The organism is Dongia sp. agr-C8 (assembly GCF_054658695.1).
Genome location: NZ_BAAGHZ010000002.1, coordinates 440,736 through 494,909 on the forward strand (window position 1 = coordinate 440,736; position 54,174 = coordinate 494,909).

Here is a 54,174-nt window from a genome sequence, read left to right on the forward strand (position 1 = left end):
GGGCCTCTCCGGCGGCCAGCAGCAGCGCCTCTGCATCGCCCGCACCGTGGCGGTGAAGCCCGAGGTCATCCTGTTCGACGAGCCCTGCTCGGCGCTCGACCCGATCTCCACCGCGAAGATCGAGGAACTGATCGACGAGCTGAAGGTCGATTACACGATCGCGATCGTGACCCACAACATGCAGCAGGCGGCGCGCTGCACCAACTTCGCCGCCTTCATGTTCCTCGGCGAGCTGATCGAGTTCGACACGACCGAGAAGCTGTTCACTTCCCCGTCGATGCCGAAGACCCAGGAATACATCACCGGGCGGTTCGGCTAACCGAGCAGCAAACGAGCGGCGATCGCGAGAAACACCGCGGCCTGCAGAACATGCAGGCCGCGTTTTGTTTTGGCGCTGGAGCCGGCCAGCGCCGCACCCGCGGCGCCGAGTGCGCCCAGTGAGCCGTGGAAGAGCGTGCCGACCACGGCGAGGGCGATGCCCAGAGCCACAAACTGCACGAAGACCGAGCCGTGGCCGGCGTCGATGAATTGCGGGATGAAGACCAGGAAGAACAGGATCGCCTTCGGGTTGGCGATGTTCGAGGCGAGCCCGCGCACGAAGATCGCCCAGCGCGAGGGTTCAGCGCGGGCCACGGCTGTCGCGAGTTTCTCACGCGCGCGGCGCAGGCAGTTGACCGCGAGGTAGATCAGATAGCCAGCACCCGCCCAGCGGATGGCGTCGAAGGCGGCCGGATAGGCGCTGAGCAAACCGGCGAGGCCGAAGGCACAGATCAGCGTGAAGAGGAGATCGACCACGCCGATGCCCAAGGCTGCCGCGACGCCGCCGCGCCAGCCATAAGCGGCACCGCTCGCCAGCACGAAGGCCATGTTGGGACCTGGCGTGATCATCAGGATCATCACCGCGCCGAGGAAGAGCAGGAAGGTTTCGGGGGCGATCATTGTTGCGGCGGAGTTTGGGGCACCCCCTCCCCCACCCTCCCCCGAAGTCGGGGGAGGGAGCAGGAAGTGGCGCAAACGAAAAGCCCTCTCCCATCTTTGGGGGAGGGTTGGGTGGGGGTGCCGCGAACTCGATGCATCTTTTAGCCGCTCAGACCGTGATCTGGCCCTTCATCACCGCCGTGGCGAAGCCGGCGATCTTGACGCGGTCGCCTTCGACTTTGAGCCAGAGGTCGCCGCCGCGCTTGGAGACTTGGCGGGCATGGAACTCGGTCTTGCCGAGGAGCCGCGACCAGAAGGTGGCGAGCACGCAATGGGTCGAGCCGGTCACCGGATCCTCGGGGATGCCGGCGGTGGGCGCGAAATAGCGGGAGACGAAGTCGATGCCGTTCTCGCCGCGCGCGGTCACCAGCACGGTGCGGTCGACCTGGTTGAGACGCGCGAAATCCGGCACGAGGCGCGCGACATCGGCGGCCTTCTCATAGAGCGCCAGATAGGCGTCGTAGCTTTCAGCGACATGCATCTCGACCGGCTTCACGTCGAAGCAGGCGGCGACCTTGGCCAGCGCTTCGGGTTGCGGGCGGACGTCATGGCGCGGGAAATCCAGTTCGAGCTTGTCGCCGGACTTCGAGACCGAGAGCGGTCCGGACAGGCTGTCGAAGACGATCTTCTCGGGCGCATTGCCGAGGGAGTGCATGACATGCGCACTGGCCAGCGTCGCATGACCGCAGAGCTTCACCTCGGTGGTCGGCGTGAACCAGCGGATGCGGTAGTGGTCGCCTTCGGGTGCGAAGAAGGCGGTCTCCGCCTGGTTGATCTCGGCCGCGATCGACTGGAGCGTGGCGTCGGGCAACCACGACTTCAGCGGCACGACCCCGGCGGGATTGCCCGCGAAGGGCCGGTCGCTGAAGGCGTCGATTTGGTACACGTCGAGCTGCATGGTCACTTCCAGAACGGCTTCGAGACCTCGCCCTCGACATCCGCACTGGTCAGACCGATATCGCGGAGCATGCGGTCATCCAGGCGGGCGAGTGCAAGACGCTGCCGACGGCGTTCGATTCCGACGGCGACGGTCTCCGCGAGGCGAACGAGCATTCCGTTGACGGACAGCCGCTCGCCGGTGGTCGGTCGGAAGCCGCTGCGCTCTGATTTGTATCGATACATTTCGCTCTCCATTTAGGACATTTTCCTGAGGCAATCCCGCGACTTCCGATTCAATGTCGCGATTGACGCCATAATGTCTTGACTCATTATGAAGTCAATCAGTACATTGACACCATGACAATGTGGCGACCTGACATAGAACGGATCCAAGGACCGCGCTATCTGGCGATTGCGGAAGCACTTGCGGTCGATGTACGCGGCGGCGCGCTCAATCCGGGCGACCGTTTGCCGACGCATCGCGATCTCGCATATCGACTGGGTGTGACGGTCGGCACAGTGAGCCGGGCCTATGCCGAGGCCGAACGGCGCGGCTTGATCGGCGGCGAGGTCGGGCGCGGCACCTTCGTGCGTCCCGATGCGCGGCGCCGCAAGCATCAGGCGGTGATAGACATCGAGGCGCCCCTGGGCGTGCCCCAGATCATCGACCTCTCGGTCAACATCCCGACGCCGATGACCAGCGATTCGATTCTCGCCGAGACGCTCTCCGAGATCGTCGCGCGGCCGGGCATCGCGCGGCTGATGGACTATCACCCGCATGCCGGCGTCGCGTCGCATCGCGCGGCGGGCGCGCAATGGCTTACCGAATGCGGCTTCCCGATCGAGCCCGAGCGGCTGATCGTCACCGCCGGCGGCCAGCACGCCATGACCGCTGCGCTCGGCGGATTGACCGAGCCGGGAGACGTGGTCATCACCGAATGCCTGACCTATCCCGGCCTGCGCCGGCTCGCCGACTTCCTGCGCGTCCGCCTGCACGGCGTCGCGATGGACGAGCACGGCATCGATCCGGAGGCGTTCGAGACGGCGTGCCGGACGCTCAACCCGAAAGCCTTCTACTGCGTCACCAACCTGCAGAACCCGACCGCCCTGGTGGTGCCGACCGAGCGGCGCCGCGAGATCGCCGCGATCTGCCAGCGCTACGGCGTGAAGATCGTCGAGGACGACGTTTACGGTTTCCTGCTGGGGGCGGACACGCCGCCGGCGCTTTCCAGCTTCGCACCGGAGCTCGGCCACTACTTCACCGCGCTCTCGAAGTCGATGGCGCCGGGGCTGCGGGTCGGCTATCTCGCCTTGCCCGTCGGCAGCCGCGACGACTTCACCCAGGTGGTGCGTTCGACCACCTGGATGGCGACCCCGTTGACCGCCGAGATCGGCGCCGACTGGATCCGCAACGGCATCGGCCGCGAGCTCGCCGACGGGCATCGCGACGAGGCGATCGCGCGGCAGAAGATGGCGCGGCAGATCCTGGCCGGCCACGACCTCTCGGCCGAGCTTCGGGCCTATCATCTCTGGATGCGCCTGCCCGAGCCCTGGTCGGCGGAGGCCTTCGCCTTAGAGCTTCGGATGCGCGGGGTCGCGGTGACGCCGGCCGGCGCCTTCGCCACCACCCGCACGGCACCGGCGGCGATCCGGCTCTGCCTCTGCGAGCCGCCGGAGCGCAGCCTGCTGGAGCGGGGCCTCAACATCATTGCGCAGACGGCACGCTCGGCACCGGGGGTGAGCATCGGCGCCGACATGGGCGTGGTCTAGCGCATGACCGCGTCCGAGGGGACCGCCACCGAAGTGCTTGAGCGCAGCGATTTGCCCAAGTCCCAATCGCCCCTGGACGAAGCCTGGCACGGGCTGCGGGACACCCTGCCCTTCATGTTCGGCTCGATCCCGTTCGGCCTGCTGTTCGGAACCCTGGCGACCGGCGAGGGACTGAGTCCGCTCGCGACCATGGCGATGTCGCTGTTCGTCTTCTCCGGCTCGGCGCAGTTCATTGCGGTCGTGCTGCTGGGGGCCGGATCGGGGATCTGGGTGGTGTGGTTCGCGACCTTTGTCCTCAATCTCCGGCACCTGCTCTATGCCGCGACCCTGGTGGACCACGTCCGGCATCTCAGCCAGGCCTGGCGCTTTCCGCTCGCCGCCTTCCTCACCGACGAGACCTTCGCGGTGATGGAGCGGCGATACCGGATGCGGGGCGGCGGCGTGAACGCCCATTGGTATTACCTCGCCTCCTGCTTCGGCATGTATGTGAACTGGCAGAGCTGGACCTTTCTCGGCATCACCATCGGACAGAACTATCCGCAGGTGCAGAACTGGGGCCTGGAGTTCGCCATGGTGGTGACCTTCATCGGCATCGTCGTGCCGCTGCTGACCTCGACGCCCTACCTGGCGGCAGCGGTCACCGCCGGGCTGGTCGCGGTCGTCGCCAATCCCCTGCCCTACAAGCTCGGCCTGATGCTAGCCGCCCTGGCCGGGATCGTGGTCGGGGTGGTGCTGGACATCCGCAAGCGCGGGCTCACCCTCACCACCGAGGAAGACGCGGCGCATCTCGCACCCGAAGAAAAGAAGACCTGGGCATGAGCACCGCCCTGATGGTTCCCCTGCTGATCCTGGGCATGGCGGTCATCAACCTGGTCATCCGCTGGCCGGTCTATCTCTTCGCCAACCATTTCCGCTTCCCGCCGATCATCGAGCGGGCACTGGCCTTCGTGCCGGTGGCGGTTCTGACGGCCATCATCGTGCCGACCGTGCTCTATCCGGGAGACGGCACCAAGCTCGACATCAGCTGGAACAACCCGGCTTTGCTCGCCTCCCTGGTCGCCTGCGCGGTGAGCTATTTCGCCAAGAACCTCTTCGCCACGATCGGCGCCGGGGTCGTCGCCTTCCTGCTGTTGCGCTGGCTGTTGCCGGTCTGAGAAAATTTCACAAAATCAGAATCTTGCCGAGCCTATCTGCAGTTCAGGCGGAAGGTGATCTGCATCTTAAAGTGCGAACTTAAGAACGTAGATCGGCGGCAGGTGGTTTGAGACGGTGCGCCAGCTTTCGCCGCTATCCCCACTGGCCCAAAGGTTTCCCGTGGTCGAGCCGAAGGCGAGCGCGCGGCCCTCTTCGTCGACATCGAGGGCGTGGCGGTAGACAAGGTCATAACAGGGTTTGGGCGGCAGGCCGGCGGTGATCCGGCGGAAGGTCCTGCCGCCGTCCTCGGTCTTCAAGACACAGAAGTCGCCGTCTTGCGGGATGCGGAACTCATCCTTCTGGGCGGGCACGAACCAGGCAGTCTCGGCATTCCTCGGATGGGCGGCAACCGCGAAGCCGAAGGTCTCGGAGATCGTGCTCCATTCCGCGGCGCCGCTGGTGCTCCGGAACTGGGCATTGTGGTGCTGGGTCCAGAGGGTCTCCGGGTGGTCACGGCAGCGGACGATGCGGTGGGGATCCTGGGCCGCCGGGTTGTCCTTCTGGTCGGGCGGCATATAGGCGGCCCACATGCCCTTGCAGCCATTGCCCCAGCTCAGCCCCGCGTCGTCGGTCACCCAGGCGCCGCCGCAGGAGATGCCGACCACCATCTTCCGGCTGTCCTTCGGGTGGATCGAGATCGAGTGCAGAGCCGGTGCGTCATTGCCGCCGCCGAACCACTCGGCCTTGCCCGGGATGGCGTCGAAGGCGGTGTTCTGGATCCAGGTGACACCCTTGTCCTTGGACTGGAAGACCCCCGCCGGCATGGTGCCGGCCCAGATCACGCCGGGCATGTCCGGACCCGCGGCCTCGAGCGCCCAGATCATGGCGACGCTAGGCGCATCTTCCTTCCCTTCCGCCTTCGGGAAAGCCGGCGCGGTCACCTCGGTCCAGCTCGCGCCGCCGTCGTCGGAGCGGTGCAGCTTGGCGCCGAAATGGCCGAGATTGAGCGCGGCGTAGAGGCTGCCGTCGCGCGGGTCGTGCAGCACCTGGGAGACCGGCTGGCCGAGAAAGGCCTGCCGCGCAATCTTCCACTCGCCGCCTTTCGGCTCCAGCACGAAGAGTCCCTTGCGGCTGCCGACCAGCATACGCGACGCCATTTCACCCTCCCGACAATGCTTGAAGAACATAGATTTGGGCAGACGGACTCACAGACGACTTCAAATCGCTGCCACCAGAAATGCGCGCGCCATCGACGTAGATGACGACATGCTTGCGCAGGCGTTCCTGGTCGTCGAGCAGGTAGGACTTCACCTTGGGATGCAGGGCGAAGACTTCGTCGAGCGCCGCGCGCAAAGTCGCACCGCCAACCGTCAGCGTGCCGGTCGGCGCTACCTGCCTGAGATGCGACGTGAACTGGACCGACGGCATGACGCGCCCTCCCGGCGAAGGACTCTAATCGGCACTTGATCTAAGGCAAGGCGATTTGACGCGTCGCTTCGATGAGAATCCGGTCGCCGCGGATCACCTGGACCCGGCCGACATAAGGTCCGGGTTGCCAGCCGCGGCGTGGATGCCGCGCGCCGGTGAAGGCGAAGAAGCGGTCGGTCGGGCTTGCGAAGGGGATGTCCCGCGCGGCCATGATCCCGCCGTCGGGACTCTTGAGCTGGAGCAGCAGATGATCGCCGCTCTGGAGCTGCGCGACGTCCACCCAGAAGGCGAGCCCCGGGCTATAGAGCGTCAATGCCGTGCTGTCATAGTCGCCGCGGCGTGCCGCCTCGTGCCAGGGGCGTTCTTCGGCAAAGCCGGCGCGCAGAAGCTGCGGCTCCGGATCGGCGGCGCGGACCGGGCCGGCCAGCAACAGGGCCGCGAGCAGAAGAAACCAGCGCCGGCCCGGGCGCAGGCTCATGCGGCGGCGGCTTCGACCGCCTTCACGATGTCGGCGACGACGCGGGCGACCAGCTCTTCGTCCTCGCCTTCGGCCATGACGCGGATCAGCGGCTCGGTGCCGGACTTCCTGATCAGCAGCCGGCCCTTGCCGGTGAGCTCGGCCTCGCCGGCCTGGATCGCGGCCTTCACCGCGGCCTGCTCCAGCGGCAGGCCGGCGCCGGCGCGGTAGCGCACGTTCTTCAGGAGCTGCGGCAAGGGGGCGAAGACCCGCAGGGTCTCGCTGGCCGGGCGCTCGGCCTGGACCTGAACCGCCAGGACCTGGAGCGCCGCCATCAGCCCGTCCCCGGTGGTGGCGAAATCGGTGAGGATGATATGGCCGGACTGCTCGCCGCCGAGATTGCCGCCGTTCTTGCGCATCTCCTCGACCACGTAGCGATCGCCGACCGGGGTGCGCTTCAGGGCGATGCGCTGGGCGGCGAGGAAGCGTTCGAGGCCGAGGTTGGACATGACGGTGGCCGTGACGCAGTCGGCCTTGAGCCTTCCGGCGACGGCCCAGGACCGGGCGATGACACCCATCAGCTGGTCGCCGTCCACCACCTGGCCGCGCTCATCGACCACGATGACCCGGTCGGCGTCGCCGTCGAGGGCGATGCCGAGATCGGCGCCGCGCTCGCGCACCAGGTTCTTGAGACGATCCGGATGCATGGCGCCGCAGTCGCGGTTGATGTTGGTGCCGTTGGGCTCGACACCGATCGGGATCACCTCGGCGCCCAGCTCCCAGAGCACGGTGGGCGCCACCTTGTAGGCGGCCCCATTGGCGCAATCGATCACCACCTTGAGGCCGGCGAGGCTGAGGCCCTTGGGGAAGCTCGACTTCACGAACTCGATGTAGCGGCCGGGGTCATCCACGCGCTTGGCGCGGCCGAGCTCCGCGGACGGAGCCAGGAGCTTGGCGAGATCGCCCGAGGCAAGGCGCGCCTCGATCGCCGCTTCGATCTCGTCGGAGAGCTTGAACCCGTCCGGACCGAACAGCTTGATGCCGTTGTCCTCATAAGGGTTGTGCGAGGCGGAGATCATGACGCCGAGATCGGCGCGCATGGAGCGGGTCAGCATGCCGACGGCCGGGGTCGGCATCGGCCCGAGCAGGATGACGTCCATTCCCGCCGAAAGAAAACCGGAAGTCATCGCCGTCTCCAGCATGTAGCCGGAGAGCCTGGTGTCCTTGCCGATGATCACCCGGTGTCGGTGGTCGCCGCGGGTGAAATGGGCGCCGGCCGCCAGGGCCAGCCTCAGGGCGGTCTCGGCGGTGATCGGCTCGCTGTTGGCGAGGCCGCGGACACCATCGGTGCCGAAGAGTTTGCGCGTCATGGCTTAGTCCGAGTCGATTGCTGGCGGGGATTATAGCACCGGAGGTGGCGGGAATAGGGCGGATGGAGTCATTGCGGGGCACCCCCTCCCCAACCCTGGGAGGGGGTGCCCCAAACTCGATATCTACCGCCCCATTGCCAGCCAGATGGCCCGGGCCTGGTAGGTCTCGGCGACGTCGTGGACGCGGAGGATCTGGATGCCCTGGTCGAGCCCTGCCAATCCCGCCGCGAGCGAACCTGACAGGCGTTCTTTCGGCGGTTCCTTGCGGGAAAGGCGGCCGACGAAGCTCTTGCGGGAAACGCCGAGCAGGACCGGGCAGCCGAAGACCTGGAAGGCGGCCAGTTCCTGAAGCAGCAGCAGGTTGTGCGGGTCCTTCTTGCCGAAGCCGATGCCGGGGTCGAGGGCGATGCGGGCGGGATCGACGCCGAGGTTGCGCAGATCGGCCAGGCGCTCGGTGAAGTAGTCGAGGAGGTCGAGGGTCGTGTCGGCGTAATGCGGGTCGGCCTGCATGGTCTTGGGCTCGCCCTGCATGTGCATGAGCACGATCGCGGCGCCGGACTTGGCCGCGACCTTGGGACTCAAGGGGTCGCCGGTCAAAGCGGTGATGTCGTTGATGATGCGGGCGCCGGCCGCGACCGCCGCCGCCATCACCCCGGCATGGCGGGTGTCGATCGAGACTGAGAGGCCGCGCTCGGCCAGGGCATGCACCACAGGGACGGTGCGGCGGATCTCTTCTTCGGCGGAGACTTCCTGGGCGCCGGGGCGGGTGGACTCGCCGCCGATATCGATGATGTCGGCGCCCTGCTCCGCGAGACGCAGCCCTTGCGCGATCGCATCCTCGGCAGTCGCAAAATCGCCGCCGTCGGAGAAGCTGTCCGGCGTCACGTTGACGACGCCCATGATCAGTGGCTTGCTGAGATCGAAGCCGGCCCAGGCCGGGCGCGGCGCGACCAGCGCATCCAGGAGGGCGCGATCGCCGCGGTCGAGCTCGCCGAGCCAGAGCGGGGTGCGGAGGCCCGCCTCGCCGGGCTTGCGTTCCGCAGCTTCCGCGAAGCAGAAGGCGATCGGGCCGCCGGCCAAAGGCAAGGCCGCGCCGGCGGCGATCACCCGTTCCGCCGCAGGGCCGCGCAGCAGGCCGCGCGGCAGCAGGTAGCGCCGCGTCGCTCCGTCATCTCCAACGGAAAAGCCCCGCCGTTCGGCGGGGCTCGGGACGATCGGGTCCGTTCTTTCCGTGCTCACGCAGTACCCGGCCGCGGGTCGAGGCCGGTCGGGCGTTGCACCGTGGCGCCGGCGGTCGGCACCGAGGAGCGCGGCTTCGGCTTGTCGGAATCGCTGTTGGCCTGGCGGATCTTCTCGCCGCGGAGCAAGGCCTGGACCTCGTCCCCGGAGAGCGTCTCATATTCCAGCAGCGCCTTGGCGACCACATGGAGGCCGTCGATGTTCTTCGATAACAGCTCGCGGGCCTTCTGCTCGCCTTCCTCGACGATGCGCCGCACTTCCTGGTCGATCAGCTTGGCGGTCTCGTCGGAGACGTTCTTGCGCTGGGTCACCGAATGGCCGAGGAACACCTCTTCCTCGTTCTCGCTGTAGCGCAGCGGCCCGAGCTTCTCGCTCATCCCGAACTCGGTCACCATGCGGCGGGCCATGGCGGTCGCCTGACGGATGTCGTCGGCGGCGCCGGAGTTCAAGTGCGATTCACCATAGATCAGTTGCTCGGCGATGCGGCCGCCGAAGCACATGGCGATCCGGCTCTCCATCCAGCCCTTGGTGTAGCTGTAGCGGTCCTTCTCCGGCAGCGCCATGGTGACGCCAAGCGCACGGCCGCGCGGGATGATCGTCACCTTGTGCAGCGGATCGCATTCCGGAAGCTCGAGGTTGACGATGGCGTGGCCGGTCTCGTGATAGGCGGTCGCCAGCTTCTCCTCGTCGGTCATGACCATGGAGCGACGCTCGGCGCCCATCAGCACCTTGTCCTTGGCCTGCTCGAAATCGGACATGGTGACGACGCGCTTGCCGAAGCGCGCGGCGAGCAGCGCCGCCTCGTTCACCAGGTTGGCGAGATCGGCGCCGGAGAAGCCGGGCGTGCCGCGGGCGATCACCCGCGCATCCACATCCGGGCCCAGCGGGACCTTGCGCATATGGACCTTCAGGATGTGCTCGCGGCCGTTGATGTCCGGGTTCGGCACCACGATCTGGCGGTCGAAGCGGCCCGGGCGCAACAGCGCCGGGTCGAGCACGTCCGGGCGGTTGGTGGCCGCTATAAGGATGACACCTTCATTGGCCTCGAAGCCGTCCATCTCGACCAGCAGCTGGTTCAAGGTCTGCTCGCGCTCGTCGTTGCCGCCGCCGAGGCCAGCGCCGCGATGCCGCCCGACCGCGTCGATTTCGTCGATGAAGATGATGCAGGGCGCGTTCTTCTTGCCCTGTTCGAACATGTCGCGGACGCGGGATGCGCCGACGCCGACGAACATCTCGACGAAGTCCGAGCCGGAGATGGTGAAGAACGGCACGTTGGCTTCGCCGGCGATCGCGCGGGCGAGCAAGGTCTTGCCGGTGCCCGGCGGGCCGACCAGCAGGCAGCCCTTCGGGATCTTGCCGCCCAGGCGCTGGAACTTCTGCGGGTCCTTCAGGAACTCGACAATCTCCTCGAGCTCGCCCTTGGCTTCCTCGATGCCCGCCACGTCATCGAAGGTGACCCGGCCGGCGCGCTCGTTCAAAAGCCGCGCCTTCGACTTGCCGAAGCCCATGGCCTTGCCGCCATTGGCCTGCATCTGGCGCATCACGAAGATCCAGGCGCCGGCGATGATCAGCAGCGGCGCCCAGTTGATCAGGATGGTAAGCAGAGGATTCATCGAATCGTCCTCCGCCTTGGCGGTGATCTTCACGCCCTTGGCGGTCAGCATCTCGACCAGCCGGGGATCCTCGGGCGCGTAGGTGCTGAACGGCGTGCCGTCGCTGAGCTTGCCGCTGATGTTGTGGCCCTGGTTCTGCGAGGTCATGATCGTCACCTCGCTCACCTGGCCCTGGTTCACCTGGGTGAGGAAGGTGGAATAGGGCGTAGGCTCCCGGCCGCTGCGGCTGCTGCCGCTCTGGAAGACCTGGAAGAGGACGATCAGGAGCACCATGATCGCCGCCCAGATGATGAGATTCTTGCCCAAATTCACTTTTCAGTCCTCGTCCAGTCGGTGCGGCCCAGCATGACCATCAGGCTTCTTCTAAACGGCGCCTTTTAAACGCTAACGGGCTCCCGGCGAAGCGAGCATTCCCGCACGCCCAGAAGCCCTCATCTCACGGTCCAGTGCCAAGACCTTACATAGTGTGCGTCCGTAATTAAGCAACTGTAAAGCCACCAGATGCCGCGCCCCGGGCCGGCCGGAACCGGGTCTCGAGGCCGGTTCCAAAGCCGAGATGGGGCACCGCGATCAGCCGGTCCTCGTCCCAGAGGGCCGGCAGCGCCTTGCGCCCCGGCTCTGGAATGCCGGACTCCGCCTGAGGGTGGCCCAGCCGGCCCAGCTCCCGCAGCCCGTGCTCGCCCAGTCGCCCGATCGTGAAGCTGGAACCGGACGACAATTCGGGCGCCGCCATGACAGTGAAACGACCGTCCCAGTGCCCGGAAGCTCCCGGCGCCAGGGGTAGCCGGTCGCGAATGGCACCCCAGTCGCGAAAGATCTGCAACTTCGCGGTCTTGCGGCGCAGATGACAGCCACCGAGCGTGAAATCGGCGCTCCCTTCCGCCCGCAGCCGGTCCAAGGCTTCCAGCCGGCGATTCTCCGCAACCGGATAATCGTTGCCGCCGAGGCTCTGCAGCAGCCCGCCCAGGGCGAGGCTGGATGCCTGGTCCGCGGCCAGATCGTCCAGGTCGAGTTCCGCCCAGCCCGCTTCATGGATGACCAGGCTTGCGGCGAGAAGGGCCGCGGCCTCGGCTTCGCGCCGCCGGCGTTCCAGCCCCAAGCGGTGCAGCGTCGCGGCGTCGCGCACTGCCGTCTCCGGCGTCCCCGAGCCGCGCAGGCGGACCCGTTCGAAGCCGGGATCGTCGTTGCTGGGATCCGAGACCCAGGGCTGACCGCGCGCCTCGAGCAAGGCGACGAGCTCGACCTTGGCGACGCCAAGCAAGGGGCGGAGCAGCCGTACGCCGTCGAGCGCGCGCACGGCGCTCATCCCCGCGAGGCCGAGCGCGCCGCTGCCATGCCCGGCCCGCAGGCGGTAGGTCTCGTGCTGATCGTCGCGATGATGCGCGACGGCGAGATGCAGGATGGACCGATCACAGCAGAAGTCGGTCATGAGGCGATAGCGGGCTTCACGCGCGGCGGCCTGGATGCCGCTCGCGGGCTTCGGCGCGGTCCAGGGGAGGATGTGGTGCGTGACGAAGGGCAGCTTCGCCAGCCAGCGCCCGACCGCTGCCGCCTCGGCCGCGGATTCCGGCCGCAGCCGGTGATCGACCGTCAGCGCCGCGACGCGGCCGCCGCGGCTCGAAGCCCATTCGGCGAGCAGCAGGGTGAGCGCCATGCTGTCGGGGCCGCCGGAGACGCCGACCGCAAGCTGCGGCGCGCGCTCGAACGGACCGAGGCGCGCCATCAACCCGGCAAAACGCTCCGGCGGGAATGCGGGCTTGGCCGAAGCCGCCAGCACGCCCGGCCGCCGGATCAGCCGGCGCAGCCGTAGCGCTGCTGGGCCCGCGAGGCGCGGTCCTTGATTGCCGCCGAGGCGTTCGGGAATTGCGCGTTCAGCTGCTTGAAGGCAGTGCAGGCGTCGTTCTTGCGGCCGGTCTGGCCGAGCGACATGCCGAGCTTCAGCAGGTTGTCGGGTGCCTTCGCGCTCTTCGGGTACTTCTGGTAGCCCTCGGCAAAAGCGATCGCCGCGCTCTTGTAATCGCTCTGGGCGTAGTAGGTCTCGCCCAGCCAGTATTGTGCGTTGCCGGCCAGCGGATCCTTCGGATGCTGGGCGACGAAGGCCTTGAAGGCGAGGCCGGCTTCCGGATAGGCGCCACGCTGCAGCAGGCCGGTCGCATATTCATATTGCTCCTGCGGCGAGTTGCCGGGGAGCTGGATGGTGCTCGGGTCCTGGTCGACGACGGCGGCGGCCTGGCTTTGCGCGGCGGCGGCCGCAGCCGCCTCGGCGGCGCCGGCCGGCGCCTGCGGCAGCGGCGTGTCCGCGGCGATGGTGCCGAGCGTACCCGGCGCGGTCGGCTCGGTGGGCTGGGTCGTGCCTTCCGGCCCGGGCAATCCGCCAGTGGCACCGGCGTTCATCTGATCCGCGGTCGCGGGCAGCGGCGCCGGGGTCGTGGCGGCGGGCGTGCCGGCCGGAGCCGCGGGCGCAGCGGCAGCGGTGCCGGCGGCCATGGCGCCGGTCGCGCCGGCACCGCCCTGCTCCAGCTCGCCGAGGCGGAACTGGGTGTCCTTCTGCATCTGCTCGAAACGCGTGGCGAGATCATCGATCTTGATGCCGAGCTGCTCGATCTGGCCCTGGAGCTGGCTCATCTGGCCGGTGAGCTGCTGCATGCGCACTTCCTGCTGCGCGGCGATGGTGCCGCCGCCCGACGCACCGCCGGCGCCGGCGCCGGGGATCTGGTTCTGCAGGTAGTTCATCTGCTGCTTCAGCTGCTGCACTTCCGCCCGGAGGTCATCGACCTCGTCGGCGTGGAGCGGCAAGGCCTGCGCGACGGCCAGGAAGCCGGCCAGGGCGACGCCCGCCAGCAACCGCGCGGCGAAGCTCAGATCGAACCGGGGGCCTGTGGAAGCATTCTCAAGTCTGGTCATGGATCGCTGCCTCAAACTGCGGGACGCCGCCAGGTCGGCGCGTCGCCTGTCAGGAAACCCTGCGAAGAATAGTTGGGTCGCTTCTGGGCGGAAATATGGCACCGCCTCCACACATTTCGGGGAGAACCCGACCGAGCTTCGGCCGGTTCCAGCCCCGCCAACGCCCGGCCCAGATGTGACAAGCGCCGCCGCCGCCCTTCGGGGCGACGGCAGCGCGTCATTTCCGCAGACCGGACGTCAGGCGATTACTGGTTGATCGCCGAGACGCCGCGACGGTTCTGCGAATAGCAGGCCTCGTTGGAATCGGTGCAGATCGGACGCTCCTTGCCGTAGGAGATCGTGCTGATCCGCGACTTGTCGATGCCCAGAGCCGTCAGGTAGTTCGCGATCGAGTTCGCACGACGCTCGCCGAGCGCCAGGTTGTACTCGCGCGTGCCGCGCTCGTCGCAGTGACCCTCGATGGTCAGGGTGTGCTGCGGATACTGCTGCAGCCAGGCCGCTTCCTTTTGCAGCTGGGACTGGGCTTCGGCGGTCAGGTCGTAGCGGTCGAAGCCGAAATAGACCGTGTTGCCGACATTCTGGTTGAAGTCTTCAACGCTGCCCGGGGTCACCGCTCCGCTGGAAGCCGCGCCGGTCTGGGTGGTGCTGCCCGCACCCTGGGTCGAAGCCGTTTCGACCGGCTCGTCCGAAGAGCAGGCCGCCAAGAGCAGCCCCGCAGCCAGGACCGACAAGATCTGGAGACGCATTTTCTTATCCTCTCATCCTCTTTTTGATTCCACAGGCCGCATCACGGATAAACCCCCTACCCCCGCCGGGTTCCGGGCCATCCCCCGCCTGATTCGCCGATTCTACAGGTGATTGTACTCGATTTCGGGCCGTAAAACCCTCTGAATCGGCGCGGAACATAGTGGATTATTGATTGTCAAGCAAGGGAGACCAAGCCGGATCGGAGCCGTCCACCGGGGTCTTCAAGATGCGCTCGTTGTAGCCGGTCAAGTCGATGCTGTGGAGCTTGGTAACCCCGCGCTGGTCCTGGGAAAAGAAAGCCAGGACACGACCGTTCGGCGCCCAGGTCGGGCCTTCCACCAGCCAGGCGGTGTTGAGGATGCGCTCCCCTGAGCCATCTGGTCGCATCACGCCGATCTGGAACTGGCCGCCGGCCATCTTGGTGAAGGCAATGAGGTCGCCGCGCGGCGACCACACCGGGGTGGCATAGCGGCCGTTGCCCTTGCTGATGCGCTGGACGTTGCCGCCGTCGGCGCCCATCACGTAGAGCTGCTGCTCGCCGCCGCGGTCGGAGTTGAACACGACCTTCGAGCCGTCCGGCGAGTAGCACGGCGAGGTATCGATCGCCGGATTGTCCGTCAACCGTTGCGAGCGGCGGGTGCGGATGTCCATGACGAAGATGTCGGTGTTGCCGCCCTGGGCCATGCTCATGATCACCTTGGAGCCGTCGGGCGAGAACCTGGGCGCGAAGGTCATGCCCGGGAAATCACCCAGGACTTCCTGCTGGCCGCTGTCGATGTTGAAGAGATAAACCCGCGGCTTGTTGTTGAAATAGGACATGTAGGTGATGTCCTGGGCCGCCGGCGAGAAGCGCGGCGTCAGCACCAGCACCGCGCCGTCGGTCAGATACTTATGATTCTCGCCGTCCTGGTCCATGATGGCGAGGCGCTTCACGCGCTTGTCCTTCGGCCCGGTCTCCGAGATGTAGACGATACGGGTGTCGAAGTAGCCGTCCTCGCCGGTGATGCGCTTGTAGATCTCGTCGGCGATCTTGTGCGCGACGCGGCGCCAGTTGTTGGCGGCGGCGGTGTACTGGAAGCCGGCGATCTGCTGGCCGCCGAACACGTCCCAGAGCCGGAACTGCACGTTGACCTGGCCGTTGCCGCGCGACTGCGCGAGGCCGCTGACCAGCGCCTGGGCGTTGATCAGCTTCCAGTCCTGGAAGCGCGGCCCGCTCTGCAGCGAGGCGCCGTCCTGGATGAAGGCCTTGGGGTCGATCGGCGCGAACAGGCCGGAGCGCTCGAGATCGTCGGAGACGACGCGTGCCACGTCGGCGCCGATCTGCGCATCGGGCCCGGCGCCGGCGAAACTCGGGATCGCGATCGGCATCGGCTTCACCTGGCCGCCGGTGATGTCGATCGTCAGTTCGGCCTTGGCGCCGAACGACACCGCAACGACGAAGATCGCGGCGAACAATCCAGTCAAACGCTTCATGAGCTTCAACCTTCTCTCCAGAACACCGCGGCTCGAGTCGACGGCCTGCGGCTTAATTGGGCGAATTCCCTAGCATTAATCGTTGATTCCTGCCACCGGCCGACACGCAATGGCACCTCACATCGCAAGGTGAGCCGTGTCGCCCAATCGCAACAATTCACAACCCCGTGCGGACGCAATGGCGCAGCGCACCGTAAGGTTCCGCCACATTCAACAGCCGCCCCGCGGCTCACAGATCAGTTTCATCGGCCAGCGCACGAAAATGGTTGGCTTGTATTCCTCCGGCGGAATCGGCAGCCGGCCGAGCTCGTTTTGAGTCATCAGGATCGCGCGCCGTGCGCTCTCGGCAACGCTGTTGCAGCCCGGTTCGTCATTCTCCTGCAGCACGTCGATCTGGGTCACCACGCCTTCCGGCGTCAGGTGCAGACGCAGGACGACGGTGCACTTCTCGACGTCGGACACACCGATCGGGATGTTCCAGTTTTTCTCGATCGCCGCGCGGAGATCGTCCTTAGCGGGCTCACTCACCGGAGCAGGGCTCGCGCAGGACGACAGCGCCAATGCGACAAGCGCGAAAGACCAGAGTCGTGTCAACAGCCGCCCCGCTGCTCGCAGATCAGTTTCATCGGCCAGCGCACGATGATGGTCGGGTTATACTTGTCCTGCGGAATCGGCAGGCGGCCGAGTTCGTTCTGCGTCATCCGGATGGCGCGTTGCGCGCTCTCGGCGATGGTCCGGAAACCCGGGTCGCTGATGCCATCGACCACCTCGATTTTGGTCACGATGCCGTCTGGGGTCAGGTAGAGACGCAGGCTGACGACGAAGCTGTCGATGTTCGCCATGCCGAGAGGGATGTTCCAGTTCTTCTCGATCGCCGAGCGGATGCCGTCGGTCTCCGCCATGGTGAGCGGGACGTCGTTGGTGAGTGCCGCCTGCTGGCCAGTGGTCGGCTCGGCCGCGGCCGGCGCCGCCTTCTTCTTCGGCTTCTCCTCGGATTCCGGTGCCGGAGTCTCCTGCGAGAGACTCTTCAGCAGAGCGTCCATGTCGTTCTTCTGCTCTTTCTTCTCCGGCTTCGGCTTCTCGGTCTTCTTTTCCTCTTTCTTCTTCTCTTCCGGCTTCGGCTCGGGCTTCTTCTGCTCCGGCGCCTTCTCGATCGGCTTGTCGGGAATGACCGCGGCCTGCTGCTCGGGCGCCGGCGGGGGCGGCGTCGAAGGCGTCGGCTGCGCCGGCTTCGGCGGCTCTTCCTTGGTCTCCTTCTTGGGTTCCGGCGCCGGCGGCTTGGGCTTCGGCTTGTCCATCGGCTTGCCGGCCTTGTCGACCTTGGGCGCCGCGGTGATATCGGCCAGGGTCGCGAGCTCGATGGTCGGCGGCGCCTCCAGGACTTCCGGCTCGAAGAAGGAGGGCACGCCGAGCACGATCAGCAAGGCGAGCAAGACATGGAAGATCACCGAGGCGAGGATGCCGCCGGTGATCGGATAGCTGCGTTCGGCCCAGACCAGCTGCATGGCCTAGATGAACCCCCGAAGATAAGGCGCGTTTCCGAGGCTCATTTCGGCTTGGGCTTGTCCGTGTTGTTGGCCGGCTTGGCGGGCGTCGTGTCGCCGGGAGCCTTGGAATCGGTCACCAGGCCGACCTTGTTGAAACCGGCCGCCTGCAGCTCGGCCAGCACCTGGGCGAACATGCCGTAGTTGGTGTCCTGGTCGGCGCGGACGTAGATCGTCGTGTCCGGCTTGTTCGCGGTGATCGCGGCGAGACGGGGGCCGAGCTCGTCGAGCTGGATCTCGGTTTCCTGCAGGAAGATGTTGCCGTCCTTCTCGACGCTGACGACGATCGGCTCGTCGGGATTGGTCATCGCCGCCGCCTTGGTCTTCGGCAGCTGCACCGGCACGCCCACCGTCAGCAGCGGCGCCGTCACCATGAAGATGACGAGGAGCACCAGCATGACGTCGACCATCGGCGTCACGTTGATCTCGGACATCGGGTGCGCCTTGCGGCGCGCGCCGTAGCCCCGCGCCCGCCCGTGGTGGCCGAGCTTTACGGCCATCAGTGCTTCTCCTCGAGCTGCCGCGAGAGGATGGCGCCGAACTCGCCGGAGAAGGCCTCGAGCCGGTTGCCGTAGCGGCCGATGTCGCCGGAGAGCTTGTTATAGGCGAGCACCGCCGGAATGGCGGCGACCAGCCCCAGCGCGGTCGCGAACAGGGCTTCGGCGATGCCCGGCGCCACCACCGCGAGGCTGGTGTTCTGCGAGCCGGCGATCGCGGCGAAGCTGTTCATGATGCCCCAGACCGTGCCGAACAGGCCGACGAAGGGCGCCGCCGAGCCGACCGAGGCAAGGAAGCCCATGTAGCGTTCGAGCTGATCCATCTCGCGGCCGAGCGTGATGTTCATGACGCGCTCGATGCGGTCCTGCAGGCTCTCCTTCAGGGAGTCCGTGGTGAGCAGGCCCTTGGCGGCGGAGCGGCGCCATTCGCGCATCGCCGCGACGAAGATCGAGGCCATGGGATCGGTCGGCCGGTTGGCGATGCGGTCGAACAGCTCTTCCAAGGAGCCGCCGGACCAGAAGGCCTCCTCGAACTTGCGTGCCTTGGCCCGCAGGCCGCGCAGACGGATCGCCTTGTCGAAAATGATCGCCCAGCTCCAGATCGAAGCCATGAGCAGCATGATCATCACGGCCTTGACGATCCAGTCGGCCTGCAGGAACAGGGCCCAGACCGAAAGGTCGTGCATGCCCGCGGCGCTCGGCAGCCCGGCGGCACCCTGCTCCATGGCGGCCGCGGCGGCGGCGGGGTCCAGCGCCCCGCCTTCGACCGGCGCCACCGGGACGGCTGATGGTGGTGTGTCTTCGTTCATCTCTGGTCTCGCTTTTTCTTTAACTTGCGCAACATTATGGTCAGTTTATGGCGATCGACCCTCACCCGACCGGTCGGCCGACCGCTTGACGCAGCCGTTCCGGCAGGCGGGTCGCTCGCCCTTCCTTCGTCACGCAGGCAATCGTGACAGTGATCTCGACCAGGACCTCGCTCCCGCGACGGACGACCTGATCAAGCAGAATTGATGCCCCGGCCAACCCGGTAACCCGGGTCTCGACTGCAAGTTCATCGTCCAGCCGCGCCGAGCGGTGATACTCGGCCGTGCAGCGCCGCACCACCAGCATCAGCCCGTCCTCGGCCACCATGGCCGCGTGGTTGATGCCTGCCGCGCGCAGCATCTCGGTCCGGGCGCGTTCGGCGAATTTCAGGTAGTTGGCGTAATAGACCATCCCGCCCGCATCGGTATCCTCGAAATAGACGCGGATCGGATGGAGGTGCGTCGGGGCGGAGTTCTTGCTTGCGGGTGCCCGCTCTCTCTGGCTCATGCGTCGCCGTCCTCGCTGCTCGAGGCGGCCAGCAGCTCGAGCTGCGCCTCGGTCGCCTTCGACGGCGTCAGGCCGAGGTGGCGGTAGCCGTTGAGCGTGAGCAGGCGGCCGCGCGGCGAGCGCTGCAGCAGGCCCTGCTGGATCAGGAAGGGCTCGATCGCGTCTTCGATGGTGTCGCGCTGCTCCGAGAGCGCCGCGGCCAGGGTTTCCACGCCGACCGGACCGCCATTGTAGTCGTCGGCGATCGCCTTCAGATAGCGGCGGTCCATCGCGTCGAGCCCGAGCTTGTCGACCTCGAGGCGGTTCAGCGCCTCGTCGGCGAGCTTGGCATCGACGCGGCCATTCTTTGCCACGGCCGCGAAGTCGCGCACCCGACGCAGCAGGCGGCCGGCGACGCGCGGCGTGCCGCGCGAGCGCCGCGCGATCTCGCCGGCACCCTCCGAGGTCAGGTCGAAGTTCAGCAGCTTGGCCCCGCGCCGCACGATCTCTTCCAATTCCATCGCATTGTAGAAATTGAGTCGCAGCGGGATGCCGAAGCGTTCACGGAGCGGCGTGGTGATGAGGCCGAGGCGCGTGGTGGCGCCGACCAGGGTGAATTTCGGGAGGTCGATCCGGACCGAGCGCGCCGCCGGGCCCTCGCCGATGATGAGGTCGAGCTGGAAATCCTCCATCGCCGGATAGAGGATCTCCTCGACCGCCGGGGACAAGCGGTGAATCTCGTCGATGAACAGCACGTCGCGCGGCTGCAAATTGGTGAGCAGCGCCGCGAGATCGCCCGCCCGCGCAATGACCGGGCCGGAGGTCGCGCGGAAGCCGACGCCGAGCTCGCGCGCGACGATCTGCGCCAGCGTGGTCTTGCCGAGACCCGGCGGACCGTAGAACAGCGCATGATCGAGTGCCTCGCCGCGATGGCGCGCGGCCTGGATGAACACGGCGAGATTCTCGCGCAGCTTCTGCTGGCCGATGAACTCGGTGAGTTGCAGCGGGCGCAGCGAGAGTTCCGGCGAATCCTCGGGCCTCTGCTCGGGGGCGACCATCCGATTCTCGGTCACTGCGAGAGCTCCCGCAGGCCGTGGACGATCAGGTCATTGAGTTCCGGGCGCGCTTCCTTCGAAGCCAGCGCCTTGGAGACCGCACCGTAGGCTTCGGCGCGGCGGTAGCCGAGATTGACCAAGGCGGAGACCGCGTCGTTGATGACGTCGCCGCCCTCGCTCGCTTTGCCGGCGGGCAACGCCACCACATTCGCGGCGGCGCCGAGTTCCAGCCCCGCGGCCTTGTCCTTCAGCTCGCTGACGATGCGCTGCGCCAGCTTCGGGCCGACGCCGTTGGCGCGCGAGACCGAGGCCTTGTCCTGCGATGCGACCGCGTGCACGAGATCGCTCGGCGTCAGGGTGGAGAGGATCGCCAGGGCAACCTTGCCGCCGACGCCCTGCACGCTGCGGAGCAGGCGGAACCAGTCGCGCTCGGCGTGATCCGCGAAGCCGAACAAGGTGATCGCGTCCTCGCGCACCTGGGTCTCGATCAGGATGCTCGCATTCGCGCCCGCAACGCCGAGCCGGCCGATCGTCTTGGAGCTGGCATGCACGACATAGCCGACGCCGTTGACGTCGAGCAGCAGACCGTCCTCGTTGAGACTGTCGATGACGCCGGTCAGCTTGCCGATCACCGCAAGGCCTCGCGGAAATCCTTCGCACCCCAGCGATCGAGCGTGCCCATGTGATGGGCGTGGCAGATGGCGACGGCGAGCGCGTCGGCCGCGTCCGGGCTCTCCGCCTGCGAGGCGGGGAGCAGCACGCGCACCATCATCTGCACCTGCTCCTTGCCGGCGTGGCCGGCGCCGACCACCGACTTCTTGATCAGGTTGGCCGGGTATTCGTAGACCTTGAGCTTGTGCAGGGCCGGCGTCAGCAGCGCCACGCCGCGCGCGACGCCCAGCTTCAGGGTCGAGGTCGGGTTCTTGTTGACGAAGGTCTCCTCGACCGCGGCGGTGTCCGGCTGATGCGCGTCGAGCACCGCCACCAGGCCGGTGTGGATCTCGACCAGGCGCTCGGCCAGGGGCTGGCTGGCGACGGACGAAATCCGCCCCGCCGCGACGAAGGAGAGCCGCGACCCGTCCTGGTCGATGATGCCCCAGCCGGTATGCTGCAGGCCGGGATCAAGGCCGATGATGCGCATCCCTTTCGGGCTGTCCCTTGGGTTATCGAGGTCCGGGTTACGCCGAGAGACGCTGCAGCGTCTCTTCGGAGACTTCGTAATTGGCATAGACGTTCTGGACGTCGTCATTGTCTTCCAGAGCGTCGATCAGCTTCATGAGCGACTCCGCGGTGTCGTCATCCACCAGGGTGGTGTTGAGCGGGCGCCATTGCAGCTTGGCTTCCTGCGCTTCGCCGAACTTCTTCTCCAGCGCATCGCGCACGGTGGAGAAGTCGTCGACCGCGCAGGTCACTTCATGCGTGGTCGCGTCGCTCTCGACATTGTCGGCGCCGGCGTCGAGCCCGGCTTCGAACATCGCGTCCGCCGAGGCCGCCGTCGCGGGGTAAACGATCACGCCCTTGCGCTCGAACATGAAGCTCACGGAGTTGGTCTCGCCGAGATTGCCGCCGGCCTTGGCGAAGAGCGTACGGACTTCCGAAGCGGTGCGGTTGCGGTTGTCTGTCAGCGCCTCGATGATGACGGCGATGCCGCCCGGGCCGTAGCCCTCGTAGCGGACCTCGTCGTAATTGTTGCTGTCCTCGCCGCCGGCGCCGCGCTTGATCGCGCGCTCCATGGTGTCGCGCGGCATGTTGGCCTGGCGCGCCGCCGTGATCGCCGCGCGCAGGCGCGGGTTGGCATTGGGGTCGGCCTGGCCGGTCTTGGCCGCAACCGTTAACTCCCGGATGATCTTGGTAAAGACCTTGGCGCGCTTCGCATCCTGCGCGCCCTTCCGGTACATGATGTTTTTGAACTGTGAATGACCAGCCATGGTCGGCCTCGAACACCCTAGAAATTGACCTGTCTCACAAAAATCCTACCATATCTAGGGGATTTCGCCGCCCCGCGCGGAGGCTGGAGGCTGGGCCGCAAATATGGCAGCAATTTGACGCCTTCTAACATAAGTCCCCGCGTCGACCAGCCTCGAAAACGTTGCATTTCGGGGGTTTTCGGCGGGCGAAGGGTTTAGGATTTACCGATCCTTTACGGTTTCCGGAGGAGTATCCTCCCCATGGAGCGGCTCAACGCTCCCAAATCTGGGATGACGACCATGGCCCAAGCGAACCCGATTGTTCTGCCGGAAAACGCCGAGACGGCGCAGTTGCGCGCCGAGATCCAGCGCATGGCCGACATGGTTTCGGGCGTGGTGCGCCAGACCGCGATCGACGGCATCAACGCCGCGATGGCCGTCGCCGCCTCGGGCACCCAGAGCGCGCCGAAGGATGCCGACAAGGTCGCGCATCAGATCCTCGAACGCGCCACCGTCATGCAGAGCGAGATCGATCGCTTCCTCGCGATCGCCAACGGTCGCCACGCGGCGTAAGTCGCCGCGTCCGCGTCTCACCCATTCTCGATAGACATTTCAGGCTCCGTATGCCGGGACTTGGTCCCGGCATCCACGCCTTTGCATCGTGCGGCTTCCAAGGCGTTGATCCCGCGACCTAGTCGCGGGATGACTTCGGTCTAGGCGTCGACTGAAGTCACCTTGGGCAGCATCTGCGAGAGCTTGCCGCCCAAGCGCACCGGCTCGACGCGCTTCGCCAATCCCGTCGCGTCGTCGGTTTCGACGAAGGTGCCGCAGAGCGTGCCCGGGCCCATCGCCGCCGACAAGCGCTCAGTTGGCATCTTCTTGGTGAAGCGGGCAACCGGGATCGACTTCTCCATGCCGATCACCGAGTCATAGTCGCCGCACATGCCGGCATCGGTCTGATAGGCCGTGCCCTTGGCCAGGATCATGTGATCGGCAGTCGGGACATGGGTGTGGGTCCCGACCACCAGGCTGGCCCGGCCGTCGCAGAAATGCCCCATGGCCATCTTCTCGGACGTCGCCTCGCCGTGGAAGTCGATCAGGATGGCATCGACGTTGCCGCCCCCTTGTGGACTTGGGAGGCGGTGCGCCTTCAGCAGCTGGTCGACCGCGCTGAAGGGATCGTCGAGCGGGTCCATGAACAGCCGGCCCATGACATTGGCGACCAGCACCTTCTTGCCGCGCGCGGTCTGGTAGATGCCGCTGCCCTTGCCGGGGGTGCCGGCCGGGAAGTTGACCGGGCGCAGCAACCGCGGGTCGGAACCGATGAAAGAGATGGTCTCCTTCTGGTCCCAGACATGGTTGCCGGTGGTGATGCAATCGGCGCCGGCCTTGTAGAGCTCGTCGCAGATCTTCTGCGAGATGCCGAAGCCGCCGGCGGCGTTCTCGCCGTTGACCACCACCAGATCGAGGCCGAGGTCGCGGCGCAGGGCCGGCAGGCGCTCGATCACCACATCGCGTCCCGAACGCCCCACCAAATCGCCGCAAAACAGAATGCGCATAACTCTACTTTCTCAGCAAAACTTCCGGGCCGAAGCCTCGGTCACAATCCAATCCAGCGGCTGGTCAAACGGCCCGCGCGGCAGGTTCTCGGTCTCCTGGGCCGCGAAGGCCGTGCCGATGGCCACAATCGGATGGCCAGAATGCGCCTCGTGCCGGCGCTTTTCCAGGGTCCGGTCATAGAAGCCGCCGCCATAGCCCAGCCGGTAGCCCGCCCGGTCGAAGGCCAGCAACGGGACGAGCAGCACATCGGGCTCGATTTCCGGCGCGCCTTCCGGCGGGGTCAGCACCTTGAAGCTGCCCTGGACCAGCGCCATGCCCGGCTGCCAGCGCCGGAACAGCAGCGGCTGGCCCTTGCCTTTAACCACCGGCAGGCCGATCGGATGGCCCCGGTCATGGATCTGGTGCAGGAGCGGGCGGATATCCAGCTCGCCCGCCAGCGGCCAGTAGCCCGAGACCACAGCACCCCGCGGCAGATGCACGGAATCCTGGAAGTGGCGTGCGAGATCCTCTCCGGCATTCGGGTGCGCCGCAGAGGCCGCCGCGCGACGTTCCGCCGCGGCACGGCGCTCGCGCTGTTTCCAGTCGGCGATTTCGGGGGTTTCCATCCTCTCCCTAGACACTCCGGACGGAACGAGTGGGCGGCGCCCCATGGGCCGGTGGCTCGTATGAATCCTCTGTGGCCTGCTAAAGCAGGTGGGCGCCATGTGCCGAAACCACGGTCTCGGTAGGGACAGCTCCCGAGAGGTTTAGAATTGGCCTCAGGGATTACCCGGCCTGTCGCACCTAAGAGCGACCGCCCACCGCTTACTTAGGCTGCTTCGACCCGGGCGGCAAGGGTTTCGACCCGGGCGGCCAGGGCCTCGATGGTGTCGGCCAGAGCCACTTCCCGCTTCAGCGAAGCCTCGCGGCCTTCGTCCTTCAGCTTCAGGGCTTCGCGCTTCTTCTGGTCGAGCTCGTCGGCCAGGGTCAGCGCCGTCATGACGAAGGCCATGCCTTCGCTCAAGGTGCCGGCGTTGCGCGTCAGGTTCTCCATGCGGCGGCGGATCTCGCCGGCGAGTTCCTGCACGCGCGGCTCTTCGCCTTCGCCGACCGCGAGATCGTAGTTTCGTCCGTTGAGGGCGATGGTCACCGTCGGCATCTCAGTGTCCCCCGAAAATCCTAGCGGCGAATCCTAGCGGCATCCGATCAGAGACTTCCCGCCACCACATGCTGCAAACGACCGACCGCGTGGTCGAGACGATCGGAAACGACCCGCGCCTCCTCCTGCAGCAAGGCATGCGTGCGGCGAAGCGCTGCCAATTCCTGTTCCATGGAGTCGCGGCCGCGATCGCCACGCTCGGCGCTCATGCTGACGGCGGCATCAAGCCGGGCCATGGCGGCATCCAGGCGATTCATCGCCGTTTCCAAGCGGGACATAGAAAGGATCGTTGCCTCTGTCTGAGGTCCCCCATGAGGACCGCGTTCTTCTACGTTGATTTCAGAGATTAAACCGGTGATCCACGAACGCGTCAACACGGCATCGGGTTGCATGATGTGCGCCAGCTCACGTCAGCCACAGGGTTCAACCGCTGGGTTGATTTTGCCGGGTCGAGCGGGCATCTTCGCCGCCTGCAAGCAAATTCAGGAAAATGCGATGGAAACCGCGACCGCCCGCACATCGGCCAACCCCAACGATGGCGCGGCAATTGCGATTAACCACAAGGACATGGCCAACGCGATCCGCGCGCTGGCGATGGACGCGGTGGAGAAAGCCAACAGCGGACATCCCGGCATGCCGATGGGCATGGCCGATGTCGCCACCGTTTTGTTCTCGCAATTTCTGAAATTTGATCCGCAACATCCCGAATGGCCGGATCGCGACCGCTTCGTGCTTTCCGCCGGCCATGGCTCGATGCTGATCTACGCGCTGCTCTATCTCACCGGTTATCCACAGATGACCATCGATGAGATCCAGCGCTTCCGCCAGATCGACAGCAAGACACCGGGCCATCCCGAGCACGGCCATACCCAGGGCGTCGAGACCACCACCGGTCCGCTGGGCCAGGGCGTCGGCAACGCGGTCGGCATGGCGCTGGCCGAGCGCATGCTGAACGCGCGCTACGGCGACGCGCTGGTCGATCACTACACCTATTGCATCGCCGGCGACGGCTGCCTGATGGAAGGCATCAGCCACGAGGCGATCTCGCTCGCCGGGCACCTGAAGCTCAACAAGCTGATCCTGCTGTTCGACGACAACCACATCTCGATCGACGGCTCGACCGATCTCACGGTCTCCGACGACCAGGTGGCGCGCTTCCAGGCCTCGGGCTGGAACGCGACCCGGGTCGATGGCCATGATCCGAAGGCGATTGCCGACGCCATCGCCGCGGCGAAGAAATCCGACAAGCCGAGCATGATCGCCTGCCGCACCATCATCGGTTTCGGCGCGCCGAAGAAGCAGGGCACCGCGGCGACCCACGGCTCCCCCCTCGGCAAGGAAGAGATCGCCGGGGCCCGCGAGCAGCTCGGCTGGAAGTATCCGCCGTTCGAGGTGCCGCTCGACATCCTCGGCGCCTGGCGCAAGATCGGCGAGCGAGGCCAGGGCGCGTTCGCCGATTGGAGCAAGCGCCACGGCGGCGCCGCCAACCGCGCCGAGTTCGACCGCACCCAGAAGGGCGAGCTGCCGGAAGGCTTCGCCGCCGCGATCAACGACATCAAGAACGCCTTCGCCAAGGAAGCGCCGAAGCTTGCCACCCGGCAGTCGTCGCAGCGGGTGATCGATGCCCTGAGCGCCGCCGTGCCCGAGCTGATCGGCGGATCGGCCGATCTCACCGGCTCCAACCTGACCAAGGCCAAGGCCGCCAATCCGGTGAAGCCGGGCGACTATGCCGGCGGCTATATCTATTACGGCGTGCGCGAGCACGGCATGGCGGCAGCGATGAACGGCATCGCGCTGCATGGCGGCTTCATTCCGTTCGGCGGCACCTTCCTCTGCTTCACCGATTATGCGCGGCCGTCGATCCGGCTCTCGGCGCTGATGAACCAGCGGGTCGTCTATGTGATGACCCATGATTCCATCGGCCAGGGCGAGGACGGGCCGACCCACCAGCCGGTCGAGCATCTGGCCAGCCTGCGCGCCATCCCGAACATGCTGGTATTCCGCCCCTGCGACAGCATGGAGACGGCGGAATGCTGGGCGCTGGCCCTGAGCGCAAAATCCCAGCCCTCGATCCTGGCACTGACCCGCCAGGCGGTGCCGCATCTCCGCGCCGATGCGGCGGTCGCCAACCACTGCGCCCGGGGCGGCTACGTCATCCGCCCCGCCCACGGGGAACGGAAAGCCACCATCCTGGCGACCGGCTCCGAGGTCGCTATCGCTGTCGAGGCCCAGGCCATGCTGGAGAAGGAAGGCATCGGCACCGCGGTGGCTTCGCTGCCTTGCTGGGAGCTGTTCGACCAGCAGTCCGAGGCCTATCGCAACGAGGTGCTGGGCTCCGGCGTCCGGGTCGCGGTGGAAGCGGCTGGGCCGTTCGGCTGGGAGCGCTATGTGGGCCCGATCGGACCGAAGGGTGGCGGCTTCGTCGGCCTGCATGGCTTCGGCGCCTCGGCCCCCGGCCCGGACGTTTACAAGCATTTCAACATCACCCCCGCCGCCGTGGCCGAGGCCGTGAAAGCGCGACTGTAACGGATGGCAGCCATGCGCGGGCTTGATCCCGCGGGGGTGGCATTGCAGTTTAATGGGTGAGTTTCACCGGACCGGTCCGGCCGCTTCCCCGCGGCGAGCCGGTCCGGCAAGACCTTGAATCAACGACTCCCAGAAGAAGGATAGAGAAATGGCTGTTCGTGTCGCCATCAACGGCTTCGGGCGCATCGGTCGCCTGGTGCTCCGCGCCATCATGGAATCCGGCCGCAAGGATATCGAGGTCGTCGGCATCAACGACCTCGGCCCGGTCCCGACCAACGCGCACCTCTTCAAGCACGACACGGTCCATGGCGCCTATCGCGTGCACGAGGTGAAGGTGAAGGACGACGGCATGGATGTCGGCGGCGGCTTCATCAAGATCACCGCCGAGCGCGACCCGGCGAAGCTGCCGTGGAAGGAGCTTGGCGTCGACATCGCCTTCGAATGCACCGGCATCTTCACCGACAAGGCCAAGGCCTCGGCGCATCTCACGGCGGGTGCCAAGCGCGTGCTGATCTCGGCGCCGTCGGCCGACGCGGATCTCACCGTGGTCTATGGCGTCAACCACCAGAAGCTCGACAAGGCGCATACCATCGTCTCGAACGCCTCCTGCACCACCAACTGCCTGGCGCCGGTGGCGCATGTGCTGCACCAGGCGATCGGCATCGAGCGCGGCTACATGACGACCATCCACTCCTATACCGGCGACCAGCCGACGCTGGACACGCTGCACAAGGACCTGCACCGCGCCCGCGCCGCCGCGCTCAACATGATCCCGACCACCACCGGTGCGGCCAAGGCGGTCGGCCTGGTGATCCCGGAGCTCAAAGGCAAGCTCGACGGCACCTCGATCCGGGTGCCGACGCCGAACGTCTCGGTGGTCGATTTCAAGTTCACCACCGCCAAGCCGACCAGCAAGGAAGCGGTCAACGAGGCGATCAAGGCGGCGGCGAACGGCCCGCTGAAGGGCATCCTCGCCACCAACAGCGAGCCGCTGGTCTCGATGGACTTCAACCACAACCCGGCGAGCTCGACCTTCGACCTGCCGCAGACCCAGGTGATCGACGGCGTCTTCGTGCGCGTGCTCTCCTGGTACGACAACGAATGGGGCTTCTCCAACCGCATGGCGGACACCGCCGTCGCGATGAGCAAGCTCGGCTGAAGACCGTCACCGTCCGCAATCTCGCCGAAGCCCGCGCCGCACTCGCTGCGGCGCGGGAAGCGGCCGAGGCTATCGCCCTCGCCTCGCCGCCGGACGCCGCGATCCAGTACGGCGTCCTGTTCTATGTAGAACTCTCGGAAGCCCTGGCGGCGGAATACCCGGAACTCAGGCCGGTCATCGCCGTTGATTGCGGCGACCGCGCCGACCTCGCCCATGACGCCATGCGCTTCGGCCTGAAGAGCATCGTCTTTCGCGGCGACCCCAGAACGGCGGATAGGCTCGCGGATATCGCGGGGACCCTGGGCGTCAAATTTGAATCACACCCTGCGTAGATCCGTCCGATTGAACAAATCCCCGGTTCTGGGCTAGAAGGCGGCGGGCGCCCGAATACAGCCATTTCTTCGTTAACCAGCAGGACCATCCGCATGAAGATCTCGCGCAAGGTGAAGGAAATCCTCTCGAACTATGAGAGCGACAATCCGGGGACGAAGGCGAACCTCGCCCGCATCCTGATGGAGGGCCGCCTGGGCGGCACCGGCAAGCTGCTGATCCTGCCGGTGGACCAGGGCTTCGAGCATGGCCCGGCCCGGAGCTTCGCGCCGAATCCGGATGCCTATGACCCGCACTATCATTTCCAGCTCGCGGTCGATGCCGGGCTCTCCGCCTACGCGGCGCCGCTCGGCATGATCGAGGCCGGCGCGGATACCTTTGCCGGGGCGATCCCGACCATCCTCAAGGTCAACAGCTCGAACAGTCTCGCCAAGGCCAAGGACCAGGCCGTCACCGGCACGGTCAACGACGCGCTGCGCCTCGGCTGCGCGGCGATCGGCTTCACTATCTATCCGGGCTCGGACTACGCTTTCGAGATGATGGAAGAGATCCGCGAACTCGCCGAAGAGGCGAAGGCGGCAGGCCTCGCCGTCGTGGTCTGGTCCTATCCGCGCGGCGACGCGCTCTCCAAGGACGGCGAGACCGGCATGGATATCTGCGCCTATGCCGCGCATATGGCGGCGCTGCTCGGCGCGCATATCATCAAGGTGAAGCCGCCGACGGGCCACCTGGAGCAGGCCGAGGCGAAGAAGGTCTACGAGAAGGAAAAGATCGCGATCGGCAGCCTCGCCGAGCGCATCCGGCACGTGGTGCAGGCCTGCTTCAACGGCCGCCGCATCGTCGTCTTCTCGGGCGGCGCCGCGAAGGACCTGAACGGAATCTACGACGAGGCCCGCGGCATCCGTGACGGCGGCGGCAACGGCTCGATCATCGGCCGCAACACCTTCCAGCGCCCGCGCGAGGAAGCGCTGAAGATGCTGGACACGCTGATCAAGATCTACCAGGGCAAGGAGTAACGGTCATCGTCGACCGCGAACCCTGCCGACTCACCCTGACCACGCCGCCCGAACTGGTTTCGGGCGGCATTCTCTTGCGCGACTTTCTGCAGCAGTTCGAGCGCGCGCTCGATGTCGCGGATGTTGCCTGTCTGATCATCGCAACACCGTCCGGGGCGGATGACCAGGCTGTCCGACCCGTCGCCGAACCGCTGATCCGCGCCGCCCAGGCGCGCGACGTCGCCGCACTCCTCGCCGGCCGCGCGGCGCTGGCGAAGGCACTCGGCGCCGACGGCGTTCATCTCGATCTCCGCACCATCCCGTCCGGAGATGCGATGCGGGCCTATCGCGAGGCGCGCAAGGCGCTCGCCGACGACGCGATCGTCGGCGTCGCCTGTCCGCCCGAGCGCCATCTGGCCATGGAGCTCGCCGAAGCCGGCGCCGATTATGTCGGCTTCGATATCGCCGCGCCGGGCGCCGCCGAGACCCTGGCCTGGTGGGGCGAGATGATGACCGTCCCCTGCATCGCTTTCGGCCGGCCTGAGCCCGCCGCCGCGGCGGCGCTGGCGCGCGACGGGGCGGATTTCATCGCCCCCGAACCAGATCTCTGGAACCGCGTTGATCCAGCCGGTGAGCTCGCTGCCCTGCAAACCGCAATCCGCGCTGGATAGCCTCGGGCTCGCGTGTTAACCTCCGCCGGTTAGCCTGAAACCGACTATTTTCGTCGATTCCGCGCCAAGAGCAGACGAGGCCAGGGTGAATTTTCTGCATGAGCGACAGCTGCGCCGCCTGGATGCGCACAGCTCTTCCCGCAAGGTCGAGGCGCCGCCCCGGGTGAGCTTCGAGTTCTTCCCGCCGAAGAACCCGCAGATGGAGACCCAGCTGTGGCAGACCATCAAGGCGCTGGAGCCCTTGCTGCCGCAATATGTCTCGGTGACCTACGGCGCCGGCGGCTCAACCCGCGACGCGACCTTCGAGACCGTCCGCCGCATCGTCGACCACACCCACCTGCGCCCCGCCGCCCACCTCACCTGCGTCGGCCATGGCCGCAAGGACATTGCGCAACTGCTGGAGCGCTATTGGGAAGCCGGCGTCCGGCACATCATCGCGCTGCGCGGCGATCTGCCGGCAGGCGGGGCGGCGACGCCGCCGGACGGCCTGGCCTACGCCGCGGATCTCGTTACCTTTATCAAGTCTGTCGCCGATTTCGAGGTCAGCGTCGCCGCCTATCCGGAGATGCATCCGCAGGCTCAGTCCGCCGCCGCGGATCTCGACAACCTCAAGCGCAAGCTGGATGCCGGCGCGACGCGGGCGATCACGCAGTATTTCTTCGACAGCACGGCCTTCCTGAAGTTCCTGGAGCGCGCGCGCCGTGCCGGGATCAGCGCGCCGATCGTGCCCGGCATCCTGCCGGTCACCAATTTCGCCCAGGTGGTGAAGTTCAGCGCCATGTGCGGCACCTCGGTGCCGGACTGGCTCAAGGAGCTGTTCGAAGACCTCGACGACGACCAGGACACGCGCAAGCTGATGGCAGCCATGGTGGCGACCGAACAGTGCCGCGCGCTGCAGGCCGAGGGCGTCACCGACTTCCACTTCTACACGCTGAACCGCGCCGACCTGACGCTCGGCATCTGCCGCCGCATGGGCTTGAAGCCGGCGCCGCTGCCCGAGAAGAACGACTTCGCCGACGCGCCGACCCCGGTGCAGCGCGACCCGGAGATGCCGGATTAGATACTCGGGCCGCGACCGGCCGGCTTCATCCGCAGCCTGAGCACGATCAGCAGAATCAGCAGCGCCAGCAGGGGCACGCCGACCGGCTTGCCAGGCAGCAGCAGCAGCAGCGGCGTCAGCACCGCGATCAACGTGCGCTCGCCGGGAATGAAACCGCCCTCGCCGCCGTTGGACGCGATGCCGAGACTGGCCAGGAAGATCAGCGCCACGGTGAGGATCGGCAGGTCATAGCTGAAGAGATAGGGCGTCGCGATCAAGGCCGCCGCCACCAGGCTGGCCGCCTTCAGGCGGAAATCCACCGGCCGCAGCCAGAGCCAGGCGCTGAAACCCGCGGCCGCGGCGGCAACGGCGATGTGCAGGATCGCGGCCAGCGCATCGCCCCCACCCAGCAACCGGACCAGCGCATGCACGCTTTGCTGCTTGGAGAAGGCGACTTCACCGCCGAGCACGACCCCTCCCTGCTCGTGCAAGGCCGCAAAGAAGGCGGTCCAGGCTTCCAGCCCGAAGAACAGCACCGATAACGCGCCGAGCAGGACCGTGGTCGCCGCCGCCGCCGTGAAGACGCGCCATCGGCCGGTCAGAATGAGGATGAGCGGAAACAGGATTCCAAGCTGCGGCTTGCAGGTGAGAAGCCCGAGCAGGATGCCGGCGACGATCGGCCTGCGATCCAGCAGAACCAAGGTCCCGGCGATCAGGGCCGCAGTGAGAAACGCGTTCTGCCCGGCAAAGAAGTTCCAGAGCACAAAGGGCGAGACCAAAGCCGCGAAGACGGTCGCCTTGCGGGGCAGGATCGCATGGACCGCGACCAGATAGGCGCTGAGCGTGCCGAACAGCCAGATGAGCGTCGCCGCTGCATAGGAGAACAGCCCGAGCGGCGCAATCAGCAGGAAGTAGGTCGGGGGATAGGCCCAACTGTAGCCGCCGCCATACTGGCCGACGCCGGCCAACTGCTCTCGCGTGAGAGCGGCGAGATCGTAGGCCGCGGCAGCCTGCCCGGCGACCGCCAGCCGGGCGGCCGCCCAGGTCGGCAGGAAGTCGGTCGCCTTTCCGGTCCCGTCCGCATCGGTCAGCCAGAGCTGATTCGTGTAGCCCTTGGCCATGAAGACGGCATAGCCGAACAGCAGCACCGCGGCGTAGATCGCGACGCGGCGCGCGGTGAACACCCGATCTTCAAGTCGCCGCCAAGATTGCAGTTGCAAGCCCCGCCCCTCCCGCGGAGCCGGGGAGTCCCGGACTCCGCTGCTCCGCGGCCAGAATGCATGGGCTTTGCGGCACGGTCGAGATGCTTTGCTACATCGCGCGGACGCTCTTCAGGAAGTCATCGACCCGGATCTCGAGCTGGCCGGCCTGCTGCGACAGCGACTGCGCGACGTTGAGCACGGTCGAGGAGGAGTGACCGGTCTCCTGCGCCGCCTGGCTGACGCCGTTGATGTTCGACGAGACCTCCTTGGTGGCGGCCGACTGCTCCTCCACGGCACCGGAGATCGAGGTCGAGATCTCGCTCACCTGCGAGATGATCTGGCCGATCTCGCGGATCGCCGTGGCCGTGGTCTGGCTGGAATCCTGGATCCCCTTGATCTGCTGGGCGATCTCCTCGGTCGCCTTGGCGGTCTGGTTGGCCAGGCTCTTCACCTCCGAAGCGACCACCGCGAAGCCCTTGCCCGCCTCGCCGGCGCGCGCCGCCTCGATCGTGGCGTTCAAGGCCAGGAGATTGGTCTGGCTGGCGATGTCGTTGATGATCTGCGTCACCTCGCCGATCTTCTGCGCCGCGCTGACCAGGTCGCTCACCATCTGCTCCGACTTCTTCGCCTTGTTGACCGCGACCCCGACCACCCGGGTCGATTCCGCGATCTGACGCGAGATCTCGTTCACCGAGGCCGCGAGCTCCTCCGTCGCCGAGGAGACGGTGCTGGACTGCTGGTTGGTCTGCTCCGCGGCCGCGGCCAGCGATTGCGCGGTGCCTTCCATGCCCTTGGCCGAAGACGAGACTTCCTGGACCAGAGCCTTCACACCGTTCTCGAAATCGCTGGCGAGGGCGCGGTTCTGCTCCTTGCGCTTGGTCAGATCGGTCGCGAACTTCACGACTTTCCATGGACGGCCGTTGAGATCCATGATCGGATTGTAGGAAGCCTCGATCCAGACCTCCCTGCCGCCCTTGCCGATCCGCTTGTACTGCGCCGCCTGGTATTCGCCACGGTTGAGGCTGGCCCAGAACTCCCGATACTCGGCGCTGTCCTTGTAGCCCGCTTCGACGAACAGGCTGTGATGCTTGCCCTGGATTTCCGCCAGGGTGTAGCCGAGCGTCTGCAGGAAATTGTCGTTGGCGGTAATGATGGTGCCGTCGAGATCGAACTCGATCACCGCCTGGGAGCGACTGATCGCATCGACCTTGCCGCGCAGATCCGCATACTCCGCCTTCTGCTGCGAAACATCGGTGGCATACTTCACCACCTTGTAGACCCTGCCGCGCGAATCCTGCAGCGGATTGTACGAGGCCTCGATCCAGACCTCCTTGCCGCCCTTGCCGATCCGCTTGAACTGCGCGCGCTGGAACTCGCCCTGAGCCAGGCTTGCCCAGAACGCGCGATACGCCTCGCTCTTCTGATATGCGGCGTCCACGAACATGCTGTGGTGACGGCCGACGATCTCGTCGAGCGCGTAACCCATCGCGTCCAGGAAATTCGCATTGGCCCTGATGATGGTGCCATCCGGCTTGAATTCGATCACCGCCTGGGACTTTTCGAGCGCGGCGAGCTTGGCGGCGGCATCCCGTCCGCCGAACAGAGAGAGTGACATATTCATCCTTTGTTAATCTTGATGCGCTGAAGCCGTCTTCAATTGCGCATCAGATACGGATGAACCGGCAGGGTCGGATCACCGCACCAAGCGGGAGTCTCGCCACTTGCTCACACCGGAATGTCGATATCACCGCCCGCCCGCGGCGTCCTTCGTTTGCGATATCATTTCAGCGCGGCCGTCTCGTGGCGCGGATCGCATTGCATGCGCGACGCGCGGGCGCCGCGCGGAAGGGAATTCCCACCCGCGCGGCGGTGGTGCTTACATCGCGCGGACGCTCTTCAGGAAGTCGTCCACCCGGACCTCGAGCTGGCCGGCGCGCTCGGACAGGGTCTGGGCGACGCTGAGCACCGTCGAAGACGAGTGACCGGTCTCCTGCGCCGCCTGGCTGACGCCGTTGATGTTCGACGAGACTTCCTTGGTGGCGGCCGACTGCTCCTCCACGGCACCGGAGATCGAGGTCGAGATCTCGCTCACCTGCGAGATGATCTGGCCGATCTCGCGGATCGCCGTGGCCGTGGTCTGGCTGGAATCCTGGATCCCCTTGATCTGCTGGGCGATCTCCTCGGTCGCCTTGGCGGTCTGGTTGGCCAGGCTCTTCACCTCCGAAGCCACGACCGCGAAGCCCTTGCCCGCCTCGCCGGCGCGCGCCGCCTCAATCGTGGCGTTCAAGGCCAGGAGATTGGTCTGGCTGGCGATGTCGTTGATGATCTGCGTCACCTCGCCGATCTTCTGCGCCGCGCTGACCAGGTCGCTCACCATCTGCTCGGACTTCTTCGCCTCGTTGACCGCGACCCCGACCACCCGGGTCGATTCCGCGATCTGCCGCGAAATCTCGTTGACCGAGGCCGCGAGCTCCTCCGTCGCCGAGGAGACGGTGCTGGACTGCTGGTTGGTCTGCTCCGCGGCCGCGGCCAGCGATTGCGCCGTGCCTTCCATGCCCTTGGCGGAAGACGAGACTTCCTGCACCAGCGCCTTCACGCCATTCTCGAAGTCCTCCGCGAGCGCACGGTTCTCCTCCTTGCGTTTGGAGAGATCGGTCGCAAACTTCACGACTTTCCACGGACGGCCGTTGAGATCCATGATCGGATTGTAGGAAGCCTCGATCCAGACCTCCTTGCCGCCCTTGCCGATCCGCTTGTACTGCGCCGCCTGGTACTGGCCGCGGTTGAGACTGGCCCAGAACTCGCGGTACTCCGCGCTCTCCCTATAGGCGGGTTCCACGAACATGCTGTGATGCTTGCCCTGAATCTCCGCCAGGGTGTAGCCGAGCGTCTTCAGGAAATTGTCGTTGGCGGTGATGATCGTGCCGTCGAGATTGAACTCGATAACCGCCTGGGAGCGGCTGATCGCATCGACCTTGCCGCGCAGATCCGCATACTCCGCCTTCTGCTTGGAGACGTCCGTCGCATACTTCACGACCTTGAACGGCTTTCCGCCCGAGGTGAGCAGCGGGTTGTAGGAGGCTTCGATCCAGACCTCCCGGCCACCTTTGCCCAGCCGCTTGTACTGTGCGGCTTGAAACTCACCGCGGTTCAGTCCGGCCCAGAACTCGCGGTACTCCGCGCTCTCCCTATAGGCGGGTTCCACGAACATGCTGTGGTGCTTCCCCCTGATCTCCTCCAGCGTGTAGCCCATCGCGCTGAGGAAGTTGGCATTGGCGGTGATGATGGTCCCATCCATCTTGAACTCGATCACCGCCTGCGACCTGTCCAGTGCCGCAAGCTTGGCGGCGGCATCGCCGCCGAAGATTGAAAGTGCCATGACCTGATCCCCTTTTCGGTCTTTTTCACGGGCCGGCGGATCGCAGGCCTCGACAGACTGAATATGGGACTGTGCAGGTTCCAGTGCTTCGGCACAGGGTGCCGGGATTTGGCGTCGAGTGCCAAAATCCGCCCTCGGAGGACCTGACCCGATCGGGGGACATGCATCACGAGGAGTTTACTGCCGCTCCAAATGGTTGCTGATGCATCACCGGTTATGCACGCATCATGCGAAACCTGGGAGTGGAATCCTCTGAGGACCGCGGAAAGACTGGCGATCCGGCGCCCGATTAACACATTGTCAGCAATTTGAGCCGCATTCTCGACATCCAGGCTGGTGCATGAAAGGTCGGTTCTTGCTTTCGCATAACGCGCCACTCGATGGACACCCGGCATTCCGCGCGTCGCGCTTCGATGCGTTGCAGGAAGCCGTGGCGACACAGCTCTCCGCCAGGCTTGTCGAGCTTCCATCACAACCGGCGATTCTCGACGCACGCGCCAATCGGTTCAACCTGCCGAACAGCAGTCTCTGGTTCTGTGCCTACGGCGTTCCGATGGCCATTCGATTTCCGGAGCCGGACCACGTACGTGTGCAGTTCCATCACGCCGGGGTCGGCGCCACCTGGATCGGCGACACGCTCGTACCGGTCACCAGCAGCCAAGGCTGCGTCACCTCGACCGCCGCGGAGTTCGACTTCGGCAGCGATTTCCAGCAGGTGGTCTGGCGCGTCTCCAAGGACTTCCTGCGCAAGAAGCTGGCCAGCCTCACCGAGGCGCCGATCAGCGGCGAACTCGTGCTCCATCACATCCTGGATTTCAACCAACCCAAGGCACAGCTACTGGCCAGATTGCTGGATTGCACCCTTCACGCCGCCGAGACCGCGCAGGGCGAGCCGGGCGGGATCGTGCTCGTCGAGCTCGAGCAGGCGCTGGTCTCGGCCTTCCTCGCCGCCAGCGAGCATCGCTACCGCGCCCATCTTGAGGGTCGCGTTCCGGCCGCGGCGCCCTGGCAGGTACGACGCGCGGAAACCTATATCGCTGCCCATTGGGACAAGCCGCTGGAGATCGATACGCTCGCCGAGGTGACCGGTGCCAGCGTCCGGAGCATCTTCCGCGCCTTCAAGCAGAGCCGCGGCTACACGCCGTTCGAGTTCGCCAAGCGCATCCGCCTCGAGCGCGCCCGCCGCATGCTCGAGGACGCGGAGTCCGCCGGATCGGTGACCAGCGTCTGCTTCGCCTGCGGCTTCAGCGATCTCGGCCGCTTCAGCAAGGACTTCGCCCAGGCCTTCGGCGAGCGGCCCTCCGAGGTGCTGAAACGCTTCAAGGGCGCCCTGGCGGCGCTGCACTGACGGCTGGCGTCAGAGCGTCAATCCCGCCGGCAGCTCGGTCCCGATTGCGGCCTTGAGCCTTGCGAGCGTTGCGAGATCGCGCACCCACTCATAGTGCATGCCCTTGATCGTCGTGACCGTCACGCCGGCCGCGCGGAGCCGGGCCAAGCCCGCCGCGTGGTGCGGCGGCGGTGAACCGCATCCATCCTCCAAGACCGCGACGCGATGGCCGGCGCCCGCAAGACCCAGCGCCGAATGCGCAATGCAGACGTCGGTTTCCAACCCGACGAGAACGAACTCGGTTCGCCCGCCGGCAGTGACCGCGGCTCGGATGTCCGCCTGGTCATAGAGGCCGAACACCATCTTGTCGAAGACGGGCCGATCCTCGGGCAGCAAGGCCGCCAGTTCGGGGACCAGGGGTCCGTCCCGGGCGATGTCCTCGGCGGTGGCGACGATCGGAATCTGCAATGCGCGCGCGACCCGCATCAACCAGGCAATGCGCGCGACCAGGGGCATGCGCTGGTCGAACGGCAGCTTGTCCAGGAAATATTCCTGGACATCGATGACGATCAGGCAGGACCGCTGGCGATCGAACAACGGCTCGGTGGTCATCCGCGTGCGCTCCTGCTCAGTGCTTCGCCGCCTGGACCAGGTTGGCCTTGACAGTGGTCTCGCCCAGCGCCTTGCAGGCTTCGAGGCGATGCAACCCGCTGACCAGCACGTAACGCTGCTTGTCCGGACGCACCAGTATGGGCGATTGCTGGCCGATCTCGGCGATGCTTTCGGCGAGTGCGTTGACCTTGTCCGGGTCGATCGGGCCGCGCTTCGCGGCCGGCACATAGATTTCCTCGATCTTGACGATAACGTCCTTCATCCTGTTATCCTCGTTTCACCTCGTCCAGAATCCAGTCGCGGAAGGCGCGGATCTTGCGCGCCCCCTTGCGCGTCTCCGGATAGACCAGCCAATAGGCGGTGCCATCGCTCGCCATCAGCGCGAAGGGCTGCACCAGCCGGCCGGCGGCGAGATCGCCGGAGAAGAAAGCTGGCATCAGCATCGCGATGCCCTGGCCGGCGATTGCCGCCGTGCCGAGCAGCGACTGGACGTCGAGCGAGACATTCGAGGGCGCGGCGGGCGGAATCTCCGCGATCCCGGCCGCCTGCGACCACAGCCGCCACCATTCGTCATGCGCGTCCAGGCGCGGCGCCGTCAGCATCTCCGCCGGCGAGGCCCAGGGACCATGGCGCGCGAGGAAGTCGGGGCTGCAGAGCGGCGTGAAAGCGATCGGAATCAAAGGATCGGCGCGCAACCCCGGCCATTTGCCGCGCCCGCCACGGATCCCGATGTCGAACTCCTCCCGCGTGAAATCGACGTTGCGGCTGGAGAGATCGATCCGGACTGCGATCTCCGGATGCTGCTGCTGGAAGGCGCCGAGCCGCGGCACCAGCCAGTTGGTGGCAAAGGTATGCACCGCGGTCACCGCGAGCAGGGCGTCGTCGGTCTCGCGCAATTCGGCGAAGGCGGCGTGCAGTCCCTGGAACGCCGCGGCGACGGCCGGCGCCAGGCGGCGGCCGGTTTCCGAGAGCTCGACCTTCTTCGGCAGGCGGATGAACAGCGGCTTGCCGAGCCGGTCCTCCAGCAGCTTGACCTGGTAACTGACCGCGGCCTGGGTCATGCCGAGTTCTTCCGCCGCCTTGGTGAAGCTCTGATGCCGAGCCGCGGCCTCGAAGGCGCGCACCGCGGTCAGCGGCGGCAGGTTCGGGCTGAAGGGTGGCGCTGTTTCCTTGGGCATGCCGTCTATCCTAGGGGCCTACCATAAGGCCAGCTTATGCTCTTCCCCTGACAATCGCTTTGAGAAACAGGGCTGTCGAGGCCAATTTCCTCCCATCAGCATAAAGGCAGCTTTGGCTTGCCGGCGTTGGAGGATTGCAGAATGGCCGAGATGGTTGGACTTTCCCGTGGTGATCGGCACCGGACCGGGGCGGTCGGCGGCTTCGTCGCCGCACTGAAGGTGGGCCTTTCCCGGCTCACGGGCAGCAGCCGCTCAAACAAGCTCAGGCTGGAAGAATGGCCGGATTACCTGCTGCGTGACATCGGCCTCGACACCACCATCCGCGACCAGGCGGAGCCCCGCGGCAAGCCGACGGATTTTCTGATGCGCTAGACCAGGGGCGGGGTCAGGCCAGCACCTCGGCGATCGCGTCCAGCAACTGGCGGCGGGCAAAGGGCTTGTAGAGCACTTTCTTCGCACCCAGCCGGCCGGCAATGGCGAGAACATCGAGGCCGTTCTGGATGCCGCCGCCGGAGATTGCGATCACGGGGATCCTGGGTTCGCGATCCCTAAGCTCGTTCAGCATCTCGAAGCCATCGCCTTCCGGCATGAAGATGTCGGTGATGACAAGATCGGGTGAGTGATCCTTCAGCAGCGCGCTGGCCGACTTGGCATTGGCCGCCTGGACCACGCCGTAGCCAGACATTTCGAGGATCCGCGCGACGGTGACCCGTGCGTCTTCATTGTCATCGACCAGCAGGATGCTCGCGCTCTCGCTCATTGCCATCTCACGATTCGCGGCGCGCTCGACCTGAGCGCCGGAACGGACAGCCTGCTCTATGTCAAGGATGCGCTCAAGCCCGCGATTTCGCATTTCACCCGGCGCTTTCGGGTATATAACTATAATCGCTAAGATTTTTCCAATATCTCCCGCGCCTTGAGGCCGAAAGGGATGCCGCCTAGGGTAGGATGTCCTAGCGACTTTTCAGCCCCGCCGGGGTTGATAACGGGCCACAACGATTCCGGTGACGAGCAGCGATGGTCGGCGAGTCCGAAGCACTGAGCGGGCGGGATACCGGGAGCGGAACGGCGCTGTTCTCGCGCAGCTTTGCCCTGCCCTTCCTGGCCTTCGTCGTCATCTCCGCGGTTCTTCTCGGGCTCGGCCGCAACGAATACCCCGAGCTGCACACGATGCTCGACACCGGCATGTTCTTCCTGTCGGCGGTGCTGTCGGTCTTGCTTTGGGATATCGGGCGCCGGCTCGAACGTGGGTTCCCCGGCTGGCTCGCCGCCGCCTTCGCGGCGACGGCGTTGTTCGAGCTCTTTCATGTCAGCGCGACCATCGAGTGGTGGGACGACCTGGTGCCGGTACTGTTGCTGCCGGACTGGCTGCGCCCCACGACCTGGTCGCCGTCCGGCTACATCCTTCCGATCGGCATCAGCCTGGCGATGTGGCGGCTGCAGCGCGGCGAACGGCCGATGCCCTACTTTCTGCCCGGCCTGCTGCTGCTCGGCATGATGCTGTTCGCCGCCTTCCAGCTCGTTCCGGCAAACGTCTCGTTCAACCCGCTGGGCATCACGCGCCCCGCCCAGATCGGAATTCCGGCCTTGTGGGCAATCGTCATGCTGGTGGCTTGGCGAATGCGCGACCTGGAGCGGAAGCTGACACCCATCGCGGCGATGGCGCTGATCCTGCTCTGCGGAAACACCGTCTTCCTCTATTCGCAGTCGTGGAACGACGACCGGGCGATGGTGGCCCATCTCAGCCGTGTGATGGGCTATCTCGGCCTCATGCTGGCCGTGATGCGCATGGCCTCCCACGACATGCTGGAGCGCATCCAGGCCGAGCACGCCTTGAGCCGACTCAACGCCGACCTCGAGCGCCGGGTCGTGGAGCGCACGCTCCAGCTCGAAGAGACCAATCGATCCCTCACTGCGGAGAATGAAGAACGGCGGCGGGTCGAAGAATCGCTGCGCGAAACGGATCGCCGCCTGCGCCTGCATCTCGAACGGCTGAACCTGCTGCATCAGGTGACGCGGGCGATCGGCGAGCGTCAGGATCTCGCCAGCATCTTCCAGGTCGTGATCCGCAGCGTCGAGGACGAGCTTCCCGCCGATTTCTGCACCCTCTGCCTCTACGACGAAACGGATCAGGTGCTGACCGTCGCCGGCGTCGGCAACAAGAGTCTGGACACGGCGATGGCGCTGGCCATGCCAGAGCGCGCCCGGATCGAGATAGATGCCAACGGCCTCTCGCGCTGCATCACCGGCCGCCTGGTCTATGAGCCCGACCTGGCGCAGCTCCCATTCCCCTTTCCGCAGCGCCTGCTGCAGGGCGGGCTTCGCTCGATGGTGCTGGCGCCGCTGCAGGTCGAGAGCGCGGTGTTCGGCGTCCTGGTGGTGGGCCGGCGTGAGCCGGATTCTTTCTTCAGCCCGGAATGCGAGTTCCTGCGGCAACTGAGCGAGCATGTCGCCCTCGCCGCGCATCAGGCGCAGCTCCATGGCGCGTTGCAGAAGGCCTATGACGATCTCCGCCAGTCGCAGCAATCGGTCATCCAGCAGGAGCGGCTCAGGGTGCTCGGCCAGATGGCGAGCGGCATCGCGCATGACATCAACAACGCGCTGACCCCGGCATCGCTCTACACCGAAACGCTGCTGGAGGACGACAAGACCCTGTCGCCGACCAGCCGCGAGCTGCTCGGCGTGGTGCATCGCGCGATCGGCGACGTCACCCACACGGTCTCGCGGATGCGCGAGTTCTACCGCCAGCACGATGCCCAGATCAGCCTGGCGCCGATCGCGCTCAACGACCTGGTCTGCCAGGTGGTTGAACTGACCCGGGCGCGCTGGCGCGACATGCCGATGCAGCGCGGCGTCGCGGTCGGGGTCCAGCTCAATCTCGCGCCCGAGCTGCCGCCGATGCAGGGCGTCGCGAGCGAGATCCGCGAGGCGCTGATCAATCTGCTGATGAATGCCGTCGACGCCATGCCGAACGGCGGCTCGATCTCGTTCACGACCTCCGGCGAAGCGGGAACCCGGGAGCGGCCAGGGCGCATCCGCTGCGAGATCAGCGATACCGGCGCCGGCATGGACGAGGACACCCGCCGGCGCTGCCTCGAGCCCTTCTTCACCACCAAGGGCGAGCGCGGCACCGGCCTCGGCCTCGCCATGGTCTACGGCGTGCTGCAGCGCCACCGCGCGGAGCTGGAGATCGACAGCGCGGTCGGTCGCGGCACCACGATGCGGCTGATCTTCCCCGCTGCCGATCCCGCCACGATCAAGGCGAGCGGCGGCGACGGCGAGATGGTGCAACCGCCGCGCCTGCCGCTGCTGGTGATCGACGACGATCCGATCCTGCTGCAGACCCTGCGCAACATCCTGGAGAACGACGGCCATGCCGTCACCGTCGCGAACGGCGGCGCGGAAGGCATCGCCGCCTTCCGCGCGGCGATGGCCGCGGGACAGCCGATTGCCGCGGTGATCACCGATCTCGGCATGCCGAACCTCGACGGCCGCAAGGTCGCGGCCGCCATCAAGGCCGAATCGCCGCAGACGCCGATCGTCCTGCTGACCGGCTGGGGCCAGCGTCTGATCGACGACGACGACGCCCCCGCTCATGTCGACCGGGTGCTGAGCAAGCCGCCGAAGCTCCGCGATCTCCGCCAGGCTTTGGTCGACGTGACTCAGGCGAAGGGCTGAGCCTCATCCGCGCCAGTGCGGCGGATAAGTCCGGTCGTAATAGGGCAGCGCCTCGATGCGCGCGAGCCAGGCTGCGAGCTTGGGCGGAAGATCGGCCGGCTTGTAGCCCAGTCCCGGCGCCCGCTCCTCGACCCGGCCCAGCAGGCGGATCCAGGGAAACACTGTGTAATCGACCAGCCCGACGCCGCCGGCGAAGAAGTCGCCCTGGAGCGCATCGGCCCAGCGCGCCAGCTCGACATCGAGCTTCGCCCGCGCCTCAGCGATCTTCTTCGGGTCGCGCGCCTCCGGCTTGGTGTAGAGCGTCGCGTCGATGAAGGGATCGAGCGCCTTCTCGAGATCGCCGCCGGCTTCGGCGATCAGCCGGCGCGCGACGCCGCGCGCCTTGGGGTCCTTCGGCAGCAGCGGCTTCTCCGGATAGTGCTCGTCCAGATACTCGGCGATCGCGTTGGATTCCGAGAGCGCGAAGCCGTCATCGACGATCGCCGGCACCCGGCCGCGCGGGTTCACCTTCAGGAATTCCGGCGTCTTGGTCTGGTCGGGCTCGAAGGTGAGGCGCTTCGCTTCGTAGGGAAGGCCCTTGTGCTCCAGCGCCAGCCAGACCTTCCAGGCATAGGGCGAGCCGGAGCCGTAATAGAACGTCAGTGCCATGATGTTTGTCCCACTCCCATGAGAATCCGGGTGGAGTCTTAGCCGAGATGCCAAGGGCTTTCGCCCCTGATCTGCGTGGGGGCAAGCTCACGCTTTCTTTCGCAGCCGCGCCATGCCGTCCAACAGCAGCTCGAGTCCCTGCGCGAAGGTCGGCTCGAAATGCTGCGGCTTGAAGTAGGGCGCGACCGCGGCGAGGTTCGGGCAGTCGCGGGCAATCTCGGCATCGGAAGCCGGCGCCGCCGCCGAGGGGCCCTTTGCATAGCCCGCGGTCTCATCCAGCGCCGCGCCGGTGATGTAATAGCCGACCTCGCGGAACAGCCGCGCCGCCGTCGCATCGTCGAAACCGCCGTCGCGGAACATGCCGATCACCGCGTCGAGCTTGCGCACGCCGGTGGCCGTGTTCAGGCGATGCACCGCGAGCAGCGGATAGAGCTTCGGGTGCGCCAGCGCCATCGCCCGGTAGTTCCAGGCCGCCTTGCGCACCCGCTCGATCCAGTCGCCGCCAGGCGGTGGAACTTCCAGGGTACCGATCACCCGGTCGACCAGCGCGTCGATCAGGTGCGCCTTGCTGGGATAGTAGTGGTAGAGGCTCATCGCCTCGCAGCCGGTTTCCTCGGCGAGACGGCGATAGCTCAGCGCGTCGAGGCCTTCGCGATCCACCAGCGCCAGCGCCGCCGCGGCGATGCCGTCCCGCGTCAGGCCCTGGTGATAGGCGGGCTTGCGGGCCTTCCTGTGCGCGCCATCACGTTTCGGCGAGGCACGCCGTTTTGGGCCTTGCATTCGTACACCGTAAGGATAATCTCACGATATAAACTTACACCGTAAGAATGCGATCCCGCAATGGTCGCCGTGCGGCCTTGCGCGGCGTATGGAGGCTTGTCATGTCCGCGGTTGACCTGTTTGGCTTACTGATCCCGGCGACTTTCCTGGTGATGCTAGCGATCGAGGCCCTATTTCCGGCGCGCCGCTTCCCGCCGATCCGGCTCTGGCGATTGAAGGGCATCGGCTTCCTGCTGGTCGCCGGCATGCTGGCCAGCACCATTCCCCTCATGATCCCGGAAGACTGGCTGGCGCGGCACCGGCTCATCGACCTGACCGGCTTGGGCGTGATCGGCGGGGCCGCGGTCGGCTATCTCGCGGTCAGCCTGATCTCCTATGTCTGGCATCGCAGCGCCCATACCTTCCCGGTGATGTGGCGGCTGTTCCACCAGATCCACCACAGCCCGCAGCGCATGGACATGTCCGGCGCCAATCTCTTCCATCCGCTGGAGCTCACTGCCTTCATCCTGATCGGCACGCTCACCACGACTCTGCTGCTCGGCCTCGATCCGGTCGCAGCGGCGTTGACCGGCTACATCGCGCAGTTCTATGGCTATTTCCAGCATATGAACGTGCGGACTCCCGCCTGGCTCGGTTTCTTCATCCAGCGGCCGGAGGCCCATTGCCTGCACCACCAGCGCGACGTCCATGCCTGGAATTACGGCGACTTGCCGGTCTGGGACATCCTGCTCGGCACCTGGCGCAACCCGAGGGATTTCGACGGCGCGGTCGGCTTCGATGTGCCGGCCAACAAGCGGTTCGGGGCGATGCTCGCTTTCGTCGACGTCAACGCGCCGGCTTCCGGGCCGAACAGTCTCGGCCGGAAGCCGGGCGCCGACGCAACCGCATAGAGGGGATCGGTGCGGCTGGATACTACTGCGGCTTCTTCTCGTCCGGGCCGCGAAGCACCCAGCCGCCGCGGCGCCGGAGCACGAAGGCGTAATAGAGTGCCGCCGCCACCATGACGCCGACGGTGACGGCGAGGCTCGGCCGGCCGATCACCGGGTCCATGAAATTGAGCCAGCAGACATAGACCAGCACCAGCAAAGCCGCGATCGGCGGCAGCGGGAATAGCGGCATCTTGTAGGCGGCATGCGCGATGGTCCCGTTGCGCCGCCCGGCGATCACCGCGAGGCAGAGCGCGGCATAGACCGCGACCAGCGAGGTGCCGGTCACCACGAACAGCACTTTCAGGTCGATGAAGCAGGCGCCGGCGCTGAAAGCACCGCAGAGCAAAGTGGCGATCCAGGGCGTGTGGGTCTTCGCATGCGTGGCGGTGAGCGCATTGTTGACCGGCGCCCACCAGACCCGGTCGCGGCCGCTGCTGAACAGCAGCCGCGCGGTCAGCAGGATGATCGCGACCACCGCGTTGAAGATCGCCAGCGCGATCGCCAGGCTGATGATCGTGTTGATGACGCTGCCGCCGCGCGCGACCAGAAAATAGTCGAGCATGTTGGCACTGGAGAGCAAGGCCCTCAGGTCCGGCGCCCCCATCAGGATCGCCGCCAGGGGAATTGCTTCCGCCGCGACGGTGATCGCCAGCGCCCAGAGGATGGCGCGGGCGATGCCGCGATGGGCGTCATGCGTCTCCTCGCCGAAGAACACCGCCGAGCCGTAGCCGTTGTAGGAGAAGATCGCGATCGAGGTGGCGATGCCGATGGCGCCGAAGGTCGCCGGCACCAGGCTGCCGTCGGCCAGCAGCACCGGCTGCAGCAGCAGCTCGGTCACCGGCCGCTCGACATGCAGGAAGCCCAAGGCCGCGAGCACGACCAGGGCCGCCATCTCGATCGCCAGGAAGGTGCCGGTGACGACCGCGTTGAACTTGATGTCGAAGACCGCGATCACCGCGCCGAGCATGACCGCGACCGCCGCGACCACCGGCCCGTTCAACTCGGGAAACAGCACGCCGAGATAGGTGCCGACGCCGAGCGCGATCACGGCGATGATCAGGATCTGCGTCATCAGGATCAGCCAGAGCACCATCAACCCCGGCGCCTTGCCGAGCGTGCGGCCGATGATCGCGTATTCGCCGCCGGTCAGCGGATAGGCCGAGGAGAGCTCGGCATAGACGAAGGCCATGAAGACGCCGACCACCGCGGCGATGATGAAGCTCCACAGCGCACCGGTGCCGGCCAGCGCGATCACGCCGGGCACGATGATGAAGACCGACGAGGCCGGCGTCACCGCCGACAGGGTGATCAGCAAGGTCCCCAGCACATGCAGGCCGCGCTTCAAAGCCGGATGGCTGGCCGCCGGCTCCGCATTCTCATGGGCCGCCCCCGCGGCCTCCTCACGAATAGTCATTGCTCCCTCCCTGTGGTTTAGTTATTTTATACTTCATTGAAAAATGATTCCGAGGGACGGTCAAGTGGATTCAAATACCGCGTTATAAGCGGATAATTTCGTGATTCTGCCGATTCTGGGCTTTCAAGATAATATGAATATTGATTAAATAACGGCATGGCACGGCCGAATCGACAGAAGGAGCGCAGGGCGGAGCTGGTGGCCGCGGCGCGCGAGGCGATCATCCAGCGCGGCGTCATCGGGCTGCGCCTGAAGGACGTTGCGGAGCGCGTCGGGATGACGGCGAGCTCGGTCTTCTATTACTACCCGGCGATCGGCGATCTGTTGCGCGACGTGCTGCGCGACGCGGTCGAGCGCTTCTGCTTCGACCGCGCGGCGGCGGTCGCGCACATCGCCGATCCGGCGCTGCGGCTCGCGGCGATGATCCGCACCGGACTCCCGGCCGGTCCCGACGACGCACTGTGCCGGCTGCTCTATGAGCTGGGTTCGGTGGCGCGGCGCGACGCCGTGCAGGCGGCCCGCTATATCGCGCTCTACGAGCGGCAGGTCGGCATCTATGTCGCGATCCTGGAAGCCGGCGCCGCCCAGGGCCAGTTCAAGCTCAGCGAGAGCGCGCTCGCCATTGCGCGCAACTTCGTGACGCTCGAGGACGGCTACGGCCTGCATGTCACCATGGCGGTGCCGACCTTCACGCCGCAGGCAGCCGAGGCGCTGATCCGCAGCTATGCCAGCATCGCCACCGGCTGCAATATCACCGAGATCGATCTCGATTCCGACGCAGGGAACATCACGCGATGAGCGAAAGAACCATGAAGACTCCGTCCGGCAAACCGCGCGTGCGCAGTCTGGGCGTACGGCTGCACGGCAACCCCGGTCGGCACAACGCGATCACCGACGTGCCGGGCATCGCGGTCGGCTATGTCACCCTGATCGAAGGCCATGGGCCGATGCGGGTCGGCGAAGGTCCGGTGCGCACTGGTGTCACCGCGATCCTGCCGCGTAGCCGCGACGGCGTCGGCCTGCCCTGCGCCGCGGGATTCTATTCGCTGAACGGCAATGGCGAGATGACCGGCGTCTCCTGGATCGAGGAGACCGGCGCGCTCGCCTCGCCGATCCTGCTCACCAACACCCATGCGGTCGGCGCCTGCCATCGCGGCATCATCGACTGGACCGTCCGGCACCGCCCGCATCTGGCCGAGCAATGGCTGCTGCCGGTGGTGGCCGAGACCTGGGACGGCTACTTGAACGATATCAACGGCAACCACGTGACGCCGCAGCACGCGGTGGCCGCGATCGACGCGGCCGTCGAGGGCGCGATCGAGGAAGGCTCGGTCGGCGGCGGCACCGGCATGAACTGCTACGCCTTCAAGGGCGGCAGCGGCACGGCCTCGCGCCGGGTCTCCTTCGGCACCGAGAGCTACACGCTCGGCGCCTTCGTGCAGGCGAATTTCGGCGCGCGCCACGAACTCACCATCGGCGGCACCTATCTCGGCGAGATGCTGGCCGGCGACAACCCGATGGAAGACTTCTACGCCAAGCCCGGCGCCGGCTCGGTGATCGCGATCGTAGCGACCGATGCGCCGCTGCTGCCCGGCCAGTGCAAGGCTTTGGCGCGAAGGGTGCCGCTCGGCCTCGCGCGCACCGGCACCAGCGGCTCGCATTTCTCCGGCGATCTCTTCCTCGCCTTCTCCACCGCCAACAAGGGCGCACTCATCAGCCAGTTCTCGGCGGAGCCAAAGGGAGTGGCCGACCTCGAGCAGCTCACCTTCGTGCAGTGGGGCCATATGGACCACTTCTACGAGGCGACGGTCCAGGCGGTCGAGGAAGCGGTGCTCAACGCGCTCACCGCCGCCGGCGAGATGATCGGCCGCGACGGCCACCGCACGCCCGGCCTGCCGCGCGACAAGGTCGTGGAAGCGCTGCGCCGTTAGCTGCGCTTCAGCGACGCGGTCAGCAGGCCGGCGCCGATCAGCATGGTGCCGCCGGCGCGGTTCATGATCCGGATCGCGCGCGGCGAATCCATCACCCGCCGCGCCCGCGCCGTCATGAAGATGTAGAGCATGAGGCTGCCGGCGGCGAGCACCTCGAAGGTCAGCGCCAGCACGACGACCTGCGGCAGCACCGCGCGGTGCATGTCGATGAATTGCGGCAGGAAGGCCGCGAAAAACAACAGGCCCTTCGGGTTGAGCAGGGTGACCGAGAAGGATTCGGCGATCGCGCGGCGCATGCTGCGGCGCTGACCCCGGGTACTTCCATTGGGGCCCGCAGCCATTGCGCCGAGCGGCACCGCGGGCGCCCGCCAGAGCTTGATGCCGAGATAGATCAGATAGAGCGCGCCCGCCCATTTCAGCACCGTGAAGGCTTCGGCCGAGGCCGCCAGGATCGCGCCCAGGCCCAGCACCGAGCAGGCGATCGCCGTGAAATCGCCCAGGGCCACGCCCAGCAGGCTGGCCAACGCCACCCTGGTGCCGGAGCTCATCGCATGTCCGGTGACCATCAGAGTGGTCGGCCCGGGAATCGCGATGACGATCGCGGCCGCCGCCGCAAAGGCCAGCCAGAGATGAAATGAGATCATCGGCATGCTCCCCATCATTCTTCGGATTCCAGCAAAGACAGATGTCGGCGACCCGCGCAATCCCGTTCTCGTGAGCCCGCTCAGCGCTTCGTGATCGCCGAGCCGACGGCTGGCCGGCGTGACATTCCTGGGCAATGAAGGTGGAGGACCCGATGGAGAACAACCACAAGATCACTTTGTCAGGCAAGACGCTCCGGATGCCGCAGCTGTTGGCCACACTGCTGTTGACGGCAATCGGCCTCTCGGCCTGCGTGATCCCGGCGGATCGCAGCGATCGCGGCGGCTGGGGACGGCACCACCAATGGAACGACGACCGCAACTGGGACAACGGGCCGGGCTGGCAGGGCCATCACCACCACTGGAACGGCCAGCATTGAGAGGCAGTGACTGAAACGAACGGGCCGGCCCCGGGAGGGCCGGCCCGCCGTCGTTCGATCGAGCCGTCGCTTAGGCGGCGCGGACCTGGGTGAGGAAGGCGGCGATCTGCTGCTTCAGGCTGCCGGCATTCTGCACCACGCCGTCCGAGGCCGAGAGCACCAGGCCGGCCGACTGGCCGACCTCCTGGGTCGCGCCGCTGAGCTCGGTGATGGTCTTTGAGACGTCGGTCGTCGCATTGGCCGCCTGCTCGACGTTCCGCGCGATCTCCGCGGTCGCGGCACCCTGCTCCTGCATCGCCGCGGCGATCGCCGTGGCGATGTCATCGACGCCGCGGATTGTCTCCGCGATCTTCTTGATCGAGACCGCGGAACGGTCGGTCATGGTGCGCACGCCGTTGATCAGGGTCGCGATCTCCTCGGTCGCCTTGGCGGTCTGGGTCGCGAGCTGCTTCACCTCCGAGGCGACCACCGCGAAGCCCTTGCCCGCCTCGCCGGCGCGCGCCGCCTCGATGGTCGCATTCAGCGCCAGCAGGTTGGTCTGGCTGGCGATGTCGTTGATGAGGCCGACCACCGTGCCGATGCGCTGCGCGGAATCCGTCAGCGACTCGACGTCGGCATTGGCGGCGGTCGCCGCCTCGACGGCTTCCTTCGAGACCACGGTGCAACGGGTCACCTGCTGGTTGATCTCGCCGATCGCCGCAGTCAGCTCTTCGGTCGCGGCGGCGACGGTCTGGACGCTCTGGCTCGCCTCGTGCGAGCCTGCGGCGATGGTGGTCGCCTGCCGGGCCGCCTGGTCGGTCAGGCCGTTCATGCTGGTGGCAGCCGACTTCATGTTGCCGGCGGAATCCGCCAGCACGCCGACCAGCTTGGCGACCGAGCTCTCGAGATCGTCCGCCATGCCAAGCAACGCCGCGCGACGCTCTTCCTCGGCCTTGCGCTCGGCTTCCTCCTGCGCCTTGCGCATCGCTTCCATCTTCTGCGCATTGTCCTTGAAGACGCCGAGCGAGCGCGCGAGGTCGCCGACCTCGTCGCCGCGATTGGTATAGGGCGTGTCGATCGTGAGGTCGCCCTGCGACAGCCGGCCCATGCGGTCGGTGATCGCCTTGATCGGCCGCGTGATGCCGCGGGCGATGACGAAGGCACTGCCCAGGCCAACCAGCAGTACCACCGCCATGATGATCCCAAGCTGGATCGCGACATGACGGAACTCGGCATCGACATCGTCGATGTAGACGCCGGTGCCGACCATCCAGTTCCAGTCCTTCTGCACGGCGGCATACGACACCTTCGGCACGGGCACCTCGGAACCGGCGCGGCCGAAGCGATAATTCACGTAGCCGCCGCCGGCCTTGGCTGCATCAATCAGCCGCGCGATCAGCTTCACGCCGTCGGGATCGGTGAGATCGATCAGGTTCTTGCCGATGGATTCCGGCTTGCCGGCCTGGATCTTGGCCACGCCGTCGAAGTCATAGGCGAAGAAATAGTCGCCGTTGCCGTAGCGGATCTTGTGCACGATCTCGCGCACCTGGCTCTGCGCCTCCTCCACCGTCAGCTCGCCCTTCTTGGCGCGCTCGGCATAGGAGTCGAGCAGGCCCAGCACCGTCTCGACCTCCTGTTTCACCATCGTGCGACGGTCCTTCAGCAGGGTGTCGCGCAGTTCCATCAGGCTGACCGACATGATGGCGACCAAGCCGATGGTCATCAGCAGAATAACCGCTGCAATCCTGTGTTGAATTTTCACGCGCTTCAGCATGACGAGTCCTTCTCTCCGGCTCGGGACGAACCGATGCAGAACTCTGACTCTGTGGGGTTAAGAAGATGTTGCTAGGACATCGGCGATGCGGCGCAAGCCCTTGATCTCGATCATGTCCCGGCTCCTTCCACCCCGCGCTTTCCGCCGCCCGCGGATGGTAAGGCTCTGACAGAGCGGACCTATTTCACAAGCCGTGCGGCGGTGATCATTCCCTACAGAGACCGCAGCGGTCCACGCGCCGACGACAACCTGTCGCAGCGGTCGGAACGGGACTAGGTACGGGAGGCGACGTAATCGTCGATCAATTCCAGCATCCGCGCGCGGCCGAAGCTGGGGTCGTGCCCGCCGTGCACCACGCGGACCGGCAGCCCGCGCAACCGCTCCATGGTCCGGAGATAGTCCGGGACACTGCAGCCCGAAAGCTGGTCCAACAAGGGTCCGTCATAGAGCGCGTCGCCGGAGAACAACGTGCCGGTGGCTTCTTCCCAGAGGCCGATGCTGCCCGGCGAATGACCCGGCAGATGGATCACCTCGAAGCTGCGATCGCCGGTGTCGACGATGTCGCCGTCCTCCGCCGTCCGCACGCGCTTGGCCGGCTTCAGGCGATAGCGGTCGGGGTCGTAGCCGGCATGGGGGACCGCGGTGATCATGCAGCCGTCGGGGATCTCGTAGCCGGCCGCCGCCAGCTTGCGCCGCCCCTCGGCGCTGAAATAGACCTCGTTGCGCAGGCTGAGTTCGTACTCCGGCTCGGTCAGGGTCGAAACCTCGGCGGCATGCACCAGGCATTCCTCGAACTCGTGATGCCCGCCGGTATGATCGAGATGCGTGTGGGTCGCGACCGCGAGCACCGCCTTGTCGATCAGATGCCGCGTCGCGTCATGCAGGCTGGCGACGCCCATGCCGGTGTCGATCAGCAGATCGCGGTCCCGACCGCGCACATGCCAGATATTGCAGCGCATCAGCGGTATCACATGCGGCTCCCAGAGCAAGGTGATGCCGTCTCCAATATGCCTTTCCTCGAACCAGCGGTCCGCGATCTGCAAGGTCATGGTCGATACGCTCCCGTCGCATGCTTGACCCGCATGGAAGACAAACCCGCCGCGCTTGTCCATGAAATGATTCTGGGCCAGTGTGCGCCGCAATTTGAGGGGATGGATGTGGGCGCGCGGGAAGAATCCGTCAGCTGGCGCAATCTGATCGCGGCCTGCGCCGCGGTCTGCGTGTTTGCGTTCTCGCTCGGCGAGATCTTTCCGCTGCTTTCGCTCAACATGGAAGCGGACGGCGTCAGCCCGCGCATGATCGGCTTCAACACCGCGATGGCGCCGATCGGCATTCTGGTCGCCGGGCTGTTCATTCCGCGTCTGTCGCATGCCTTCGGCGCCAAGCGCGTCGCGCTGTTCATGGCCTTCGCGACCGGGGCGATCTTCATCCTCTATCCGACCATCGACTGGCTGCCGGCCTGGTTCGTGCTGCGCTTCACCCAGGGCATGACCGTCGCCACCTTGTTCGCCCTGAGCGAAGCCTGGGTGCTGACCAGTGCCGCCGGCAAGTGGCGCGGCCTGATCGTCGGCGCCTATGCGACCTGCATCTCGGCAACCTTCGGCGTCGGCGCCGCGGTGATCGGCTGGGTCGGCATCGACGGCTACCTGCCCTTCGTGATCGGCGCGGCCGTGCTCTGCCTCGCCGCCCTGCCGATGTCGATGCTGACCGCCCAGGCCAGCGAGGCCGACTACGAGCACGTGCCGATGCTGGACTTCCTGCCCAAGGCACCGATGCTGCTGGGCGCGATCTTCGTCCACGCCATCTTCGACGGCGGCATGCTCGCCTTCCTCTCGGTCTACGGCGTGCGCAGCGGCCTGAGCGTCGAGGCCGGCGCGGTGCTGATCACCGCCCTTTCGTTCGGCAACGTGTTCTTCCAGATTCCGATCGGCTGGATTGCCGACAAGGTCGGCAAGACGCAGATGATGATGGCCTGCTTCGTGCTCGCCATCATCGGTCTCGTGGCGCTGCCGTTTGCCATCAACTCGAGCCTGGTCTGGCCGCTGATGCTCTATCTGGGCGCCGCCGGTTTCGGCATCTACACGATCGGCCTCGCGCAGCTCGGCGACCGGTTCCAGGGCGCCGACCTGATCGCCGGCACCGCCGCCTTCTCGACCGCCTGGGGTCTCGGTGCCCTGGCCGGATCCGTGGCCTGCGGCTTGGCGATGAACCGGTTCGGACCGGACGGCTTCCCGAACGCACTCCTGGCAATCTTCGTCGGCTATCTCGTTGTCAGGATCGTAACGGAGTTCCGGCGCCGTGCGGCAAACCGGCTCCCGAGGACACCTTGACGCTTTCCTCTTCCTGACAGAAGAATCGGGAATTGGCTCTCGCTGCCGGCTTGCGGCGGGGGCCGTCACCGCGGGGAAGTCACTCATGCCGATCGATATGAACGCGATTCTGGCGGACCGATCGGCTGAAAAGTACGATCTTTACGACAGGCACCTCAATTCGCAGATGGTCAGGATGCTGAAGACCATCGGCTTCGACCGCGGCTACGTGCGGGGCAAGGGCGCCTATCTGTACGACCGGGATGAAAACCGGTATCTCGACCTCCTGAGCGGCTTCGGCGTGTTC

The 54,174-nt window shown here is 66.3% G+C and carries 59 protein-coding genes and 1 other RNA gene (2 of these 60 running past the window's edge); 20 read left to right on the forward strand and 40 right to left on the reverse strand.

Annotated features, from left to right (window positions below; all coding sequences use genetic code 11):
- On the forward strand, positions 1–319 hold the 3' portion of the coding sequence (gene pstB / locus ACYQ4T_RS09560) for a phosphate ABC transporter ATP-binding protein PstB (protein ID WP_395020525.1). Its footprint begins 479 nt before the window's first position; only the last 319 of its 798 coding nucleotides appear in the window; its start codon lies beyond the left edge, outside the window; it ends in the stop codon at positions 317–319.
- Here pstB and ACYQ4T_RS09565 read toward each other — a convergent pair.
- From ACYQ4T_RS09565 to ACYQ4T_RS09575, 3 genes are all read right to left on the reverse strand, one after another.
- Positions 316–939 carry a LysE family translocator gene (locus ACYQ4T_RS09565; protein ID WP_459853041.1) on the reverse strand — a complete coding sequence of 208 codons (624 nt, stop codon included), beginning with the start codon at positions 937–939 and terminating at the stop codon, positions 316–318. The genes pstB and ACYQ4T_RS09565 overlap by 4 nt on opposite strands.
- A gap of 148 nt (positions 940–1,087) precedes the next feature.
- A complete protein-coding gene (locus ACYQ4T_RS09570) occupies positions 1,088–1,876 on the reverse strand; it encodes a PhzF family phenazine biosynthesis protein (RefSeq protein WP_459853043.1) in 789 nt (262 codons plus the stop codon).
- A 2-nt stretch (positions 1,877–1,878) separates the two neighbouring features.
- The gene (locus tag ACYQ4T_RS09575) at positions 1,879–2,100 is read right to left on the reverse strand and encodes a DUF1127 domain-containing protein (RefSeq protein WP_459853045.1); all 222 of its coding nucleotides are present in this window, start codon (positions 2,098–2,100) and stop codon (positions 1,879–1,881) included.
- Positions 2,101–2,220: 120 nt separating this feature from the next.
- Between ACYQ4T_RS09575 and ACYQ4T_RS09580 the strand changes: the two genes are divergently transcribed.
- From ACYQ4T_RS09580 to ACYQ4T_RS09590, 3 genes are read left to right on the forward strand one after another with little or no spacing between them, the layout of a single operon-like run.
- Positions 2,221–3,627 carry an aminotransferase-like domain-containing protein gene (locus ACYQ4T_RS09580; protein WP_459853047.1) on the forward strand — a complete coding sequence of 469 codons (1,407 nt, stop codon included), beginning with the start codon at positions 2,221–2,223 and terminating at the stop codon, positions 3,625–3,627.
- Positions 3,628–3,630: 3 nt separating this feature from the next.
- Positions 3,631–4,446: an AzlC family ABC transporter permease gene (locus ACYQ4T_RS09585; protein WP_459853049.1), complete on the forward strand. Its 816-nt coding sequence runs from the start codon at positions 3,631–3,633 to the stop codon at positions 4,444–4,446.
- A complete protein-coding gene (locus ACYQ4T_RS09590) occupies positions 4,443–4,781 on the forward strand; it encodes an AzlD domain-containing protein (protein ID WP_459853051.1) in 339 nt (112 codons plus the stop codon). The genes ACYQ4T_RS09585 and ACYQ4T_RS09590 overlap by 4 nt, the downstream gene beginning before the upstream one ends.
- A gap of 66 nt (positions 4,782–4,847) precedes the next feature.
- On the opposite strand, the gene ACYQ4T_RS09595 is transcribed toward ACYQ4T_RS09590, so the two are convergent.
- The 19 genes from ACYQ4T_RS09595 to ACYQ4T_RS09685 form a co-directional block, all read right to left on the reverse strand.
- A complete protein-coding gene (locus ACYQ4T_RS09595) occupies positions 4,848–5,918 on the reverse strand; it encodes a WD40/YVTN/BNR-like repeat-containing protein (RefSeq protein WP_459853053.1) in 1,071 nt (356 codons plus the stop codon).
- A gap of 1 nt (position 5,919) precedes the next feature.
- Entirely contained in the window at positions 5,920–6,189 is a 270-nt protein-coding gene (locus tag ACYQ4T_RS09600; RefSeq protein ID WP_459853055.1) for a MoaD/ThiS family protein, read from the reverse strand.
- A 40-nt stretch (positions 6,190–6,229) separates the two neighbouring features.
- Complete coding sequence (locus ACYQ4T_RS09605) at positions 6,230–6,667, reverse strand: hypothetical protein (RefSeq protein ID WP_459853057.1); 438 nt, start codon at positions 6,665–6,667, stop codon at positions 6,230–6,232.
- On the reverse strand, positions 6,664–8,016 hold the full coding sequence (gene glmM / locus ACYQ4T_RS09610) for a phosphoglucosamine mutase (protein ID WP_459853059.1): 1,353 nt from the start codon (positions 8,014–8,016) through the stop codon (positions 6,664–6,666). Before glmM ends, ACYQ4T_RS09605 begins: the two co-directional genes overlap by 4 nt.
- A gap of 123 nt (positions 8,017–8,139) precedes the next feature.
- Positions 8,140–9,255, reverse strand: a complete 1,116-nt coding sequence (gene folP / locus ACYQ4T_RS09615) for a dihydropteroate synthase (protein ID WP_459853061.1) — start codon at positions 9,253–9,255, stop codon at positions 8,140–8,142.
- Positions 9,252–11,180, reverse strand: coding sequence for an ATP-dependent zinc metalloprotease FtsH (ftsH, locus tag ACYQ4T_RS09620; RefSeq protein WP_459853063.1), 1,929 nt, complete (start codon positions 11,178–11,180; stop codon positions 9,252–9,254). The genes folP and ftsH overlap by 4 nt, the downstream gene beginning before the upstream one ends.
- A 166-nt stretch (positions 11,181–11,346) precedes the next feature.
- Complete coding sequence (gene tilS, locus ACYQ4T_RS09625) at positions 11,347–12,645, reverse strand: tRNA lysidine(34) synthetase TilS (RefSeq protein WP_459853065.1); 1,299 nt, start codon at positions 12,643–12,645, stop codon at positions 11,347–11,349.
- 14 nt (positions 12,646–12,659) lie between these two features.
- Positions 12,660–13,772, reverse strand: a complete 1,113-nt coding sequence (gene ybgF / locus ACYQ4T_RS09630; RefSeq protein WP_459853067.1) for a tol-pal system protein YbgF — start codon at positions 13,770–13,772, stop codon at positions 12,660–12,662.
- Between the two features lie 245 nt (positions 13,773–14,017).
- The gene (gene pal, locus ACYQ4T_RS09635; protein WP_459853069.1) at positions 14,018–14,518 is read right to left on the reverse strand and encodes a peptidoglycan-associated lipoprotein Pal; all 501 of its coding nucleotides are present in this window, start codon (positions 14,516–14,518) and stop codon (positions 14,018–14,020) included.
- A 166-nt stretch (positions 14,519–14,684) separates the two neighbouring features.
- Complete coding sequence (tolB, locus tag ACYQ4T_RS09640; protein WP_459853071.1) at positions 14,685–15,992, reverse strand: Tol-Pal system beta propeller repeat protein TolB; 1,308 nt, start codon at positions 15,990–15,992, stop codon at positions 14,685–14,687.
- Between the two features lie 210 nt (positions 15,993–16,202).
- Positions 16,203–16,586, reverse strand: coding sequence for a hypothetical protein (locus tag ACYQ4T_RS09645; protein WP_459853074.1), 384 nt, complete (start codon positions 16,584–16,586; stop codon positions 16,203–16,205).
- Entirely contained in the window at positions 16,583–17,497 is a 915-nt protein-coding gene (locus ACYQ4T_RS09650; RefSeq protein WP_459853076.1) for a hypothetical protein, read from the reverse strand. Before ACYQ4T_RS09650 ends, ACYQ4T_RS09645 begins: the two co-directional genes overlap by 4 nt.
- Positions 17,498–17,538: 41 nt before the next feature.
- Positions 17,539–18,036 (reverse strand): protein TolR, encoded by a 498-nt coding sequence (tolR, locus tag ACYQ4T_RS09655; protein ID WP_459853078.1) that lies wholly within the window; start codon positions 18,034–18,036, stop codon positions 17,539–17,541.
- Positions 18,036–18,758, reverse strand: coding sequence for a protein TolQ (gene tolQ, locus ACYQ4T_RS09660; protein ID WP_459855167.1), 723 nt, complete (start codon positions 18,756–18,758; stop codon positions 18,036–18,038). Before tolQ ends, tolR begins: the two co-directional genes overlap by 1 nt.
- Positions 18,759–18,903: 145 nt before the next feature.
- Positions 18,904–19,347, reverse strand: a complete 444-nt coding sequence (ybgC, locus tag ACYQ4T_RS09665) for a tol-pal system-associated acyl-CoA thioesterase (RefSeq protein ID WP_459853081.1) — start codon at positions 19,345–19,347, stop codon at positions 18,904–18,906.
- Positions 19,344–20,384 carry a Holliday junction branch migration DNA helicase RuvB gene (ruvB, locus tag ACYQ4T_RS09670; RefSeq protein ID WP_459855170.1) on the reverse strand — a complete coding sequence of 347 codons (1,041 nt, stop codon included), beginning with the start codon at positions 20,382–20,384 and terminating at the stop codon, positions 19,344–19,346. Before ruvB ends, ybgC begins: the two co-directional genes overlap by 4 nt.
- An 11-nt stretch (positions 20,385–20,395) precedes the next feature.
- A complete protein-coding gene (gene ruvA, locus ACYQ4T_RS09675; RefSeq protein ID WP_459853084.1) occupies positions 20,396–21,013 on the reverse strand; it encodes a Holliday junction branch migration protein RuvA in 618 nt (205 codons plus the stop codon).
- Positions 21,010–21,522 (reverse strand): crossover junction endodeoxyribonuclease RuvC, encoded by a 513-nt coding sequence (gene ruvC, locus ACYQ4T_RS09680; protein WP_459853086.1) that lies wholly within the window; start codon positions 21,520–21,522, stop codon positions 21,010–21,012. The genes ruvA and ruvC overlap by 4 nt, the downstream gene beginning before the upstream one ends.
- Before the next feature lie 37 nt (positions 21,523–21,559).
- Positions 21,560–22,309 carry a YebC/PmpR family DNA-binding transcriptional regulator gene (locus ACYQ4T_RS09685; protein WP_459853088.1) on the reverse strand — a complete coding sequence of 250 codons (750 nt, stop codon included), beginning with the start codon at positions 22,307–22,309 and terminating at the stop codon, positions 21,560–21,562.
- 279 nt (positions 22,310–22,588) lie between these two features.
- Between ACYQ4T_RS09685 and ACYQ4T_RS09690 the strand changes: the two genes are divergently transcribed.
- Positions 22,589–22,861 (forward strand): hypothetical protein, encoded by a 273-nt coding sequence (locus ACYQ4T_RS09690; RefSeq protein ID WP_459853090.1) that lies wholly within the window; start codon positions 22,589–22,591, stop codon positions 22,859–22,861.
- Between the two features lie 140 nt (positions 22,862–23,001).
- On the opposite strand, the gene ACYQ4T_RS09695 is transcribed toward ACYQ4T_RS09690, so the two are convergent.
- The 5 genes from ACYQ4T_RS09695 to ACYQ4T_RS09715 all read right to left on the reverse strand — a co-directional run bounded on the left by ACYQ4T_RS09695 (position 23,002) and on the right by ACYQ4T_RS09715 (position 25,243).
- The gene (locus ACYQ4T_RS09695) at positions 23,002–23,847 is read right to left on the reverse strand and encodes a TIGR00282 family metallophosphoesterase (protein WP_459853093.1); all 846 of its coding nucleotides are present in this window, start codon (positions 23,845–23,847) and stop codon (positions 23,002–23,004) included.
- A gap of 12 nt (positions 23,848–23,859) precedes the next feature.
- The gene (locus ACYQ4T_RS09700; protein WP_459853095.1) at positions 23,860–24,453 is read right to left on the reverse strand and encodes a 5-formyltetrahydrofolate cyclo-ligase; all 594 of its coding nucleotides are present in this window, start codon (positions 24,451–24,453) and stop codon (positions 23,860–23,862) included.
- 32 nt (positions 24,454–24,485) lie between these two features.
- A non-coding RNA gene (gene ssrS / locus ACYQ4T_RS09705) (6S RNA) lies at positions 24,486–24,644 on the reverse strand.
- 12 nt (positions 24,645–24,656) lie between these two features.
- Positions 24,657–24,986, reverse strand: a complete 330-nt coding sequence (locus ACYQ4T_RS09710; RefSeq protein ID WP_459853097.1) for a cell division protein ZapA — start codon at positions 24,984–24,986, stop codon at positions 24,657–24,659.
- 47 nt (positions 24,987–25,033) lie between these two features.
- The gene (locus ACYQ4T_RS09715; protein WP_459853099.1) at positions 25,034–25,243 is read right to left on the reverse strand and encodes a hypothetical protein; all 210 of its coding nucleotides are present in this window, start codon (positions 25,241–25,243) and stop codon (positions 25,034–25,036) included.
- Positions 25,244–25,481: 238 nt separating this feature from the next.
- On the opposite strand from ACYQ4T_RS09715, the gene tkt reads away from it, so the two are divergent.
- The 6 genes from tkt to metF all read left to right on the forward strand — a co-directional run bounded on the left by tkt (position 25,482) and on the right by metF (position 31,727).
- Positions 25,482–27,512 carry a transketolase gene (tkt, locus tag ACYQ4T_RS09720; protein ID WP_459853101.1) on the forward strand — a complete coding sequence of 677 codons (2,031 nt, stop codon included), beginning with the start codon at positions 25,482–25,484 and terminating at the stop codon, positions 27,510–27,512.
- A 148-nt stretch (positions 27,513–27,660) separates the two neighbouring features.
- Positions 27,661–28,671 carry a type I glyceraldehyde-3-phosphate dehydrogenase gene (gene gap, locus ACYQ4T_RS09725; protein WP_459853103.1) on the forward strand — a complete coding sequence of 337 codons (1,011 nt, stop codon included), beginning with the start codon at positions 27,661–27,663 and terminating at the stop codon, positions 28,669–28,671.
- Positions 28,614–29,003, forward strand: a complete 390-nt coding sequence (locus ACYQ4T_RS09730) for a hypothetical protein (protein WP_459853105.1) — start codon at positions 28,614–28,616, stop codon at positions 29,001–29,003. Before gap ends, ACYQ4T_RS09730 begins: the two co-directional genes overlap by 58 nt.
- Before the next feature lie 93 nt (positions 29,004–29,096).
- Positions 29,097–30,017, forward strand: a complete 921-nt coding sequence (locus tag ACYQ4T_RS09735) for a class I fructose-bisphosphate aldolase (RefSeq protein WP_459853110.1) — start codon at positions 29,097–29,099, stop codon at positions 30,015–30,017.
- Between the two features lie 74 nt (positions 30,018–30,091).
- The gene (locus ACYQ4T_RS09740; protein WP_459853113.1) at positions 30,092–30,667 is read left to right on the forward strand and encodes a thiamine phosphate synthase; all 576 of its coding nucleotides are present in this window, start codon (positions 30,092–30,094) and stop codon (positions 30,665–30,667) included.
- Between the two features lie 94 nt (positions 30,668–30,761).
- Positions 30,762–31,727 carry a methylenetetrahydrofolate reductase [NAD(P)H] gene (gene metF / locus ACYQ4T_RS09745; protein ID WP_459855172.1) on the forward strand — a complete coding sequence of 322 codons (966 nt, stop codon included), beginning with the start codon at positions 30,762–30,764 and terminating at the stop codon, positions 31,725–31,727.
- Here the strand turns inward: metF and ACYQ4T_RS09750 are convergent.
- The 3 genes from ACYQ4T_RS09750 to ACYQ4T_RS09760 form a co-directional block, all read right to left on the reverse strand.
- Positions 31,724–32,926 carry a glycosyltransferase family 87 protein gene (locus tag ACYQ4T_RS09750; RefSeq protein ID WP_459853116.1) on the reverse strand — a complete coding sequence of 401 codons (1,203 nt, stop codon included), beginning with the start codon at positions 32,924–32,926 and terminating at the stop codon, positions 31,724–31,726. The two genes, metF and ACYQ4T_RS09750, sit on opposite strands and share 4 nt — an antisense overlap.
- A 91-nt stretch (positions 32,927–33,017) precedes the next feature.
- Positions 33,018–34,523 (reverse strand): methyl-accepting chemotaxis protein, encoded by a 1,506-nt coding sequence (locus ACYQ4T_RS09755; RefSeq protein WP_459853119.1) that lies wholly within the window; start codon positions 34,521–34,523, stop codon positions 33,018–33,020.
- Positions 34,524–34,784: 261 nt separating this feature from the next.
- Positions 34,785–36,287 (reverse strand): methyl-accepting chemotaxis protein, encoded by a 1,503-nt coding sequence (locus ACYQ4T_RS09760; protein ID WP_459853122.1) that lies wholly within the window; start codon positions 36,285–36,287, stop codon positions 34,785–34,787.
- 340 nt (positions 36,288–36,627) lie between these two features.
- On the opposite strand from ACYQ4T_RS09760, the gene ACYQ4T_RS09765 reads away from it, so the two are divergent.
- A complete protein-coding gene (locus ACYQ4T_RS09765) occupies positions 36,628–37,635 on the forward strand; it encodes an AraC family transcriptional regulator (RefSeq protein ID WP_459853124.1) in 1,008 nt (335 codons plus the stop codon).
- Positions 37,636–37,644: 9 nt separating this feature from the next.
- Here the strand turns inward: ACYQ4T_RS09765 and ACYQ4T_RS09770 are convergent, their stop codons facing one another.
- The 3 genes from ACYQ4T_RS09770 to gcvA are packed head-to-tail and all read right to left on the reverse strand — an operon-like array spanning position 37,645 to position 39,404.
- Positions 37,645–38,226, reverse strand: a complete 582-nt coding sequence (locus ACYQ4T_RS09770; protein WP_459853127.1) for an isochorismatase family protein — start codon at positions 38,224–38,226, stop codon at positions 37,645–37,647.
- A 16-nt stretch (positions 38,227–38,242) separates the two neighbouring features.
- Positions 38,243–38,488, reverse strand: coding sequence for a ParB N-terminal domain-containing protein (locus ACYQ4T_RS09775; protein WP_459853130.1), 246 nt, complete (start codon positions 38,486–38,488; stop codon positions 38,243–38,245).
- A 4-nt stretch (positions 38,489–38,492) separates the two neighbouring features.
- A complete protein-coding gene (gcvA, locus tag ACYQ4T_RS09780) occupies positions 38,493–39,404 on the reverse strand; it encodes a transcriptional regulator GcvA (RefSeq protein WP_459853133.1) in 912 nt (303 codons plus the stop codon).
- Positions 39,405–39,545: 141 nt separating this feature from the next.
- Here gcvA and ACYQ4T_RS09785 point away from each other — a divergent pair, with 141 nt between their 5' ends.
- Positions 39,546–39,776: a hypothetical protein gene (locus ACYQ4T_RS09785; RefSeq protein ID WP_459853136.1), complete on the forward strand. Its 231-nt coding sequence runs from the start codon at positions 39,546–39,548 to the stop codon at positions 39,774–39,776.
- Between the two features lie 13 nt (positions 39,777–39,789).
- Here ACYQ4T_RS09785 and ACYQ4T_RS09790 read toward each other — a convergent pair whose 3' ends face one another.
- Positions 39,790–40,164: a response regulator gene (locus tag ACYQ4T_RS09790; RefSeq protein WP_459853139.1), complete on the reverse strand. Its 375-nt coding sequence runs from the start codon at positions 40,162–40,164 to the stop codon at positions 39,790–39,792.
- A gap of 257 nt (positions 40,165–40,421) precedes the next feature.
- On the opposite strand from ACYQ4T_RS09790, the gene ACYQ4T_RS09795 reads away from it, so the two are divergent.
- On the forward strand, positions 40,422–43,082 hold the full coding sequence (locus ACYQ4T_RS09795) for a hybrid sensor histidine kinase/response regulator (protein ID WP_459853142.1): 2,661 nt from the start codon (positions 40,422–40,424) through the stop codon (positions 43,080–43,082).
- A gap of 3 nt (positions 43,083–43,085) precedes the next feature.
- Here ACYQ4T_RS09795 and ACYQ4T_RS09800 read toward each other — a convergent pair whose 3' ends face one another.
- Together ACYQ4T_RS09800 and ACYQ4T_RS09805 are read right to left on the reverse strand one after the other, a co-directional pair.
- Positions 43,086–43,730 (reverse strand): glutathione S-transferase family protein, encoded by a 645-nt coding sequence (locus ACYQ4T_RS09800; RefSeq protein ID WP_459853145.1) that lies wholly within the window; start codon positions 43,728–43,730, stop codon positions 43,086–43,088.
- Positions 43,731–43,817: 87 nt separating this feature from the next.
- A complete protein-coding gene (locus ACYQ4T_RS09805) occupies positions 43,818–44,510 on the reverse strand; it encodes a TetR/AcrR family transcriptional regulator (protein WP_459853148.1) in 693 nt (230 codons plus the stop codon).
- A 101-nt stretch (positions 44,511–44,611) separates the two neighbouring features.
- On the opposite strand from ACYQ4T_RS09805, the gene ACYQ4T_RS09810 reads away from it, so the two are divergent.
- Entirely contained in the window at positions 44,612–45,400 is a 789-nt protein-coding gene (locus ACYQ4T_RS09810) for a sterol desaturase family protein (protein WP_459853150.1), read from the forward strand.
- Positions 45,401–45,422: 22 nt separating this feature from the next.
- Here ACYQ4T_RS09810 and ACYQ4T_RS09815 read toward each other — a convergent pair whose 3' ends face one another.
- A complete protein-coding gene (locus tag ACYQ4T_RS09815) occupies positions 45,423–46,853 on the reverse strand; it encodes an APC family permease (RefSeq protein ID WP_459853153.1) in 1,431 nt (476 codons plus the stop codon).
- Positions 46,854–47,009: 156 nt separating this feature from the next.
- On the opposite strand from ACYQ4T_RS09815, the gene ACYQ4T_RS09820 reads away from it, so the two are divergent.
- Positions 47,010–47,651 carry a TetR/AcrR family transcriptional regulator gene (locus ACYQ4T_RS09820; protein WP_459853156.1) on the forward strand — a complete coding sequence of 214 codons (642 nt, stop codon included), beginning with the start codon at positions 47,010–47,012 and terminating at the stop codon, positions 47,649–47,651.
- Positions 47,648–48,784: a DmpA family aminopeptidase gene (locus ACYQ4T_RS09825; RefSeq protein WP_459853159.1), complete on the forward strand. Its 1,137-nt coding sequence runs from the start codon at positions 47,648–47,650 to the stop codon at positions 48,782–48,784. The genes ACYQ4T_RS09820 and ACYQ4T_RS09825 overlap by 4 nt, the downstream gene beginning before the upstream one ends.
- Here ACYQ4T_RS09825 and ACYQ4T_RS09830 read toward each other — a convergent pair.
- On the reverse strand, positions 48,781–49,428 hold the full coding sequence (locus ACYQ4T_RS09830) for a LysE family translocator (RefSeq protein ID WP_459853162.1): 648 nt from the start codon (positions 49,426–49,428) through the stop codon (positions 48,781–48,783). The genes ACYQ4T_RS09825 and ACYQ4T_RS09830 overlap by 4 nt on opposite strands.
- A gap of 152 nt (positions 49,429–49,580) precedes the next feature.
- Between ACYQ4T_RS09830 and ACYQ4T_RS09835 the strand changes: the two genes are divergently transcribed.
- Entirely contained in the window at positions 49,581–49,805 is a 225-nt protein-coding gene (locus tag ACYQ4T_RS09835) for a hypothetical protein (RefSeq protein ID WP_459853165.1), read from the forward strand.
- A gap of 70 nt (positions 49,806–49,875) precedes the next feature.
- Here ACYQ4T_RS09835 and ACYQ4T_RS09840 read toward each other — a convergent pair whose 3' ends face one another.
- Together ACYQ4T_RS09840 and ACYQ4T_RS09845 are read right to left on the reverse strand one after the other, a co-directional pair.
- A complete protein-coding gene (locus ACYQ4T_RS09840) occupies positions 49,876–51,507 on the reverse strand; it encodes a methyl-accepting chemotaxis protein (protein ID WP_459853168.1) in 1,632 nt (543 codons plus the stop codon).
- A 323-nt stretch (positions 51,508–51,830) separates the two neighbouring features.
- Positions 51,831–52,607 carry an MBL fold metallo-hydrolase gene (locus ACYQ4T_RS09845; protein WP_459853171.1) on the reverse strand — a complete coding sequence of 259 codons (777 nt, stop codon included), beginning with the start codon at positions 52,605–52,607 and terminating at the stop codon, positions 51,831–51,833.
- A 108-nt stretch (positions 52,608–52,715) separates the two neighbouring features.
- On the opposite strand from ACYQ4T_RS09845, the gene ACYQ4T_RS09850 reads away from it, so the two are divergent.
- Together ACYQ4T_RS09850 and ACYQ4T_RS09855 are read left to right on the forward strand one after the other, a co-directional pair.
- The gene (locus ACYQ4T_RS09850) at positions 52,716–53,888 is read left to right on the forward strand and encodes an MFS transporter (protein WP_459853174.1); all 1,173 of its coding nucleotides are present in this window, start codon (positions 52,716–52,718) and stop codon (positions 53,886–53,888) included.
- An 85-nt stretch (positions 53,889–53,973) separates the two neighbouring features.
- On the forward strand, positions 53,974–54,174 hold the 5' end (the start) of the coding sequence (locus tag ACYQ4T_RS09855; protein ID WP_459853176.1) for an aspartate aminotransferase family protein. Its footprint extends 1,191 nt past the window's final position; 201 of the gene's 1,392 nt are visible here — the first part of the coding sequence; it begins with the start codon at positions 53,974–53,976; its stop codon lies beyond the right edge, outside the window.

Excerpts from the sequence above, each read along its gene's own strand:
- ACYQ4T_RS09565 (WP_459853041.1), bottom strand. The coding sequence starts at position 939 with ATGATCGCCCCCGAAACCTTCCTGCTCTTCCTCGGCGCGGTGATGATC.
- ACYQ4T_RS09570 (WP_459853043.1), bottom strand. The coding sequence starts at position 1,876 with ATGCAGCTCGACGTGTACCAAATCGACGCCTTCAGCGACCGGCCCTTC.
- ACYQ4T_RS09575 (WP_459853045.1), bottom strand. The coding sequence starts at position 2,100 with ATGTATCGATACAAATCAGAGCGCAGCGGCTTCCGACCGACCACCGGC.
- ACYQ4T_RS09580 (WP_459853047.1), top strand. The coding sequence starts at position 2,221 with ATGTGGCGACCTGACATAGAACGGATCCAAGGACCGCGCTATCTGGCG.
- ACYQ4T_RS09585 (WP_459853049.1), top strand. The coding sequence starts at position 3,631 with ATGACCGCGTCCGAGGGGACCGCCACCGAAGTGCTTGAGCGCAGCGAT.
- ACYQ4T_RS09590 (WP_459853051.1), top strand. The coding sequence starts at position 4,443 with ATGAGCACCGCCCTGATGGTTCCCCTGCTGATCCTGGGCATGGCGGTC.
- ACYQ4T_RS09595 (WP_459853053.1), bottom strand. The coding sequence starts at position 5,918 with ATGGCGTCGCGTATGCTGGTCGGCAGCCGCAAGGGACTCTTCGTGCTG.
- ACYQ4T_RS09600 (WP_459853055.1), bottom strand. The coding sequence starts at position 6,189 with ATGCCGTCGGTCCAGTTCACGTCGCATCTCAGGCAGGTAGCGCCGACC.
- ACYQ4T_RS09605 (WP_459853057.1), bottom strand. The coding sequence starts at position 6,667 with ATGAGCCTGCGCCCGGGCCGGCGCTGGTTTCTTCTGCTCGCGGCCCTG.
- glmM (WP_459853059.1), bottom strand. The coding sequence starts at position 8,016 with ATGACGCGCAAACTCTTCGGCACCGATGGTGTCCGCGGCCTCGCCAAC.
- ybgF (WP_459853067.1), bottom strand. The coding sequence starts at position 13,772 with ATGACCAGACTTGAGAATGCTTCCACAGGCCCCCGGTTCGATCTGAGC.
- pal (WP_459853069.1), bottom strand. The coding sequence starts at position 14,518 with ATGCGTCTCCAGATCTTGTCGGTCCTGGCTGCGGGGCTGCTCTTGGCG.
- tolB (WP_459853071.1), bottom strand. The coding sequence starts at position 15,992 with ATGAAGCGTTTGACTGGATTGTTCGCCGCGATCTTCGTCGTTGCGGTG.
- ACYQ4T_RS09650 (WP_459853076.1), bottom strand. The coding sequence starts at position 17,497 with ATGCAGCTGGTCTGGGCCGAACGCAGCTATCCGATCACCGGCGGCATC.
- tolR (WP_459853078.1), bottom strand. The coding sequence starts at position 18,036 with ATGGCCGTAAAGCTCGGCCACCACGGGCGGGCGCGGGGCTACGGCGCG.
- tolQ (WP_459855167.1), bottom strand. The coding sequence starts at position 18,758 with ATGGAGCAGGGTGCCGCCGGGCTGCCGAGCGCCGCGGGCATGCACGAC.
- ybgC (WP_459853081.1), bottom strand. The coding sequence starts at position 19,347 with ATGAGCCAGAGAGAGCGGGCACCCGCAAGCAAGAACTCCGCCCCGACG.
- ruvB (WP_459855170.1), bottom strand. The coding sequence starts at position 20,384 with ATGGTCGCCCCCGAGCAGAGGCCCGAGGATTCGCCGGAACTCTCGCTG.
- ruvC (WP_459853086.1), bottom strand. The coding sequence starts at position 21,522 with ATGCGCATCATCGGCCTTGATCCCGGCCTGCAGCATACCGGCTGGGGC.
- ACYQ4T_RS09685 (WP_459853088.1), bottom strand. The coding sequence starts at position 22,309 with ATGGCTGGTCATTCACAGTTCAAAAACATCATGTACCGGAAGGGCGCG.
- ACYQ4T_RS09690 (WP_459853090.1), top strand. The coding sequence starts at position 22,589 with ATGGCCCAAGCGAACCCGATTGTTCTGCCGGAAAACGCCGAGACGGCG.
- ACYQ4T_RS09695 (WP_459853093.1), bottom strand. The coding sequence starts at position 23,847 with ATGCGCATTCTGTTTTGCGGCGATTTGGTGGGGCGTTCGGGACGCGAT.
- ACYQ4T_RS09700 (WP_459853095.1), bottom strand. The coding sequence starts at position 24,453 with ATGGAAACCCCCGAAATCGCCGACTGGAAACAGCGCGAGCGCCGTGCC.
- ACYQ4T_RS09710 (WP_459853097.1), bottom strand. The coding sequence starts at position 24,986 with ATGCCGACGGTGACCATCGCCCTCAACGGACGAAACTACGATCTCGCG.
- ACYQ4T_RS09715 (WP_459853099.1), bottom strand. The coding sequence starts at position 25,243 with ATGAATCGCCTGGATGCCGCCATGGCCCGGCTTGATGCCGCCGTCAGC.
- tkt (WP_459853101.1), top strand. The coding sequence starts at position 25,482 with ATGGAAACCGCGACCGCCCGCACATCGGCCAACCCCAACGATGGCGCG.
- gap (WP_459853103.1), top strand. The coding sequence starts at position 27,661 with ATGGCTGTTCGTGTCGCCATCAACGGCTTCGGGCGCATCGGTCGCCTG.
- ACYQ4T_RS09730 (WP_459853105.1), top strand. The coding sequence starts at position 28,614 with ATGGGGCTTCTCCAACCGCATGGCGGACACCGCCGTCGCGATGAGCAA.
- ACYQ4T_RS09735 (WP_459853110.1), top strand. The coding sequence starts at position 29,097 with ATGAAGATCTCGCGCAAGGTGAAGGAAATCCTCTCGAACTATGAGAGC.
- ACYQ4T_RS09755 (WP_459853119.1), bottom strand. The coding sequence starts at position 34,523 with ATGTCACTCTCTCTGTTCGGCGGACGGGATGCCGCCGCCAAGCTCGCC.
- ACYQ4T_RS09760 (WP_459853122.1), bottom strand. The coding sequence starts at position 36,287 with ATGGCACTTTCAATCTTCGGCGGCGATGCCGCCGCCAAGCTTGCGGCA.
- ACYQ4T_RS09765 (WP_459853124.1), top strand. The coding sequence starts at position 36,628 with ATGAAAGGTCGGTTCTTGCTTTCGCATAACGCGCCACTCGATGGACAC.
- ACYQ4T_RS09770 (WP_459853127.1), bottom strand. The coding sequence starts at position 38,226 with ATGACCACCGAGCCGTTGTTCGATCGCCAGCGGTCCTGCCTGATCGTC.
- ACYQ4T_RS09775 (WP_459853130.1), bottom strand. The coding sequence starts at position 38,488 with ATGAAGGACGTTATCGTCAAGATCGAGGAAATCTATGTGCCGGCCGCG.
- gcvA (WP_459853133.1), bottom strand. The coding sequence starts at position 39,404 with ATGCCCAAGGAAACAGCGCCACCCTTCAGCCCGAACCTGCCGCCGCTG.
- ACYQ4T_RS09785 (WP_459853136.1), top strand. The coding sequence starts at position 39,546 with ATGGCCGAGATGGTTGGACTTTCCCGTGGTGATCGGCACCGGACCGGG.
- ACYQ4T_RS09790 (WP_459853139.1), bottom strand. The coding sequence starts at position 40,164 with ATGAGCGAGAGCGCGAGCATCCTGCTGGTCGATGACAATGAAGACGCA.
- ACYQ4T_RS09795 (WP_459853142.1), top strand. The coding sequence starts at position 40,422 with ATGGTCGGCGAGTCCGAAGCACTGAGCGGGCGGGATACCGGGAGCGGA.
- ACYQ4T_RS09800 (WP_459853145.1), bottom strand. The coding sequence starts at position 43,730 with ATGGCACTGACGTTCTATTACGGCTCCGGCTCGCCCTATGCCTGGAAG.
- ACYQ4T_RS09805 (WP_459853148.1), bottom strand. The coding sequence starts at position 44,510 with ATGCAAGGCCCAAAACGGCGTGCCTCGCCGAAACGTGATGGCGCGCAC.
- ACYQ4T_RS09810 (WP_459853150.1), top strand. The coding sequence starts at position 44,612 with ATGTCCGCGGTTGACCTGTTTGGCTTACTGATCCCGGCGACTTTCCTG.
- ACYQ4T_RS09815 (WP_459853153.1), bottom strand. The coding sequence starts at position 46,853 with ATGACTATTCGTGAGGAGGCCGCGGGGGCGGCCCATGAGAATGCGGAG.
- ACYQ4T_RS09820 (WP_459853156.1), top strand. The coding sequence starts at position 47,010 with ATGGCACGGCCGAATCGACAGAAGGAGCGCAGGGCGGAGCTGGTGGCC.
- ACYQ4T_RS09825 (WP_459853159.1), top strand. The coding sequence starts at position 47,648 with ATGAGCGAAAGAACCATGAAGACTCCGTCCGGCAAACCGCGCGTGCGC.
- ACYQ4T_RS09830 (WP_459853162.1), bottom strand. The coding sequence starts at position 49,428 with ATGATCTCATTTCATCTCTGGCTGGCCTTTGCGGCGGCGGCCGCGATC.
- ACYQ4T_RS09835 (WP_459853165.1), top strand. The coding sequence starts at position 49,581 with ATGGAGAACAACCACAAGATCACTTTGTCAGGCAAGACGCTCCGGATG.
- ACYQ4T_RS09840 (WP_459853168.1), bottom strand. The coding sequence starts at position 51,507 with ATGACCATCGGCTTGGTCGCCATCATGTCGGTCAGCCTGATGGAACTG.
- ACYQ4T_RS09845 (WP_459853171.1), bottom strand. The coding sequence starts at position 52,607 with ATGACCTTGCAGATCGCGGACCGCTGGTTCGAGGAAAGGCATATTGGA.